The sequence below is a fragment of the Niastella vici genome (assembly GCF_002077945.1).
Classification (GTDB): domain Bacteria; phylum Bacteroidota; class Bacteroidia; order Chitinophagales; family Chitinophagaceae; genus Niastella; species Niastella vici.
Genome location: NZ_LVYD01000046.1, coordinates 230,686 through 274,291, shown reverse-complemented (window position 1 = coordinate 274,291; position 43,606 = coordinate 230,686). Strand labels below are relative to the sequence as shown.

General features: G+C 43.2%; 42 protein-coding genes and 1 tRNA gene (1 of these 43 cut by a window edge). 25 read left to right on the top strand and 18 right to left on the bottom strand.

What is annotated here, in order from left to right; genetic code table 11:
* Positions 1–325: hypothetical protein (locus A3860_RS41125; protein WP_158085290.1), on the top strand; the 325-nt coding region annotated here is incomplete at its 5' end.
* A 1,143-nt stretch (positions 326–1,468) separates the two neighbouring features.
* On the opposite strand, the gene A3860_RS17665 is transcribed toward A3860_RS41125, so the two are convergent.
* Positions 1,469–3,940 (bottom strand): T9SS type A sorting domain-containing protein, encoded by a 2,472-nt coding sequence (locus A3860_RS17665; protein ID WP_081148053.1) that lies wholly within the window; start codon positions 3,938–3,940, stop codon positions 1,469–1,471.
* 336 nt (positions 3,941–4,276) lie between these two features.
* Between A3860_RS17665 and A3860_RS17660 the strand changes: the two genes are divergently transcribed.
* The 3 genes from A3860_RS17660 to A3860_RS17650 all read left to right on the top strand — a co-directional run bounded on the left by A3860_RS17660 (position 4,277) and on the right by A3860_RS17650 (position 5,487).
* A complete protein-coding gene (locus A3860_RS17660) occupies positions 4,277–4,477 on the top strand; it encodes a hypothetical protein (protein ID WP_081148069.1) in 201 nt (66 codons plus the stop codon).
* Between the two features lie 33 nt (positions 4,478–4,510).
* The gene (locus tag A3860_RS17655) at positions 4,511–4,996 is read left to right on the top strand and encodes a hypothetical protein (protein ID WP_081148052.1); all 486 of its coding nucleotides are present in this window, start codon (positions 4,511–4,513) and stop codon (positions 4,994–4,996) included.
* Positions 4,997–5,079: 83 nt separating this feature from the next.
* Complete coding sequence (locus A3860_RS17650) at positions 5,080–5,487, top strand: hypothetical protein (protein WP_081148051.1); 408 nt, start codon at positions 5,080–5,082, stop codon at positions 5,485–5,487.
* 164 nt (positions 5,488–5,651) lie between these two features.
* Here the strand turns inward: A3860_RS17650 and istB are convergent, their stop codons facing one another.
* The 9 genes from istB to A3860_RS17600 form a co-directional block, all read right to left on the bottom strand.
* The gene (gene istB / locus A3860_RS17645; protein WP_081148050.1) at positions 5,652–6,407 is read right to left on the bottom strand and encodes an IS21-like element helper ATPase IstB; all 756 of its coding nucleotides are present in this window, start codon (positions 6,405–6,407) and stop codon (positions 5,652–5,654) included.
* Positions 6,408–6,586: 179 nt separating this feature from the next.
* On the bottom strand, positions 6,587–7,678 hold the full coding sequence (locus tag A3860_RS17640) for an IS110 family RNA-guided transposase (RefSeq protein ID WP_081148049.1): 1,092 nt from the start codon (positions 7,676–7,678) through the stop codon (positions 6,587–6,589).
* A 433-nt stretch (positions 7,679–8,111) separates the two neighbouring features.
* Positions 8,112–8,762: a nucleotidyl transferase AbiEii/AbiGii toxin family protein gene (locus A3860_RS17630; RefSeq protein WP_158085288.1), complete on the bottom strand. Its 651-nt coding sequence runs from the start codon at positions 8,760–8,762 to the stop codon at positions 8,112–8,114.
* Between the two features lie 11 nt (positions 8,763–8,773).
* Positions 8,774–9,103: a DUF6922 domain-containing protein gene (locus A3860_RS17625; RefSeq protein WP_216823460.1), complete on the bottom strand. Its 330-nt coding sequence runs from the start codon at positions 9,101–9,103 to the stop codon at positions 8,774–8,776.
* A gap of 39 nt (positions 9,104–9,142) precedes the next feature.
* Positions 9,143–9,862, bottom strand: coding sequence for a hypothetical protein (locus A3860_RS17620; protein ID WP_081148046.1), 720 nt, complete (start codon positions 9,860–9,862; stop codon positions 9,143–9,145).
* Between the two features lie 595 nt (positions 9,863–10,457).
* Positions 10,458–10,691: a hypothetical protein gene (locus A3860_RS17610; protein ID WP_143774158.1), complete on the bottom strand. Its 234-nt coding sequence runs from the start codon at positions 10,689–10,691 to the stop codon at positions 10,458–10,460.
* Positions 10,692–10,719: 28 nt separating this feature from the next.
* Positions 10,720–11,343: a tyrosine-type recombinase/integrase gene (locus tag A3860_RS41900; protein WP_245843559.1), complete on the bottom strand. Its 624-nt coding sequence runs from the start codon at positions 11,341–11,343 to the stop codon at positions 10,720–10,722.
* 16 nt (positions 11,344–11,359) lie between these two features.
* Positions 11,360–12,079, bottom strand: coding sequence for a phage integrase SAM-like domain-containing protein (locus A3860_RS41895; RefSeq protein WP_245843558.1), 720 nt, complete (start codon positions 12,077–12,079; stop codon positions 11,360–11,362).
* Positions 12,080–12,259: 180 nt separating this feature from the next.
* Positions 12,260–12,330, bottom strand: a tRNA-Cys gene (locus tag A3860_RS17600).
* 113 nt (positions 12,331–12,443) lie between these two features.
* On the opposite strand from A3860_RS17600, the gene A3860_RS17595 reads away from it, so the two are divergent.
* The 4 genes from A3860_RS17595 to A3860_RS17580 all read left to right on the top strand — a co-directional run bounded on the left by A3860_RS17595 (position 12,444) and on the right by A3860_RS17580 (position 15,736).
* The gene (locus A3860_RS17595; protein WP_081148043.1) at positions 12,444–13,319 is read left to right on the top strand and encodes a nucleoside phosphorylase; all 876 of its coding nucleotides are present in this window, start codon (positions 12,444–12,446) and stop codon (positions 13,317–13,319) included.
* Between the two features lie 78 nt (positions 13,320–13,397).
* Positions 13,398–14,186 (top strand): diaminopimelate epimerase, encoded by a 789-nt coding sequence (gene dapF / locus A3860_RS17590; RefSeq protein WP_081148042.1) that lies wholly within the window; start codon positions 13,398–13,400, stop codon positions 14,184–14,186.
* Positions 14,187–14,305: 119 nt separating this feature from the next.
* On the top strand, positions 14,306–15,244 hold the full coding sequence (locus A3860_RS17585) for a magnesium transporter CorA family protein (RefSeq protein WP_081148041.1): 939 nt from the start codon (positions 14,306–14,308) through the stop codon (positions 15,242–15,244).
* Between the two features lie 36 nt (positions 15,245–15,280).
* Complete coding sequence (locus A3860_RS17580) at positions 15,281–15,736, top strand: NUDIX domain-containing protein (protein ID WP_081148040.1); 456 nt, start codon at positions 15,281–15,283, stop codon at positions 15,734–15,736.
* 27 nt (positions 15,737–15,763) lie between these two features.
* On the opposite strand, the gene A3860_RS17575 is transcribed toward A3860_RS17580, so the two are convergent.
* Entirely contained in the window at positions 15,764–16,684 is a 921-nt protein-coding gene (locus A3860_RS17575) for a hypothetical protein (protein ID WP_081148039.1), read from the bottom strand.
* Positions 16,685–17,240: 556 nt separating this feature from the next.
* On the opposite strand from A3860_RS17575, the gene A3860_RS17570 reads away from it, so the two are divergent.
* Both A3860_RS17570 and A3860_RS17565 read left to right on the top strand, forming a co-directional pair.
* Positions 17,241–18,950, top strand: coding sequence for an ATP-binding cassette domain-containing protein (locus A3860_RS17570; RefSeq protein ID WP_081148038.1), 1,710 nt, complete (start codon positions 17,241–17,243; stop codon positions 18,948–18,950).
* Between the two features lie 360 nt (positions 18,951–19,310).
* Positions 19,311–20,540, top strand: a complete 1,230-nt coding sequence (locus A3860_RS17565) for a glycosyltransferase family 9 protein (RefSeq protein ID WP_081148037.1) — start codon at positions 19,311–19,313, stop codon at positions 20,538–20,540.
* On the opposite strand, the gene A3860_RS17560 is transcribed toward A3860_RS17565, so the two are convergent.
* Positions 20,473–22,086: a glycosyltransferase family 87 protein gene (locus tag A3860_RS17560; protein ID WP_081148036.1), complete on the bottom strand. Its 1,614-nt coding sequence runs from the start codon at positions 22,084–22,086 to the stop codon at positions 20,473–20,475. The genes A3860_RS17565 and A3860_RS17560 overlap by 68 nt on opposite strands.
* Positions 22,087–22,220: 134 nt before the next feature.
* Here A3860_RS17560 and A3860_RS17555 point away from each other — a divergent pair, with 134 nt between their 5' ends.
* From A3860_RS17555 to A3860_RS17520, 8 genes are all read left to right on the top strand, one after another.
* Positions 22,221–23,615, top strand: coding sequence for a Fic family protein (locus A3860_RS17555; RefSeq protein ID WP_081148035.1), 1,395 nt, complete (start codon positions 22,221–22,223; stop codon positions 23,613–23,615).
* Between the two features lie 41 nt (positions 23,616–23,656).
* A complete protein-coding gene (locus tag A3860_RS17550; protein WP_081148034.1) occupies positions 23,657–24,538 on the top strand; it encodes a glycosyltransferase family 2 protein in 882 nt (293 codons plus the stop codon).
* A gap of 77 nt (positions 24,539–24,615) precedes the next feature.
* The gene (locus A3860_RS17545; protein WP_081148067.1) at positions 24,616–26,115 is read left to right on the top strand and encodes a B12-binding domain-containing radical SAM protein; all 1,500 of its coding nucleotides are present in this window, start codon (positions 24,616–24,618) and stop codon (positions 26,113–26,115) included.
* A 46-nt stretch (positions 26,116–26,161) separates the two neighbouring features.
* Entirely contained in the window at positions 26,162–26,833 is a 672-nt protein-coding gene (locus tag A3860_RS17540) for a methyltransferase (RefSeq protein WP_081148033.1), read from the top strand.
* Positions 26,834–26,836: 3 nt separating this feature from the next.
* Positions 26,837–27,883, top strand: coding sequence for a radical SAM protein (locus tag A3860_RS17535; protein WP_081148032.1), 1,047 nt, complete (start codon positions 26,837–26,839; stop codon positions 27,881–27,883).
* A 24-nt stretch (positions 27,884–27,907) separates the two neighbouring features.
* Positions 27,908–29,371, top strand: a complete 1,464-nt coding sequence (locus tag A3860_RS17530) for a B12-binding domain-containing radical SAM protein (RefSeq protein WP_081148031.1) — start codon at positions 27,908–27,910, stop codon at positions 29,369–29,371.
* Positions 29,364–30,173, top strand: coding sequence for a class I SAM-dependent methyltransferase (locus A3860_RS17525; protein ID WP_158085287.1), 810 nt, complete (start codon positions 29,364–29,366; stop codon positions 30,171–30,173). Before A3860_RS17530 ends, A3860_RS17525 begins: the two co-directional genes overlap by 8 nt.
* Entirely contained in the window at positions 30,170–31,576 is a 1,407-nt protein-coding gene (locus A3860_RS17520) for a B12-binding domain-containing radical SAM protein (protein WP_081148029.1), read from the top strand. Before A3860_RS17525 ends, A3860_RS17520 begins: the two co-directional genes overlap by 4 nt.
* A 3-nt stretch (positions 31,577–31,579) precedes the next feature.
* Here A3860_RS17520 and A3860_RS17515 read toward each other — a convergent pair whose 3' ends face one another.
* On the bottom strand, positions 31,580–32,500 hold the full coding sequence (locus tag A3860_RS17515) for a hypothetical protein (RefSeq protein ID WP_081148028.1): 921 nt from the start codon (positions 32,498–32,500) through the stop codon (positions 31,580–31,582).
* Positions 32,501–32,595: 95 nt separating this feature from the next.
* Here A3860_RS17515 and A3860_RS17510 point away from each other — a divergent pair, with 95 nt between their 5' ends.
* The 5 genes from A3860_RS17510 to A3860_RS17490 all read left to right on the top strand — a co-directional run bounded on the left by A3860_RS17510 (position 32,596) and on the right by A3860_RS17490 (position 36,455).
* Positions 32,596–33,351: a sugar transferase gene (locus A3860_RS17510; protein WP_158085286.1), complete on the top strand. Its 756-nt coding sequence runs from the start codon at positions 32,596–32,598 to the stop codon at positions 33,349–33,351.
* A gap of 232 nt (positions 33,352–33,583) precedes the next feature.
* Complete coding sequence (locus A3860_RS17505; protein WP_081148026.1) at positions 33,584–34,132, top strand: YceD family protein; 549 nt, start codon at positions 33,584–33,586, stop codon at positions 34,130–34,132.
* Positions 34,133–34,167: 35 nt separating this feature from the next.
* Positions 34,168–34,350 carry a 50S ribosomal protein L32 gene (gene rpmF, locus A3860_RS17500; protein ID WP_081148025.1) on the top strand — a complete coding sequence of 61 codons (183 nt, stop codon included), beginning with the start codon at positions 34,168–34,170 and terminating at the stop codon, positions 34,348–34,350.
* A 62-nt stretch (positions 34,351–34,412) separates the two neighbouring features.
* Positions 34,413–35,357 (top strand): phosphate acyltransferase PlsX, encoded by a 945-nt coding sequence (gene plsX / locus A3860_RS17495; protein ID WP_081148024.1) that lies wholly within the window; start codon positions 34,413–34,415, stop codon positions 35,355–35,357.
* Positions 35,358–35,525: 168 nt separating this feature from the next.
* Positions 35,526–36,455 carry a CPBP family intramembrane glutamic endopeptidase gene (locus A3860_RS17490; protein WP_081148023.1) on the top strand — a complete coding sequence of 310 codons (930 nt, stop codon included), beginning with the start codon at positions 35,526–35,528 and terminating at the stop codon, positions 36,453–36,455.
* A gap of 9 nt (positions 36,456–36,464) precedes the next feature.
* Here the strand turns inward: A3860_RS17490 and A3860_RS17485 are convergent, their stop codons facing one another.
* The 5 genes from A3860_RS17485 to A3860_RS17465 form a co-directional block, all read right to left on the bottom strand.
* Entirely contained in the window at positions 36,465–36,671 is a 207-nt protein-coding gene (locus A3860_RS17485; protein ID WP_081148022.1) for a hypothetical protein, read from the bottom strand.
* Between the two features lie 316 nt (positions 36,672–36,987).
* Positions 36,988–37,212 carry a hypothetical protein gene (locus A3860_RS17480; RefSeq protein WP_143774157.1) on the bottom strand — a complete coding sequence of 75 codons (225 nt, stop codon included), beginning with the start codon at positions 37,210–37,212 and terminating at the stop codon, positions 36,988–36,990.
* A 339-nt stretch (positions 37,213–37,551) separates the two neighbouring features.
* The gene (locus A3860_RS17475; protein ID WP_158085285.1) at positions 37,552–38,271 is read right to left on the bottom strand and encodes a DUF4397 domain-containing protein; all 720 of its coding nucleotides are present in this window, start codon (positions 38,269–38,271) and stop codon (positions 37,552–37,554) included.
* 231 nt (positions 38,272–38,502) lie between these two features.
* Positions 38,503–40,389 (bottom strand): DUF6600 domain-containing protein, encoded by a 1,887-nt coding sequence (locus A3860_RS17470; protein WP_081148019.1) that lies wholly within the window; start codon positions 40,387–40,389, stop codon positions 38,503–38,505.
* A 250-nt stretch (positions 40,390–40,639) separates the two neighbouring features.
* On the bottom strand, positions 40,640–41,488 hold the full coding sequence (locus A3860_RS17465; protein ID WP_081148066.1) for a polysaccharide deacetylase family protein: 849 nt from the start codon (positions 41,486–41,488) through the stop codon (positions 40,640–40,642).
* A 341-nt stretch (positions 41,489–41,829) separates the two neighbouring features.
* On the opposite strand from A3860_RS17465, the gene A3860_RS17460 reads away from it, so the two are divergent.
* On the top strand, positions 41,830–42,483 hold the full coding sequence (locus A3860_RS17460) for a J domain-containing protein (protein WP_081148018.1): 654 nt from the start codon (positions 41,830–41,832) through the stop codon (positions 42,481–42,483).
* 122 nt (positions 42,484–42,605) lie between these two features.
* Positions 42,606–43,606, top strand: the 5' portion of a protein-coding gene (locus tag A3860_RS17455; protein ID WP_081148017.1) for an amidohydrolase family protein. It continues 748 nt past the right edge of the window; the window shows 1,001 of its 1,749 coding nt (coding positions 1–1,001); it begins with the start codon at positions 42,606–42,608; the stop codon falls past the right edge of the window.

Genomic DNA, 43,606 nt, shown 5'->3' with positions numbered 1-43,606 from the left:
TCTGGTACCCTTTTCAAACGTTAAATACATAAGTGAGCAGAGCGACGATTGCAAAAAAAGGCTATGCGACCTCCTTGAGGCTATTTTTAGTCCAAATTTGGTTCAACAAGCGGAAAATTTTCAAACACGTTTTTTACAGATAGATTTATTCATTCAACTATTAAGGGAGGAAACGATTCGATTGGAAGCTTTGTCTAAAGGAGATATTAAAGAAACTCACCTTTTAAAAATATTGCAACCATTTCTTTTGAAAGTAGAAGATGTAGAGCAGAGTTTTAATAAGCTTAAAGAAGAATTTTTCAGTTATCTTATTGAAATAGCATAAAATACCAATAATATACCATTACTTCCGCCTTGGCCTATAAGGCTTCTCTAAAATAGAGGGTAACTAATTTGCCCTCGCTACGCAATTAGTTTGATCAAAATTCCTGGCAAGAGCCAAACTGATAAAAATAACTTTGCCGGTCAAAGGACCACAATTATGCAATCCTTGATTAAGAGGTTCAGATCAGATTCATCGGAGCCGTATAATTAATTGAAAATCAAGTGCCGTTTTTTTTAGTCGAGAAATGGTCGATCAAAATAGCTTAAATTTCTGTATTCTTACCTCTATTAACATAGGAATACTCGCTATTTCCAAATTTAGCGAATTAACTTATAAAGGGGGTACTTCACTGTTATTTCTTTTACTTTTGAGCAAACCGAACCACCATGAACTTTAACTTAATCGATAGAAAAAAAATGATGGTCTTAAACGTTTTGTGGTTGCTGTAAAGAGCGGCGAGCGTGATTTTTAAGTTGATGGAAAAATATCCGGCAACTGATTTTGGCTCATCAGGACCGCTCGTTCATACGCTTGAGTCTTTTTCTGGACGGTATGAAAACTATTTGTTTGAATCATTGAACAGAAGACCTACTGTTTTGACAATTTGGATGTTCAACAGAATCATTAACGCTGAACAAAATATTCTCATCAGGCAAAATATGGTTGACAGACTGCAAGCACTATTGACGCATCCTTTTGTTGACAAAGAGACTAGTGACGACATTAATCGTTTTGTAGAATATCAAAGGCAAATTTTGCATGGTAATTAAAGTCCTGCAGTTGTCAAGGTTATGAAATTTTACTTAGCAAAACATTTGTCTTGATCTATAATAATAAATAACGATAACTCCGGTAGAAGGGGAATGCTATTTCTCCGAAATTCGCCAAGCCGGCCCGCCATAACTGGTGATTTTAAAGCAGAGACATTTTGATTAAGATAAATTACAAAGAGCTTGAACAGATGTTTTCCACACTTTTCCATTTTCACGTACACACTTTATTCGCTTACTAATGTTATCTGTCAAAATCTATTTGAATATAAATTATACGTATTACATCCGTCTTATTCTCTAATGTTATAATTAAATGCCCAGAAGCCTTTTTCAATATTGCTATTACCCAAGCTTGTAACAAAATCATTACTTATTGTTTCAGTAACATTTTTTGAATGCTCTTCTTTGTTTTAGAATCGGTTATCAGCAATACATAAAGACCTTTCCTTAATTGACTAACGAATAGTTCCTTTGTATCATTAATCGACACATTACTTGTCTCCAATAATCTTCCCCAAATATCATAGAGTTGTAAATCTAATTTGTGATTCAAGTTGTTGATGATTATTATTTTGTCTAAAACAGGGTTGGGCAACACTTGCACCTGACCACCGAAAGCATTAGGATCAATAATAGCAGTTATTGGATAATTAAACCCATCAGACATCGGGCCGGTACAACTGCTTTCCGTCACCTGGACATTATACCTACCTGATTTGGCAGGATGCCAGAACTGGCCAGTAGCGTTTGGAATTAATGATCCATTTAAGTACCACTGGTTGCCTACCGAGGCTGAGGATTTCAATGAATCACCCATCAAGGAAATTGTAGGTTTGGAAGGCAACGGCATTATCTTTATTAACTGGCTTGCAGATGTGGACCCAACACTGTTTGTTACTGTTACCTGGTAAGTTGCTGAACTAGTAACTTTAAGCGTAGAGCCAATTGTGTGACCTAGATCATCCCATTGAAAGGTGCAATTGTCACAGTCGCTTGCAGTAGCCATTAAAGTCAGGGTATCTCCATAGCAAGCAGTGGTTGATGGGCTTGTTGTAATAATGGGTATTTCTGGATTAAGATTAATTGGCGCGATAGTATCAGCCTCAATTAAAACTGCTGAGCGACCAAAAGGTATTTTATATAGCGCCCCCCCAATTAAGGTCTGGCCAAATTGGCTTATGGCTATAGTATTTAACTGATTTTTTTTATTGTAATCACCTGACTGAATCCAGTGCCTGATGATATTTCCTGATGTATCCAGGGTGATGTAAAAAGCCTGTTGTGAATAAGTATTATTGGTACTGTCTTCGATAAATCCGCAAACAGTGTACTCATTTCTCATTGAATTGTATTGTTGATCCAGCGGTATATAATATTGATTGGCGAATGTTGGTGCGATAGATTTTTCCCATTGAGTAGTGCCATTAGAGGCATTTATCCGGCTAATCAATAAGGAATTTCCATTCTTACCCGTCCAATACACACTATTATTGGAAGAAGAAATGCCTTCAACAGATTGTCCTACTGGACGTGTTACAACCCAAAGTGTGGAAGTTTGCCCAAACAAATAGCGGCCAATTCGATAATAATTTGAAGCTTTACCCTGCCCGCTAAAAACCACTGAGGAAGAATTATGCATTCTTATATTTTGAACTACTATAGGTTGGTTTAATAATACCCCTTGTACCGCACCCCAACCTATTGGATTGAATTTATAGACCCCATAGACAGCCGACGTTGCATTAAAACCATATTGTATGTGGATAATGGAATCGCGGGATTTGGCAGCCAAAAGATCCTGTCTACCTTGAATGGAACTAAACTGGCTTCCTATATAATTGTTAAAGGTTCCAAATGAAGCTTTATCAATATTAAAAAAATGAATGGAATTATAATGGTCATAATAATCCTTCATTGCATATACATACACATTATCTGAATCACCCCCAGCATACAACTGTATCGGCTTAAAATCCACCAATCCAGACATGGAATATCCAGATTCCGCTGTTAACTTACCAAGGCTATCCAATCTTATAAAGAAAAGACTATCGGGGTAATTCTTATAATCAAACTGCATTTCATATCCATTATGTTTTAAGCATGATATCAGTATTTTTTTGTCGGCCGTAATAGACACTTTGTCGGCTTCCAAATGTGCACCTCGTCGAATATCCTTTTGCCATATCGTATTACCTGTTCTGGCACTTTTAAAAATTATTCTAACACCATGTCCAACTTGACTATATATTACATATTTTGTAGCTGAGTAAGGAAGAATTCTTTTAACCGAGCTCAACTCCTGGTAATAACTTTCAGTTCTTTTAATACGATAGGGCGCAAATACTGAACCTGTATCGCTTGCCAGTAAATTCACATACGCCCCTGTTGTATTCGATGCTTTCTGCAATTCACCAACGTAAAATAGCCGGTTGTTAAAATAGTAACACGAAACACCCCGGCTATATTGCGACGCATACTGAGTTCCGTTAAAAATACTCTGATGATAAACAAGACTACCGTTTGAATTGAATTTGCAGATTCCCCATTGCGCAATGCGAGAATCTCCTGCCGATTCATAACCGGTTGCATACAGATTATTTAATGAATCCACATCAAATGAAAGAGCGCTGGCATATGGGGCACCAGCGGCTGTAGATATAGGATTATATGTTATATTCCAAATTTTTACGCCAGTTGATCTATTAAGTTTCCATAACCGAAACGCGGTGTATGCACTTCCATAATATTTATGTATAGAACTTGCATACACATAATCCTTAGTTATTTTAATGTCATTGATAGACTCATCGGAGAAATTATCAGCATTAGGTATCGTCATCCAGATAGTATTACCATCTGATTTATTCAATCGTCCAAAAATAACCGGCTCAATAAAATTTAGATATCTGTTACCAAAAATATAAATAGATCCATCTTCATTTGGAACAACAGAAGTTACATAACCATTTGCAGAGAATCATAAGAAGGGTGTATCGGGGCAAGAATAAGCAAGGCCTCCAGCTGGTTTCGGATCATAAGAACCAAGCTTTGTATCCTCCTATTGAGCGGCGCTGGGATGAGATTATAACCATTTTGAAAATAGTCGCCACTGTTAATGTTCAGCATTGTTAATACCGGAATAATTAACCCTGGCCAAAACATAAATCACAACATTATGAAACTTCGCAAAGAGGTGTTAAAAGCAATAAACAAGCCTCCCACCAGGCGGCGCCTGATGGATGTGCTGGGCTGTACTGAATTTACCATCGCCCGATATATTCAAAAAAACAGCGATAATCTTACAAAAGCGGCAGCCTTACAAGTCATCCGGGAAGTAACCGGATTAACGGACAGCGAAATATTAGAAGGTAATTAAATGTGAATACTTGTAACTGCAAATAAATTCTTTATGGCCGAAACAACAAATAAACCTTCTTTCGATAAAGAAAAATGGAGGAATGGAAAGAATGAGTTGGTACAACTAATCGATGAATTCCTTAGAGCGTCAAGAGAGACAGGCGGTGAACCGGATATTGATTATTGGGTCTATAACTTTTTTAACCCCTATGATTTAAATGCAGGGCTCAGTGTTTATTCGAATGCAGCTGCGACAGCTCTGTACATGTTTGCCACTCACAAAAAAATCCGCCATCATTTTGAACAGATAAACGAAGATGATTTCGACTTTCTTTGTCTTCTGCTAAAGAAGCTAGTTGAATTCTGCGACTATATCCGGTCCAATGAATGCAATGTAGCTCTATTAGATAAATGCAAATGGGAAGCAGGGCATAATTCTCATCATTCACTCAAGGATATAGAAAAAGAAAAGGCTCGATATGTTTATAAGATAAAGCATTTAAAAAAGCGCACTCATATAAGCAAAAGTACAGTGTAGAATCATATCTAATAATGGTCATTTTTTAATCCGTGGAAATGACTTTATGATCATTGGTGTATAACATTTTAAAAGGAAAGTTTATGCCTATCCATATTGGTAAAATAATTCAAGAGGAAGTGGAACGCCAACGGTTTACTCAAAAGGAATTTGGTGCCCTGATCAATAAAAATGAAAAAACGGTACCTAATATTTTTTCTCGTGTTACTATGTCAATTGATTTATTGATCATTATTTCAGAGGCACTTAATATGGATTTTTTAAGCTTCTTTTATAATGAAAATCCAATGAATAGTTTACGGGTTGATGAAATTGCAAAATTAAAATTTCAATTACAGAAGATCACAGAGGAAAATAAACTGTTGCAAAGAGAGTTGGCATTAACACAGAACATCGTTGAATCCCAAAAAGAAACTATTTCACTCGCCAAAGAGCAGGTCGAACAATATAAATTGAAATTGACGGGCATCACCCATTTTAAAAAATACTAATCAGTACCATAACCAAAAGTCGCGATGTGTCTACATCGGGGCTTGTAGTCGGCAAGCAACAGTGCATAGAAATTGGCAATTAAGGATGTAGTATGATGTGGGGGGATTTGTGCATAATTTTAAAAGGGAACAGGTGCATGACTATTTGCCAAAATTATCGGTTTTTACTTTGCTTTTCCAAAGATTGTTTTTCTATTCTTGAGGCGGTAACTTTCTCCAGAGAGCTTGATAATTTCACAACGGTACAATAAGCGGTCCAGAATAGAGGTAGTGATGACCTCGTCACCAATCGTTTCCACCCATTCTTTGGGTGATTTATTGGTGGTAATGACAAAGGATACTTTTTCATGCAGGGCATTGATAAAATGAAAAAAGGCGTTGGCTTCGTTTCTGGCAATAGAGATCATCATAATGTCATCAATAACGATAAAATGTGCTTTGCAAAGCCTCCTGTAATCGGTCATAGCGATTTTAGAGATGCCTTTGGTTTTGAGTATAGTCATAATATCTTCCATTGTTCTAAAATAAGCCCTGTACCCTGCTTCAATCGCATGATAACATAATCCTGCTGCGAGCATTGTTTTTCCGATCCCATTAGGTCCCATGATAACAAGACTAAAGTTCTGATCAAGCCAGGTTAATTCTTTAAGCTGTTCAAGGCGACTGACAGGCATGCCTTCCACGGCAGTGCAGTCATATTGCTTTAGGTCATGGTTAACCGGCAGTCGCGCAATTCGTATTTTGTTTAACATCTCCCGATCCTGCCGGTGTTCGATTTCTACATCCAACATTCTGGCAGCAAAATCTAAATAGCTAATACCTTCATGCGATGCATTGTCTGCAAGCGATTGTATCTTTTCTCCGATTGCGTTTAACCTTAAGTACTTGCAATGGCTGGCAATTCTGTTTTTGATGTTCATTTGTATTTTATTGTTTGATTAAAAAATAGAGAACTATATGAGCGATACGCTGTAAACAAAGATGGCCGCTATCAACGCAAGTTGATTTTTGCGGCCATCTTCCGGGATCACGGGTGATTAACTGCTAAAAGCTTGTTCATATGCATCCAGATCACTTTTGTCGGGCTGTATCTGAGCTTTTAAAGTATTATCAGGATCAAGCAATATAATTTTGGCTTCTGTGCCATCAGCGTGCCTGTTTTCGGATTCAAACAGCGATAAGAGCGTTTGGCAATGCGGATAATGGCTTTGTTCTTTTCCATACGTTTACAATAATTTTTATACTTCATTAGTAACGCCGGGTCTTTTCTTACCACACTCCAGCTGCTTTCCACAAGAGCTACCCGCAGATGATGATTACGCCGGTTGGTGATACCACGTGTTCGTTTGGTGTCACCACTATCAGAGGTTTCAGGTATTAATCCTGCATAGCTGCACAAATGATCGAACCGTTTGAACCGCCTAATGTCCTGCAATTCAAATAAAATTACGGCGGCATTTACTTCGCCAATACCTGGTATAGTCCTTAGGATTCGAATGGATTCGGCATGGGCGTCCATTTTGCAGGTTTCCCGGATGGCCATAATTGCCTGGTGTAGTAACTCACGGGTATGTAGGTGTTCTTTAATATATAATTCAAGGGATTGTTTTAACGACGGACTACCGCCGCAATCCATTTTGAGCAGGTGGTTTACAAATCTTTTGCTCCAGTACCGCCCTTCTTCACAAGCCTCTGGTAAAGAAAGACCACTAAAATGTAAAAGGTGCCAAATGCGGTTTTTACAACGGGTCTGCGTATTGACCAGTCTTTCACGGGTACGTACCAGGGTGCGAACATGTTCCATCCCCATATCAGGGACATAAACGCTTTTAGCTTTACGGGTTTGCAGGTGATGACACAATTTGCGCGCATCAATCTTGTCCTGTTTCTGCCTTTTCTCTTTGTCACTGGTAGGGATATCTGCGGCATTGATAACCAGGCAATCTTTCCCAAGGTTTCTCAATGCTCGTTGAATGGAAAAACCACAGAACCCCGCTTCATATCCGATTTTAAAAGTAGCGTTGGGATAACGCCGGTTTAAATGTTTATTCAAAACCTCGGGATCTGGACTTTGTGTAAAGTCTTCGAGTTCAAACTCCCCATCCTGAATGTTTACCCGCCAGCTTATCTTGTGTACGTCGATTCCACAATAGATAATGATGCCGCTGAAATCTAATTGATTCTTGGTCATGGTGATGGTATTTCTTCCAACCTACAAATTTTTAGAGGTTCCACCATCTCAAACATCAGACCTTAAATGTGTGAGAGAAATAAAACTCGGGGCAATTGTGAGCTCAAAGATGTTACTAAAGACGGGGACCTTTCGGTTTTTGCCGATTGCGGGGTTTCGTCTCCATTAATTTCTGTGTAAGAGGTGGAATTTTAATGAAGACTTTCTGGGGATTATTAACAGCCTCACGCAGGCGATCAGCGATTACAGACCATTTAATATCCTGACCTATAAAGTCAACGGGTACATTAAAATCAATATCCTCATGGTGCAACAGTGCATTCCTTACCATGGAAATATTGTTCTGGGGATATTTCTGTTCACTTGCTGCCAGTAAATCCTTAAATGTGTGAGAGAAATAAAACTCGGGGCAATTGTGAGCTCAAAGATGTTACTAAAGACGGGGACCTTTCGGTTTTTGCCGATTGCGGGGTTTCGTCTCCATTAATTTCTGTGTAAGAGGTGGAATTTTAATGAAGACTTTCTGGGGATTATTAACAGCCTCACGCAGGCGATCAGCGATTACAGACCATTTAATATCCTGACCTATAAAGTCAACGGGTACATTAAAATCAATATCCTCATGGTGCAACAGTGCATTCCTTACCATGGAAATATTGTTCTGGGGATATTTCTGTTCACTTGCTGCCAGTAAATCCTTTAAGGGAAAGCTTTCAAGTAAAGTATAAACATCAACAAAATCCTTTAACCGGGTGCCGTTGTTATAGATGGCATTTAGTTTCATGGCACTGATATCCATTAATGAGATAATTCTTATGCCATCAATAATTTCCACATCCTCAATTAAAGGGTATTGATGAGCAAGTAGGTCAACTTTTACACCATCAACCAAACAGAATACGCCATTATTAATGGCCTGAATACGTGTTACGTTGTAGTTTTCCGATAAATGATTTGAAATTTCGGGAGAGTTAAAACCTGAAGTAGTAAAGAGATCTATATCAATAGATTTTCTGTGGCCAATTTTTAATGCGAGAGCAGTACCACCAACCAAATTAAATGAAGAAAATTTATCATCCTTCATTAACCTGTCAATTAGATCCATTGTCCCTTTCTCGACTGTTTCCTTATAAAGCATGCCATCTCCTCCTTTCTAATGTTGAAATAACTGCTAACCTCTTCTATTATATAATCCGGAAGAAATTTGATCTCATCTTTTAATGCTGTAACAATCTTGGGCATTCCATAAAAGCGGATAATTTCCTCCCATTCCTGTTTAGTACCTCGTTCCAAAACCCGTTCAATTACACTTCTGTACGTCTTCTGCCAATCAACTTCATCATAGCGCCAATCCCAAAACAATCCTTTGTCGAGGTTAGGTACTATGCCGGTTCCATTTGATGAAGTATTCTTTGTGTTTGCCATGATAATATAAATATACGAATTACCATTGGCCTTTAAAAGTTAATGCTGGAACTTAGACTCTAATTCCTTCAAAATCAGGGCTCCCTGAGGAAACAGTAGTTCTTCAAAAAAAGCATATGCTTCCTCAAACCGGTGGCGGATTTCCGTCTGTTTTCTCTCTGTAAGTCCCTTCTTCTTACCCAAAATAAGCTCCAGGCTCTTCTTTAAACTTCCCTGATCAACCCCAAACAATTTCATTTGAAGCCTGGCGAAGTGATCATTACATTGTAAACCATTTATGCCGCTGGTTTTATAGAATACATAAAAAACAAGGGATAAAGCAAAATTGGACAACTGAGCCTGACGGCACTTCTCCAATTGCTCAACAACCTTACGCTCGTATTCTTCTTTTACCGTTTCTACCTGGGGTAAGTAAAATGAGGTAAAGTAATGTCTATAAAGAGCCACATATAAAACAAGGAAGCTTAACAGGCCGGCTACAAAGAAACTTGCCAAATACTGAGGTAAATGAGTAAAGCCTCCCGAAATCATTATAATCACCAACGCTGGTAATGCAAACAACACAGCGAAGTGAACTATAACATGGGTATACCAATATTCTGCTATCAGTTTCTGGCGGGTGGCCGTAGTACTCCATTCAGGAGAATGTTCCATTGATTTTTTATGAAAGCTGGCAAACTGCTTGGCAATATATGCTTTCTCTAACGGGAGATCGAAGGAGATAAAGGAATTGGCTTTCTTCACTATACTTTTCATCATTTTATCCTTTTTCTAAATTTACGGGATTTAGGGGAAATTGGAATTACACGGGGATAATTTTTATTCTTCAATAACCTAATTTATAAACAATGGCGTGATAAAATATTTGTCGGCTGTTCCTTACATTTTATTAATTAAATTAGAATCTTTAACTATGTATTAGCGTTATGGTTTAGCAAAATATGGCCTGATATACTAACACCACTTTAAAGAACATCGACATAATATGGAGAAAATTCATGAAACATTATTCATTTTGCATAAATGTGCATCATCAGTCTGTAACAATCTGTGGGAATTGGGTCTTCCAATAATCATGGTATTGTACTTGTTTCCGAAATAATCTTCGTAATGCACCTCAATTACGTAGAATATATCTGTAAAACTAACACCTTCATCAAGTTTACCAATTAAAGCTAACCCTACCCCTTTAGAGATCGTTGTCGGCACTTCAGAAAAGAATTTGACATTACCCATCGATTTATAAGTAAGATTCTGAGCGTAGTGTCCCTCGTTAGCAATAGTCAAGTCAACGGAAAGTTCTTGTCTATACCCTTAAAATTACAGAACCTTATTTCTGGTTTTGCAAAGGGCTTCATTTTTTGTTTTCTAACACCGCCTGCTCTCTGAGTATCTGATTAGATTCTGTTAATTGCGAGACAATATTGGCGAGATAATTTATTTTCTTGCTGTTCTCTCTATCTAATATAAAAGCGTAAACTAAAGCCCCGACTGTTCCGGTTGCAGCAAAGAAGTTGATTACATTACTCGATTGTCCTTCGGTCCACTCCCACGGACGAAATAGATGGAAAAGAAAAATATAATTCATAATTGGCATTAGTATTTTATTCTTAACCCTACACAAATATGCTTTTACTGGCCGCTTCACTTCGTTGATCCCATAACTCTTTCACTTTCATCGCCGCCTGCTCCGGACTAATTCGAATATACCGATAAAAATCCTTTGTACTCTTATGCCCGCTGATTTTCATAATCAACTCAACCGGCGTACCAGCCAGGAATTCATTAGTACAAAATGAACGGCGACAGGTATGAGTAGTAATCCACTCGCATTTCGGTTTTACTTCGTCGATTTTCTTATTGCCCTTTGTGTATGTATGCTTAACACGTTCCGTTATACCGGCCAGCTTGCAAACAGTTTTAATATGTCGGTTAAACTCTGCATTGGTTAACGGTTCATAGTCTTTCTTAAACCGGTTCCCCAAAATATCCTTTGCAGCCTGACGTAACGGTATAACTACCCGGTGTCTGGATTTCTGTTGTTTCTTGAAAAGATACTCACCTCGTATATCCGGGCTTTCCAAAACAGAGAAATCAGAAAAACGAAGCCCGGTTAAACAACCAAGTACAAAATCATCACGGTATGGTATAAAATGGGAATGCCGGGAGAGGTCAAGCTTCCATATCATTTCAATTTCTTCCCAATTAAGATATTCAGCATCCACCTCTTCGCCAACCACATCCCAGTCACTTAAATCAATAGGCTATTATTTTTTTCTTAGCGCGGTTAATTAGAAAAGTTCGTAGTTGATTGACCGTTTTACCGACGGTATTAATTTTCAAACCGACTATAGGCACCTTACGCCGACGCTGCACATATTCATGGGATAGAAAGTCAACAAAGTCTTCGTAGAAATCAAGGGTAAAAGTTTCAAAGGTGAGGGAAATTTGCCGGGCGGCCTGATAAGCCAACAGATGGTCTTTCATATTCCGGTAAATCCGGGGCATATCTTTCGATACCTTCTTTGTCTTGGATATTATATATAGATCGATCTGGTGGAAAACATCCAGCTCCGTCTTCTTTTTCTCTATTTCCTGAACTACTTTTTCCTGTTCATCGTTTTTAACCAATTCGTCTAAAGAATATATATCCAGATCGGGCTTGTAATAATTCTTAACAAATTTTCCTTTATCTGGAACGTTCCTTCGCTCTGCATACTTAATAATATCCTCCACTAGTGTGAGTTGGGAAGTTAGCCGGGTATTTAAGTCTTTGACATTACCATACTCGGGCGGGAGATTCCTGGCTATTTTAAGTTCCTTCTTATCCCAGCAACTGACCGGAATTTGAATTTCGGTATCAAGTAAAGTCCGTTGCTTACTGGTATAGCAATATTGTATATGAATATTGCTGATACCGTCTGCTCGTGGGCGAAAGCAACCCGGCTTAATCGGGTATAACATAGTTATCTTCATACGTCATTTTTTTAGTCGATCAAATAGTCGATTAAATCGCCGAGTTAACTATGTTATGGAGATATAAAGGTAAGAAGCCGTTAGCGATGACCGTTGTTATAAAAGACTGAAAAAGAACGCGATAACTGTAAAGTTGTATAAAACTAAAAAAGGACCGCATTTATGCGATCCTTGATTTAGAGGTTCCGACCAGATTCGAACTGGTGTAGGAGCTTTTGCAGAGCTCTGCCTAGCCACTCGGCCACAGAACCAATTTCCTTTCCCGGAACCAGATTTTGGGTCTGACACCCAAAACCGACTCGTATAGGGTGTGCAAAAGTAGGATATTTGTCGGATATTTGGCCAACCTTTTTAATCCTTTTTTATGCAACGCATCCAGGAATCGGAATTGATTATCAACAAACGGGGGGCTGTTTACCACCTCGACCTGCGGCCCGAAGAACTGGCCCATACCATTATCACCGTTGGCGACCCCGACCGGGTGGCGGTCGTGAGCAAACACTTCGACCGCATCGAGCACAAACGCAGCCACCGCGAATTCATCTCCCACACCGGCGTCCTGGGCAAAAAAAGGCTCACCGTCATTTCTACCGGCATTGGCCCCGATAATATTGATATCGTGATGAACGAGCTCGACGCCCTGGTAAACATCGACCTTATTAACCGAACTATAAAGCCCCAGCTTACCCCGCTGAACATCATCAGGGTGGGCACTTCGGGCGCTCTGCAGGCCGATATCCCTACCGACAGCTTCGTGGTTAGTACCCACGGCCTCGGCATCGACAACCTGCTGAACTTCTACCGCTATGAAGAAAATGAGGAGGAAAAGCAATTGCTGCAATCTTTCGTGACCCAAACCCAGCTGAACCACCGCATATCACAACCTTACATCTGCGGCAGCAGCGCTCATCTTATAAAACATTTCGTTAATAACTTCCATCACGGCATCACGGTTACCTGCCCCGGTTTTTACGGTCCACAGGGCCGTATCCTCCGCCTGGGGCTCAGCAATCCGCACCTGATCGACCGCCTTACCCAATTTACGTTCGGCCCGCACCGCATTACCAATTTTGAAATGGAAACATCCAGCATATACGGACTGGGCAAACTGCTGGGGCATCATTGCCTGTCGATCAGCGCCATTGTCGCCAACCGCGTCACCAAACAGTTTTCCAGCGACAGCCAGGCGGCCATTGAGCAATTAATAAAAAAGACCCTCGACGAAATAAGCGAATGGTAATTAATGAGTATTAGGTAACAATATGTTATAATAAGGCGCCACTTTTAGAAGTTATTTAGTTTGTAGTAATATTGTGCAATGGAATTATTCTTTCAGAAATATCAGGGAACCGGAAATGATTTTGTAATCCTGGACAACCGCGACGAACGTTACAATGGCCTGACTATAGAACAGGTTCGCTTTCTATGCAATCGCCGTTTCGGCATCGGCGCCGATGGTTTGATGTTATTGAACAATGCCAACGGGTACGATTTTGAAATGAAATACTACAATGCCGATGGCCGCGAAAGCACCATGTGCGGCAATGGCGGCCGCTGCCTTGTGAAATTTGCCTATAATATCGGTTTGAAGAAAGATAAATACAACTTTATAGCCATTGACGGTCCGCATGAGGCCGAAATTGACGATGACGGCATTGTGAGCCTGAAAATGAAAGACGTGGATGCCGTGAAAGATTACCACAGCGATTTTATCCTCGACACCGGTTCTCCCCATTATATCAAACTCACGCACAATGTATGGGATTATGAAGTTTACAAAAAGGGGAAAGAGATCAGGTACAGCAACACCTTCGCCAAAGACGGCATCAATGTAAACTTCGTTGAACAAAAAAATAACGATGAAATAATAGTACGCACCTACGAACGCGGGGTGGAAGATGAAACCCTTTCCTGCGGTACCGGCGTAACGGCCAGCGCCCTGGTTTGCTATCATAACGAACGGGGTTTCAATGATGTAACCGTACTTACCCGTGGGGGTAAATTAACCGTGGAATTCGACCGCACCGATGACGATACCTACCGCAACATCTGGTTATGCGGCCCTGCTGAAAAAGTTTTTGAAGGAAGTGTACAATTAAAAGGTTAAACAACCAATGTGTAAGATATTGCCCCGACTGGTGACCAACCGGCCGGGGCTTTTTGTTAACAGAAGCATTTTAAAAATTCCTGTATGTATCAAAAAGCGGCCTTACCTTTGCGCCGCCTATGATCCAGTACTTCAAAAATATTAATAAACAGACCATTGCGATCGATAAACCCGAGAACGGTTCCTGGGTTAATATACTCCCCCCTCTGAAACAGGAGGAGTTCAGCGAATTATCATATAACCTTGATATTCCGCTCGACTTCCTGACGGACTCGCTCGATATTGACGAACGCACCCGTTTTGAAGAGGCTGACAACGTAAAGCTGGTGGTCATAAAAACGCCCACCGAAAACAACTCGTTTAACGAAAGCGACGCCTACTATATCACCATTCCCATTTGTATCATCATTACCCACAACCAGATCGTAACGGTGAACTCATTTGAGAATGGCGCTATCAAAAAATTCCTGAACACCTTTCAGAACCGGCACCCCGACAACCGGAAAATGATGGTGCTGAAGATCATTGAAAAGATCACTCAAACCTATCTCGAATTCCTGAAAGAGATCAACCAGCGCAGAAACATCTTCGAACAAAAACTGTATGCCAGTAGCCGCAACGAGCATTTGCTGCAGCTGATGCGGATACAGAAAAGCCTCGTGTATTTTGTGACCGCCCTGCGCTCGAACGAAATGCTGTTGATGAAAATAGAGCGCACCAACTTCCTTGGGCTGAACGATGAAGAGAAGGAGTTTATGAACGACCTCATCGTTGATAACTCACAGGCCCTTGAAATGGCGAATATCTATACCAACATCCTGAGCAGCACCCTCGATGCGTTTGCAAGTATTATTGCCAATAACCAGAACGAAGTATTGCGGCGGTTATCGGTAATAACCATTGTGTTGTCGCTGCCCGTGCTGGTGGCCAGTATTTATGGAATGAACGTACCCATTCCCTATTCGCATTCACCATTTGCCTTCTACATCCCCGTGTTTTTGTCGTTGGTGATATCGCTGGTGATCGGGTGGTTCTTTTTGAAGAAGAAACTATTCTAGTTAATTCACAACTAAAAACTTAGCACCTTGTCATCCATGTTCAATGTGAGAGTATATGGCATCTTGATTGGCGAGAATAAACAGGTACTGGTAAGCGATGAATTGATCCGCGGCGGTTATTATACCAAATTTCCCGGTGGCGGACTGGAATTTGGGGAAGGCACCCGCGATTGTTTAAAACGGGAGTTCAAAGAAGAAATGGACCTCGATGTACGCGTTGGCGATCATTTATACACTACCGATTATTTTCAGATGAGCGCGTTCAATTCCGAACACCAGATCATTTCAATATACTACTTCGCCCATGCACTGGAACCTATAAAAGTACCCTTGCGCGGGAAGCCCTTCGAGTTCGACGAACAACAAATGGCTGTATATAAAGAAAAAGGAGAAACAGAAACCTTCCGCTTTATTGACTGGAATGATTTTTCAGAAGAAGCTGTTTCCCTGCCCATCGATAAAATAGTAGCCAAAATGATCAAATCAATGTAATGGTTGGTTGGGTCACTATCCCGCTTTTTAAAATAACCAGGATAAGGGCAATGTTCGGATAAGGCCTGCAAAATAGGAATCTATCGTTGGTTCTGTTTTTTCAGCTGAAATACGCATTTTCTTCACGAATGAAATGGGCAACGTAGCCTTTACGCCTTCTTTATCATAAATATAAATAAGACCGCCACTGGCTTTCATTCCGAATACATAACCGGTTCCCTCCCCTACCGATACCTGGTCCTGCCGCGAAGGGCCCTGTACATAACCGATCAATTGAACCTGGCTGGTTTGTGAAAATTCCACTCTATCAGGATTATACATCCGAAACCTGTCGCGGGGCTGTTGCTGCTCCACATACCCATCAGGATGACTATGATAATAAACCAGCGCTTTTTCTTTGATCAATAACCCTGCGCCCTTTAAGGAATTGGGATCAGATCCTTCGCCTGAAATGCAGGTTACGGTGCCATCAGGGAATACCACGCCACCATGCTCTTTATATTTATGCGCATCACCTGCAGCGCAGCGTGAAACAATGTTATCATACATACGCCGAATAATTCGTTTATCCAGCACAGGTACAATATTTTTAACAACTAACGGATTATCAATTGCGCCATGCTGTATGAGGCGTTGCACCCTGCGGGCCGTGCGGCGTGAAATACCATTTACCATTGCCGTATTGTATCCATCGCTTAACTGCATGGTTGAATCATTCAACGGTATATCATCAAACACCTGATTGAACGACTGCTTTGTTCTTACCACATAAGTGGCCGCTGAAGCAGCTTTCACATTGCACCACAACAGTTTCCCACGTTCATTATAATAATACGTAGTATCATCACTACCAATTGCAAAAACGATATCGGATTGTAGTATTACCAGGGAAAGGAAAATAAAAATGCGGGGATTGAGTGGAATGCATTGAATAAGATACTTTTTCATAATGATAAGGTTTACAATGAACAAAAATGGATATGAAAAAAAGTAACTCCTGTTAATGCGGCAATTCCTGGCTAAGCAATATAACAATGCAGTAGTACAACAATCGGGTTGCAATATTATACTGTATAAATTGTTGATCCAAATTTACAGCTTACAGAAAACACTTATGTGAATTACTCTTTTCTTCACTTTTTTATAAGGAACTGATAACTATTTATTAACTTCTTTCTTTGGTAAAAAAGGTAATGACACTAAAACTTAAGGTAACGGTCAATCTACGGATAGTAATATATAACGCGGGAGCAACAACTAACGGTCAACAATATTAGTTTTTTAAAGGAAGGTCACCAAATTCCCAACCATCTTAATTAAGTCACGTATTCACCGGCTGTATTATTAAAAAATAATATTCTTTATTTTCGTTACATCGAACCGGTTAAATAAGAAAGCACCATGGCCAGTATTAGTGGCAACCCAACAGCCGGTTTTTGCGTACAAATAATAAAGTCAGCATAAAATCGGGTGTTTTCACCGTTTTTAAAACAATGCAATAAAGGTGACAGGTATTCTAACAAAAACAAGGGCCGTTTTAACCCCGTACGAAAAAAAACAGTGGGCCCGGCTCACCGGGTTAACGCTGTTGATCAGCATCGCCGACATTGGGTCGCTGGCCTTCCTGTTATACATCATTCATTTTTATACTCAACAGGTTGACGCAGTGAGCACCTTCGCCCCTTTTTTGGGCGAACCGGCGGCCCAATGGTTATTCAACCGTTCTTCCCTTATTCTCATCACCCTGTTCTTTTTTATCTTCAGCGTAAAAAATTTGGTAGCCTATCTTATTCAGGCCAGGCAAACCAGGTTTGTGCACGAAGTGGCAGCGCGCATTTCCCGCAACAATATGCTGCAATACCTCGAAGGGAATTATGGCGACTATATTCATACCGATTCCTCCGTATTCACCCGCATCATCAGCCTGCAACCACTGGAATTTTGTCAGCATGTGCTGGCCTCCTTTCAACAGGTGTTTACAGAAACCGTATTGATCGTTTTATCGATTGTTGCTATCCTGCTTTTCAATGCACAGTTGTTCCTTATATTATTGATCGTGCTGCTGCCACCGGTGATGCTGGCCGCCTGGTTCACCAAACGAAAATTGCACAGCGCCCGCCACTATATCAAAAGCAGCAGGACCACCATGTGGCAACACCTGCACGAATCCATTACCGGTTTTGTTGAAAGCAATATTTATGACAAGAACGAATTCTTTACCGGCCGGTATGCCGGGGCCCAGCAAATGCTCAATAAACACCAGGCCGATCTGCAATCGTTACAGGCGTTGCCCGCAAGGCTGGCAGAAGTGTTTGCCGTTTTTGGCCTGCTGGCGTTGATAGCCATCGGCAATAGCCGGGGAAATACACAGTACGCCACCCAGATGGTGACCCTGGGGGCTTTTATTGCAGCTGCCTACAAGATCATACCGGGTATCGCCCGCATGCTGAATGCGATTGGACAAATTCGCACCTATGCATTCACCCTGCACAACCTGGTGCAGGATAATCATACAGCCGGCAAACAACTGAGCAGCACCCCGCCGCAATCCATTCATTCCATTTCGTTCGAAGGCATTGGTTTTTCGTATGATCATAAACCCGTGCTCCACAATTTTTACTGCCAGCTACAACCCGGCGATATGGTTGGCATTGATGGCCATTCGGGCAAAGGCAAAACCACTTTACTGAATATATTGCTGGGGTTCATTACCCCGCAAACCGGACAGATACTCATTAATGAACAACCCACCAGTACTTTACAGCGCAAACAATACTGGCAACATATAGCTTATGTAAAGCAGCAGCCCTTTTTTATGTACGATACCCTGCTGGCCAATATTACCCTGAATGCCCGCGCCGATGATCCTTTCGAACAGGGCAGGCAGTGCAACGAAGAACGCCTGCAAAATGCGCTTGACATTTCGGGCATTACAGCCTGGTTGCCGGCATTGCCAGCCGGTATTAATACCCTGCTTACAGAAAATGGTAAGAACATCAGCGGGGGTCAACGCCAACGGGTTGCCCTGGCGCGGGCATTGTATAAGGAAGCCAATGTAATTATGCTCGATGAACCCTTTAGCGAACTGGATGAAAAATCCGAAGAATCGTTATTGCAACACTTACAACAACTGGCCGCCTCGGGTAAGCTCATCATCCTGATCACCCACAATAAAAAAAGTTTGCAAGCCTGCAATAAGATCATAACCCTGTAAGAATAAGTTGATTATCCCTTTTCTCCTTTCTGTATACCTTTTTTACCAACCTTTTTGACCAGAACAGCGTATAATAAAGCTCAAAACCAAATTACAAATCCTGACAGAGAGACACCTATTACAAATAACAGCCCTCAAACAGATACTAAAATCCAATTATCAAATTCAAAACATCAAATTATGTAAACACCCCAAAACCCTAAATCTCCTTAAATCATCTATCCATTCACCGGCAGCAACCCGACCCCTGTTTTTAGCGTATCAACAAAGGGTGCTTAGGTCAGCGCAACATATGCTACCGGTGTAAGACAACACCAGCTAACCATTCGCAACTGTTATTAACAAACCAAACATTTTTGTGTGCAATTACCTGCCAACCGAAAATTGGACAAGTACATTGGTTACTGCCTGATTGTCTTTTTTCTTCCCATAACCAGATTGCTGGGTATTCTACTACGCCGCAACCACCGCCTGAAACAACCGCCTGAACATATATTGTTCATTAAATTACTGGGGCTTGGTAGTTTAGTGGTGGCCTCGGATCCCATTCAGGCTATGCGCCAGAAATATCCCGGAACACGTTTTATATTGCTCACCGATAACAATATTGCCAGCGGTATTGAACCCTTTCAGGTCTTTGATGAAATATGGCCTGTTAATACCAGCTCCCTGAGCAACACCATCAGTACCTCGTTAAAGTTCATTGTTCGCTCATGGCAATTGAAAAAATTGTGGGTGGCCGACCTGGAAGTTTATTCAAAACTTACCACCGTATATGCGTTGTTTACCATGGCGCGAAACCGGTTCGGGTTTCATTTGCGCCCCGTGTTCTTTCGTAAATTCCTGAATACCCATAACATCCCTTTCAAGCAATCAGACTGTTTGGAAGACAATTATTATCACATGGCCCGGGTGATCACCAACGGAGAGGAATTGCCCGTGGTGCAACCGGTTGTGCGCACCGACGAATGGCAAAAGCCTTACATCATTCTGAACAACACCTGCAGCAGCCTGGCCCCGGTGCGTAAATTACCCGATGAAACCTTTGCCGCTATTTGTAACTGGATATTGACCCATACCCATTTTCGCGTGGCTTTTTTAGGAGCAGCCGGCGACAGGGCCCACATCGATCAATTTATTGATCAACGCCTGCCGGTATGGAAACAAAAAGGAAAGTTGTTCAACATTGCCGGCGTACTTGACTTTGAAGCCTATTACCGCTTTATTGCAGACAAAGGGGTTTGCATGGTGACCATTGACAGCGGGCCCCTGCATATTGCCCGCAAGCTGGGACTGCCAACGGTTTCTGTATGGGGACCAACCAATGCGGCCAGTTACATTAAAATACCACCAGGCCAGGAAAACCGGCACGTGTATCATTATTATAAAGTAGCCTGTTCACCCTGTGTGCATCATCATGAGCAATTGCCCTGCGGCGGCAATAATTTTTGCATGAAAGATATACAGGCAGAAAGCATTATTGAAAAGCTCAGGCAACTGCTGGTACATTTAGACCCTACTGCTACGGCAATGGTACCTGGCGTAATGCATAAAACCCAAAGCCCCTGTTTTGATCAGAAAGATAAATGATGTGGTGGCCGTTGATCAGCATCGCCTGTTGTTTGCGATCGGGTGTTGAGGTAAGCCGTTTTCCCTTATAATAAAGCTGGTTATTTTGTATTTGTACTTCACCGGTTGAATACTGCTGAACAAAATAACCGGTAACGGTTTCATGGCTGCCTTTTTCATCCCAATAATAATATACTAGTCTGTTGTCTTTTATGACATATGCATATACCAATGGCAACTCATACGGCAACAACCAGGTGCTGTTGTTCTTTTGCGCAAATAATTTCGGCGCATCAGCCAGCAGCAGCACTATAAATAAAGCAATAAAAGGTTTTGGGCGGAACCGAACGCCGGCGTCGATTACCAGTAAAAGGAATAACAACAGCAATAAATACAACCGGGGGAATTGCAGTAACAACGGCCAGTTCGCCAATGATTGAACCGGGATGGTATTGATAAAAAACAACAGCGCCATTCCAATATAGAGGTATGATCGCCTGCTGTTACACAAAGCCAGCAAAGGTAGCAGCAACAATATTAAGGAATAAGTGCTGCCATTGGGCGATAACAGTATGCTGGCAGTTATCCAGCCCGTAAATGCAATATGATCGGTTGTCTTTTTACTCAGCGTAATTCCCACGCAACCCACCAGCAACGCTGCTTTATACAATACCATTGAAAAAATGAACAAAGGCTGGCTATTGAACAGTACATGCGGGTTTTGCACTGCATCATACACGAACAGGTTCTTCACCAGCATAAAAGCCGATTGGAACAGGTAAGTGTAGCTGGCATTCAAATCGCCACTGGCCGACCGGGGAAAAATAGTGAACACATAATATTGCCAGGCGGCAAAACCGTTCACTAAGACAGAAACAACACCCAGCAACGCACAGGCAGCCACGCAATACAGGGCCTGTTTACATTGCTTCTTTACCACCAGAAAAAACAATACCACCAGCGGGAACAATTTAAACACAATGGCTACCGACCACAACACAGCAGCCAGCACCATGCGGCCTTTTTTATAAGCCATATATCCTTCGATCAGTAAGGCAAATAGCAACAGGTAGGCCTGTCCAAAAAAGATGTTATTACGTAAGGGAATAAAAAAGAGCACCGGTATCAACCACGTAACCCGGGCAGGAATGGAAAAGAATTTGATGGCACGGGTCATTACCCACACAAACACCGCTGCAGAAAATATATTAAAGACAATTTTGGAAACCGTTACAGGCAACAACAGAAAAGGCGCAAACACAATTGATGTAAATGGCGGAAAGGGGGCATAGCAAACAAAAACGCCGGTATATCCTTTTTGTGCGATCAATGCATTCAGGGAATAAGTATCATATACATACTGGTAGTTTCCCCGTAACAATTCCTGGCCGCCGAAATAATACCCGGCAAAATCTGAGAACGGCGCACCGGCTGCTTTATATATAAACCAGGCCAGCAAAGCTGTAAGAAAAATGATGGGGTAATATAATGAGTAGCGGGTAAGCATGAAATTGAAGATCAATACGGTGAATGGAGAAAGGAGGTTGTTTTTATGGTAAAAATCCAAAGTTCTGACAGGAAAATTATTGCCTGCTGTCAGTTAGTAATCCGTCAATTATTTTGTCGCATTACTTTTTATTGCGACAAAATTGTTGATATTCCGATTGGAAAGGGGTATATTGGGGTAAATTGTCGCAAAAAATGGCTAACAGTAATAAAGTAACACTGCAAATTGACGCAATAATTCAGGCATTTAGTTGCATAGATGATGGCGCTTCCATTGAACAAATCAAAGCGGCATGCGGTCTTAATATTGAGCTTCGAACCCTGCAAAGACGATTGGCCGAACTCAAAAAGGAAGGTTATGTAAAAACATCCGGAGATAAACGCTCAACCCGGTATCATAGCACTATGTACCACGTTAACCTTTCAAGGTCAATTGTAAAAGAGCCATCTCAACCGTATGCCACTACAATACAACTTTCGGAAAAAAGCCTGGAAATTCAATCACTGGTTTCGCGGCCGGTACAACAGCGCGAACGGGTGAGCTATAATCGCGAATTCCTCGAAAGCTACCGGCCCAATATTGACAGCTATTTAACACAGGAAGAAAAGAAATGGCTGGCTGAAATCAGCAGAACATTGAGAGAAGATAAACCTGCAGGCACCTTCGCCAAAGAGATCCTGAACCGGTTGCTTATTGATCTGTCGTGGAACTCAAGCCGCCTTGAAGGCAACTCTTATTCATTATTGGAAACAGAGCGGCTCCTTGTACAGGGCCTTGCCGGAAACAAAAAAACGCTTACCGAAACTCAAATGATCCTTAATCATAAGGATGCGATTGAATTTATTGTAAAAGGCGCCGATAGCAACTGCTTTAACCGATATACAATCCTGAACCTACATGCGATGCTTTCAGACAACTTATTACCTGAACCGAAGTCTTCCGGAAGCATTCGCACTATTGCAGTAGGGATAACCAATTCGGCATACACACCACTTGCCATACCACAAGTACTTGACGAACTATTTGAGATGATCCTGCAAAAGGCAGAGCAAATTGAAAATCCATTTGAGCAGGCTTTTTTCTTTATGGTTCAATTGCCTTACCTGCAACCCTTTGAAGATGTAAATAAACGGGTTTCCCGGTTAGGCGCCAATATTCCCCTGAACCGTCATAACCTCTCCCCGATCTCTTTTATAGACGTACCCCGAGAATATTACATACAGGGGCTAATGGGCATTTATGAGCTTAATCGCATAGATCTTATGAAGGATGTTTTTATTTGGGCGTATGAACGTTCTTCCAGAAAATATGCCGCTATGCTTCATACTATAGGAGAGCCGGACCCCTTCCATGTAAAATACCGGCAACAAAAGCGCAGGTTGGTAGCCGAAATTATTTCAAGGGCTCTTGACCGCGAAACAGCTATAGCAGTAATCAATGACCGGGCATTATTTTTACCTGCTGAGGACCGCGAAAGATTCATTGAGTTTGTTGAAACAGGGCTCATGTCACTCCACGATGGAAATTTTGCCACTTATTTTGTTTCGCCTAATGAATTCAAGCAATGGAAACAGGCATGGGAAATTTGACCACAGGCAACTTAGCATAACCTTCATCCGTAATTATCAACATGGTAAGCGTAATAATTCCAACTTACAACCGGGCGCGCCTTATTGAAGAAAGCATTTACAGTGTGCTGAACCAAACCTATAAAGAGCTGGAACTGATCATTGTCGACGACGGTTCAACCGACAATACCGAAGAAATTGTACGCGCCATTCCCGATCCCCGCATACAATATTATAAACTGCCGCATTCTGGCCGTAACGCCATTTCTAAAAATTTTGCCATCCGCCAGTCAAAAGGCACCCTGATCGCCTTCAATGATTCGGATGATACCTGGGATACCACTAAACTGGAAAAACAGGTTCAATTATTATCACAACATCCCCATATAGGATTTTCCATTACTGATGCCGTCAACTATAAGGAAGGCCAAATCATTTCGCCACGCACCTATACCATTCGGCAGGGCGTTGAATATGCCAATATATTCAACCGTATGAAAGAAAACCGCTTTGTGGTATACAACCCGACAATACTGTTGCGCCGTTCTTGTTTCGAAAAAACCGGTTTTTTCGATGAAACCATGCCCTATGGGTCCGAATTTCATTTTAATATACTACTGGCCTTTCATTTTGATGCCGGTATTATATATGAACCGCTTTTATGGCGCTTCCTGCATGAGACAAATGACAGTATTCAGGTGCCGGTTGAAAACCTGGAAGGGTTCATGAACACCTTTGAATACCTGTATCACAATAATATGGTGTCTAAAAAATACCTGTACAAGGCCAAAAGCCATGCTTACCGTCAAATAGGCCATTTATTTAAACAGGCACAAAACCTGACTGCCGCCCGCCATAACTACCGGCAATCGTTAAAATACGATCTTATGCAGCCTATTTGCTACTGGCTATTATTAAAGACCTACCGAATTGGCGATAACTGATCAACTTTCCCCCACAGGCAACTCAACACATTAAATATTCGTATGATTCTCAATGACCTGCCGGGTCATTGTTTACAATGAATAAAGTATTACTATTCAATCCGCGAAGCGCCAGAACCAAACCCAGGATACCCAACTCAATCCTCTCTATAGCAGCCGCTATTGAAGGATTATTTGAGTATGCTATAGTTGATGGCAACCTGGAAACCGATCCCTGGCAAAAAATAAACAGCTACCTGGCCACCGGGGCCTTTAAATATTTTGGTTGCAGCTGCATGCCCGGCCCGCAACTGAGGCAGGCCATTCCCATTTCAAAACAAATCCGGGAATTGTATCCCGATGTCAGCATCGTGTGGGGCGGTTACTTTCCATCAAACCAACCCGGGGTGGTGCTGCACTCAGGCTTTGTTGATTTTATCGTTAATGGTCCGGGCGATAAATGCTTCCCTGCATTGTTGAACGCGTTGGAGAATAATCAGTCATATACCACCATTCCCAACCTCATATACCGGGGCGGGCAGGGTATTATTAAAACCGGGAAAGACGAATTGTACGACCAGGACGCACTGCCGTCCCTGCCCTATGATGCGCTCAACAATTTTTACCCGTTGCGGCGCTATTTGGGTAAAACTTACCTGGGCACGCGCACCATCGCTTATCATAGCAGCATGGGTTGTCCGTTCAAATGCTCGTTCTGCGCGGTAGTACCTATTTATAATGCCCGCTGGCGCGGAAAAAGCGCGCAACATATTTACCAGGATATAAAATACCTGAAGGATACCTATGGCGGTAATGCCATTGAGTTTCACGATAACAACTTTTTTGTATCAGAAAAAAGAACCGTTGAATTTTCGCGGCTCATTCAACCCGAGAACATGATATGGTGGGGTGAAGGAAGAATTGATACCATCGATAAATACAGCGACCGCTCGCTGGAGCTGATGCGCGAATCGGGCTGCAAAATGATCTTCTTTGGCGCAGAGACCGGGAATGATGAAATACTGCAACGGATGGATAAAGGCGGCACGCAGAGCAGTGCACAGATCAGGTCCTTTGCCGCGCGTATGGCTAAATTTGATATCATTCCCGAATATTCTTTTGTGTTAGGTACCCCCGCCGATACGCCTGAACAGGTGATGAAACAAATTGATCAGGATATCGCGTTCATCAAGGAGATCAAAAGCATTAACCCCCAAACCGAGATCATTATTTACCTCTACAGCCCGGTGCCAACAGAAGGATCTGAGCTGTACAAAAAAGTACTGGAAAGTGGTTTTCATTTTCCGGAAAAACTGGAAGACTGGATCAGTCCGCACTGGGAGAATTTCGATTTACGCAAGAATCCTTTAACGCCCTGGTTAACGCCTGAAATGGTTGACAAGATCAAAGATTTTGAGACTGTGCTGAACAGCTACTACCCTACTGTTTCGGATATCCGCTTAAGTGGAGTTAAACGCCGCATTATGCGCAGCCTGTCGGCCGTACGGTATAAAACCGGTTTGTACTGGAAACCGTATGAATTAAAAGTGCTGCAATTGTTGTGGAAATACCGCCAGCCTGAAATTGAGGGCTTCTGAGCGTCCTTCGACCCGGCTCAGGACCGAATAAAAAATTAAAAGATCATTGAGACAAACCATTAAAAATATAACCACCCGTTTATACAAACCGCTGCTGGTAAAATACCTGTCGGCCACCCGTATGTACACCTACAAGGGGATCAGGCTGGTAATACCGCCGGCCGTGTTTCACCCGGGCTTTTTCTTTAGCACGCGGTTGTTATTGCGGTACATCGCATCGCTTCCATTAAAGCATCAAACGTTGCTTGAACTGGGTGCAGGCAGTGGGTTGATCGCATTATATACTGCACGGCAGGGCGCTCGGGTAACAGCAACCGATATAAATACCGTGGCCATTCAGTCATTGAAATTGAACAGCCATAGCAACCGCATTCCGCTTGGCATTATTGAATCGGACCTGTTCTCCAATATTCCGCAACAGACTTTTGATATCATTGCTATCAATCCGCCTTATTATAAAAAACAACCAACCACCCCTGCGGAATATGCCTGGTATTGTGGCGAACAAGGTGAATATTTTCAGCAATTGTTCAGCGGCCTGCATGCATACATGCATCCGCAATCAATAGTATTGATGGTGTTGTGCGATGGCTGCGACCTGGCGATGATACGCGGGATGGCAACAGCAAATGGGTTTCAAATGAATTGTGTGATGGAAAAAGGGAATTGGGTAGAGATAAATTATATTTTCAAAATTGAGCAAACGGTCAGTGTTTAACAAATGACAATCAACCAACTTTACCATACTTACCAGCGCTACCGCACCTTGCAAACGGATGTAATTAAAACATTACCCGTCGTGATCCTGATGCCGCACAGCGCCTGCAACTGCCGTTGTGTAATGTGCGACATCTGGAAGGATAACAAGAACCTGAAACAGCTTACCGAACAGGATATTGCCGGTTTGCTGGGCGCATTCAGGAAGTTCGGCACCCGGGTAGTGGTGATGTCGGGCGGTGAAGCATTGCTTAATGCCAACTTTTTCCGCTTCTGTGAAATGCTGAAACAGGAAGGTATAGCCGTCACTTTATTATCGACCGGTATTGCATTGGAGAAGAAAGCAGACCAACTGATACAATGGGTGAACGACATCATTGTTTCGCTCGATGGCGATGAAGCATTGCACGACCAGATACGTCAGATACCCGGCGCCTTTCAAAAACTGCAATGGGGCGTACAACTGATCAAATCAATAAACCCGAAATACCGAATTACAGCACGTACGGTGATACACCGGTTGAACTTTCGTCACTGGATACCAATCGTAAACAGCGCCATGGAAATGGGACTCGACCAGATCAGCTTTTTACCGGCCGATGTAAGCAGTCACGCTTTTAACCGCGCCACCATCTGGAGCAACGACCGGCAACAGGAAGTGCTGATACATGAGGAGGAGTTATCCATGCTGCAATTGGCCGTGCAGGAGTTGATCAGGTATCATGAAACAGCCATTGATCAGCGGTTCATTGCCGAGTCGCGCGAGAAGCTGCAAAAGATATATGCTTATTACGCGGCTTTTTATGGAAAGAATCCTTTTCCGTATAAGAAGTGCAATGCCCCCTGGGTGTCAACGGTCATTGAAGCAGATGGCACGGTGAGGCCCTGCTTTTTCCACGAGCCCATGGGTAATATTCATCAACAAAAACTGGAAGCTATCGTAAACAGCAAAACCGCGATCGCATTCAGAAAGAATCTGGATATGGATACGAATAGTACATGCGTGAAGTGTGTATGTTTTTTGAACCTGCCACCACGAATGGAATTATGAACTGAGAACGATTAACGAATTATCATGAACAACAGGATATTATTCTCACATTCTTATTTTCTACGATTCGACCCCAAGCAATGGGCTACCGGGCAACCTTACCCTCCATTGGGTACCCTGTATGCTGCGGCCCTCATGCGTGAGAACGGTTATGTGGTTTCTTTATTCGACACCCTGTTTGCACACCAGGCGCAGGATATTCAACACGCATTGGATGAGCAAACACCCAACTTTTTCATCCTGTACGATGATGGCTTCAACTACCTCACCAAAATGTGCCTCACCAATATGCGTGAAGCCGCTTTTGCCATGATGAAGCTGGCCAAAGCAAAAGGTTGTACAGTGATCGTTTCCAGCTCAGACAGTACCGATCATTTTGAACAATATTGCCGCGAGGGCGCCGACTTCGTTATCCTCGGTGAAGCCGAGCAAACACTGCTTGAACTGGTGCAGGCCATTCAACATAAAGAAAATGATTTTGAACATATTGCCGGACTGGCATTCCTGCGCAACGCCGCCGTCTTCAAAACCACGCGCCGCCTGGTGATGAAGGACCTGGATGCTTTGCCATTGCCCGCCTGGGACCTGGTTGATATTACTCCATATAAGAACATGTGGTTAAAAAGTTCCGGTTACTTTTCCCTTAATGTGGCCACCACGCGGGGGTGCCCGTTCAAATGCAACTGGTGCGCCAAACCAATCTACGGCAACCGCTACAATGCAAGGTCGCCTGAGAAAGTGGTGGAAGAATTAAAATGGCTGAAACATAAATTCCAGTTCGATCATATCTGGTTCTGCGACGACATCTTTGGTTTAAAGCCTGGATGGGTTCGCGCATTTGCCGATCAGTTGCAAAAAGTACAACTACAATTCCGGTTCAAGATACAGGCGCGGGCCGACCTGCTTTTGCAGGAAGATACGATCAGAGACCTCGCCCGGGCGGGTTGTCATAATATTTGGATGGGCGCCGAAAGCGGTTCGCAAAAAGTGCTCGACGCCATGGATAAAGGCACTACGGTTGAACAAATTTACCAGGCCACTACGCTGCTGAAACAGCATGGCATTCATCCTTCTTTCTTTATACAATTTGGTTATCCCGGCGAAACAAAAGAAGATATTGCCAAAACCATTCGGATGATCAAGGACCTGCTGCCCTATGAAATGGGCATCTCGGTGTCGTATCCGCTGCCAGGTACGGTGTTCCATGAGCGGGTGAAAGCAGAGCTCACGCAAAAAAGCAACTGGACCGATTCAGACGAACTGTTACTGATGTTCCGCAATACGTATCCGCCCCAATTTTATAAAAAGCTGCACCGGTATGTGCATCATGTGTTCCGCAGGCAACAAGGGTGGGTAGCGTTACGTAATGCCATAAAGAATCCTTTTGCATTGAGGGGTCAGGATTATAAAAAAATAGCATCCGCCTGTTGGCATATGCCATCGCTGTTATTAGAGCGTATTCAGTTAAACCGGTATGCACATGAGTAAGGCAACCACTTTTGATGTACTGGCAGGCAACTATGATGTTGCGTTCACCGATAGCCTTATTGGCCACGCGCAACGCCGCATCAGCTATAAATGGCTTCGGCCATTGCTGGCACAAAAGAGCGGGATGCAGTTACTTGAGATCAATTGCGGAACCGGCGCCGATGCAATCTGGATGGCGCAAAAAGAACATCATGTTACGGCCACCGATGCATCACCTGCCATGATCGAAAAAGCAAAACGAAAAATAGCGATAGCCCCTTTACCCAATCAACCTGAATTTCAAACTTGTTCCTTTAACGAATTGCATGCTACATTTCAGGGCCGGCAATTCGATGGTATTATTTCCAATTTTGCAGGCCTCAATTGCGCAGCGCCTGCGGTAATGGAAAATGTAGCCAAACAATTACAGCAATTACTACGGCCGGGTGGTTTCCTGGCTGTGGTATTGTTTGGAAAATATTGTTTGTGGGAAACCATGTATTACCTGTTGAAAGCGCAACCCAGGCAGGCGTTCAGAAGATGGAACAATGGAGAAGTAATGGTGCCGCTGTCGGCAACTGTTCAGCAGCCGGTATATTATTATTCTATAAAAAAATTTACCCGGTTGATGCGGCCATTGCAATTGATGGAAAAAAGACCGGTGGGCCTTTGCATTCCGCCATCCTGGATGGAAGGCTATATGCAACAACACCGGCGGTTCTTTAATGGATTGGTAAAAGCAGAAGACAGGATTGGTGGCGCGCCCTTCGCTACCATACTTGCCGATCATGCATTCCTGTTATTTAAAAAAGAAGTGAAATGAAGATCCTGTTAACACATGGATATTTTATCGGTGAAGATGCCAAAGAACAAGCCATTATGCGGCCCTATGTACCGCTGGGCATTCTCTATATATCAGCATACCTCGAACAACATGGATATAACAACGAGGTATTCGACAGTACCTTTTCTTCATTCGATAAATTATGCACCAGGCTGTTGGAAGAGCGCCCGCAGGTGATTGGTATTTACACCAACCTGATGACAAAACTGAATGTGCTGCGCATCATCAATTTTGTAAAGGATACTCCCGAATTACAACAAACAAAAATAATACTGGGCGGCCCAGAGGTGAGGAACCATGCGTTGAAGTTCCTGGAACATGGTGCAAATTTTATTGTATCGGGTGAAGGAGAGCAAACCATGCTTGAATTGGTGCAGTATATGGAAGGCACGTTTACCGGCACACTGGCAGATATTGAAGGCGTATCATACCTCGATGCCGAAAAAGGAATGCTGCAGAATAAGGAACGCACCAAATTAAAGAACCTCGATGTGCTTCCCTTTCCCAATCGCCATAAAGTAAACCTGTCGTTGTATTTCGATGCCTGGAAAGGCCGACATGGCACCAGTACCATTTCAGTAAGCACCATGCGGGGTTGCCCATACAGTTGCAAATGGTGCAGCCGTGCGGTGTACGGACAAAGTTATCGCAGAAGAAGTCCGGGTAAAGTAGTGGATGAAATTGAACATATAAAAGCCAATTATGCGGTGGATAGCCTCTGGTTTGTAGATGATGTGTTTACCGTAAGCCATCAATGGCTGGAAAAATTTACAGAAGAAATAACCAGCCGTAACCTGGTGATGCCGTATGAGTGCATTTCGCGGGCCGACCGCATGAATGAAGAAGTGATCATCAATTTAAAAAAGAGTGGTTGCTTCAGGGTATGGATAGGCGCAGAAAGCGGTTCTCAAAAAGTTATTGACCTTATGGACCGCCGCGTTGAAGTAGAGCAGGTGCAACAAATGATACAACTGGCACGCAAACACGGGCTGCAGGCCGGCACATTTATTATGGTAGGTTATCCCGGCGAAACAAAGGAAGATATTTATGCTACCGTACAACATCTAAAAAATGCCGATCCCGACCTGTTCACCATTACCGTGGCCTACCCCATTAAAGGAACGCCGTTGTATGCAGAAGTGGAAGATCGTTTTGTAGCCAGTTTGCCCTGGGAAAACAGTACCGATCGCGATATAGATTTTACCAGAACGTATAACAGGAAGTATTACGATTATGCCATTCAGATGATCAACTATGAAGTGAATTATCACAAGGCCCTGAAGAAACCGGTGGCCAATTTATTCAGGTTGTCCATGCTGAAGCTGCGTTCAACCCTGGCCAAGGGGCATATGTGGGTCGAGGAAAGGAAAAAAGTTATTTAACACTTACATCCTGCTGCCAATTAAATTTCCATTGATCTCTGTAAGCTTCTTCTGAAGTGATTCCAACACCTTTCGTTGAAAAAACTCCGGCTTTGGTTTAGAGAAATGTTTGCCGGCGCACATGCCCATACGGTTGCCATGCGAATTGGTCTTCAGCAGTTCTTCTTTCTCCTTCCAACGGCGAATAGTGATGCGCATCAACAGATCATCCAACGCATTACCCACTTTATTATTCAGCAACCATTCTACCGATCTTTTTAACCAGCCCGACCGGCTCAGTAACATAGAATGTTTTCTTATAGTTTGATTGGGATAATAATTATCCGTCCAGCTGTTTTGATCATAAAAACGGTCCATGGTGCCATTGCCGCAAACCGGCAACAGGGTAACCATTTCAGTAGCGGTAAAAATATTCTGTTCTTCAATCAGCATGGCTTCTTCATCAATATAATAATTCATACAATACCAATGCTGATGGCCGGTGATAAATGTTAATTTTTTGAAAAGGTGCATCAGCGTTCTGGCAATCCACATCCGGTTGGTTCGGGTGATAATAAAAAAGTCAATATCGGTATGCTGATCGGCGAAGTTCTTTGATAATGATCCCGAAATGCCAATACCCATTACAAAGGGGAACCTGAACAGGAAACCACCCGCTTTATAGGCTGTTTGTAGTAATAATTCGGCTTTATTATTGCCATTAATTCTTCTGGTATGCAATGCGGGGTCGGGTTGCAATGAATAAAAATGCCCCAATTGAAAAATGCGTTTGTCAACAACAAGCTGTTGCAATACAGGCTTTAGTTCATCCGGGTCCATGGGACGATCGAGAAATTGAAATATCTCATCCTTTGTAAGCGGATAATTAAAGATATCAAAATAGGCCAGGGCCTTCATGATACTTTGTTCACATTGTGCTGGCATGCAGTAAGTATTGTTGATTAAAGGCAACTCTATAAATGGTTATACCGTATACTGTCATTAAGAATACTATGATTCAAGAAAAAAGGTTGCCTTTGTTGAAAAGGACCGTCCTGCGCAAATATGTTGATAGTAAAAGAGGCTATTTCCTCTGCAAACGGATACTTGATGTATTGTTTGCAACGGCTATTATAATAACCATTTTAAGCTGGTTATTGCCAGTGCTGGCTTTGTTAATAAAGCTTACGTCGAAAGGCCCCGTATTTTTTCTACAGAAAAGAACCGGTCGTGGGGGACGATCATTTACCTGTTACAAATTGCGCACCCTGGTTCATAACCCTTTGGCCCATACTAAACGCCTTGAGATCAGTGAGGAACCCATCACCCCCCTGGGGCGGTTCCTGCGGCAATCGAACCTCGATGAACTGCCCCAGTTCTTTAATGTGCTTGCCGGTAACATGAGTATTGTTGGCCCCCGCCCTCATATGCATGCCGATTGCAATGCTTTTGCCGAACTTATTCCGGGATATAAATTCCGTAACCTGGTAAAACCAGGCATTACGGGGCTGGCCCAGGTAAAGGGCTACCATGGGAAGATCATGAGCCGGGAATGCATTTACAAAAGATTTGAATGGGATGCCCGGTATGTAAAATCGGCAAGCATGCGGCTCGACATATATATAATATATGGTACCGCGCGGAAACTGGTACTGTTCCTGCTGGGGAAGAAGCCCGAAAATCAACAATCGGTCCCGGTCGCTATGGGGAGCAACCGGCAGCCGGTGCACCAACTGGTTGATGAATCAGCCACCCTGAAAAAGAAAACCCTGAAACCAGTAACTGTTAACCGGTAATCCCCGAACCTGGGAACTTAGAGTTAAGAAGTTAAAACTCACCACTCCCCTGGCAAACTGCCTACCGGTAACTTAATAACTTTCACCCATTTATAGTAATTTTGCCCGTAACCACGGGGTTCCCAGACAACATTACGGTTCAAAACAGGCTATTTTTGCCATTTTTTTGCGACAACCTTTACCTGTTTGCCTGAGAATCCCTACCTTTGCAAACTCTTTAAAAGGGTAGTTCATGAACAGCCGACGGAATTACGATATAGCATTTGTAGGATTGAAACCGGGCACTCATGAGTTTGAATATACCATCGACGATAAGTTCTTTGTAGAATACCAGGAGCAGGATTTCCGCCATTGCACCGCGCACGTAAAACTGTCGCTGGAAAAGCAAAACGGCTTTATGCTACTGAAATTTGAGGTCGGTGGCAAACTGGAGGTAACCTGTGACCGCTGTGGCAATAATTTGCCACTTGAATTGTGGGATGAGTTCAACCTTGTAGTTAAAATGGTTGACGAACCAGATGTTATGAATGAACAAGAGGAAGATCCCGATGTTTATTACATTTCAAAAGGAGAAAGCCATTTGCACATAGCCGACTGGATCTATGAGTTTATAAACCTGAGCATTCCTATGCAACGGATGTGTGCTGATGATGAAATGGGCGGTCCGCACTGTAATAAAGAAGTGCTGGAAATGCTCAGGAAACTGGAAGAACAGAAACAATCGTCCATAAACCCCTTGTGGAAGGGGCTGGAAAAGTTTAAAGACCTGGAAGACAATTAATTATTTTTTAAAATAGACGTTATAAATCTGAGTGTATGCCTAATCCAAAACGGAGACATTCCCAACAGCGGGGTGCTAAAAGAAGAACACACTATAAGGCTGAAAAAGTAACCTTGAGCAAGGACAGCACTACGGGAGAAACGCATGTTCGCCATCGCGCTCACGTAAGTGAAGGCAAATTATACTATAAAGGTAAAGTAGTAGTAGAAAAGGCTTAATTATATAAGCCGCACTTTTAACCTCCTTTATTATTATAATATAATAAGCCTCGTTGCCGGAAATGACTATCTGTTTAGACATGATGGGCGGAGACTTTGCACCACTGGAAGCAGTAAAGGGCATCCGCGATTACCTGACAGAAGCTGATGATCCGGCTCTGTTGTTTTTAGTGGGTGATGAAGCGCAGATCAATCCATTGCTGCAGCAACATGAAATACCGGCCGATAAGGTTCGTGTTTTTCACGCCCCTCAGGTAATTGATTATAACGAATCTCCTACCAAAGCACTGAAAGAAAAGCAGCAATCATCCATTGCTGTTGGCTTTCACCTCCTGGCATCGGGAAAAGCGGGTGCATTTATAAGCGCCGGAAATACCGGGGCTATGCTGGTGGGCGCTATGTATAGTATCAAACCCATAGAAGGTGTTCAAAGGCCTACTATTTCTACCATTATTCCTAAAGACAACGGAAACACCGGTCTGCTGCTCGATGTTGGCCTTAACGCCGATTGCAAACCCGAGCACCTGAACCAGTTTGCCCTGTTGGGTTCGCTGTATGCGAAACACATCCTGGGCATTGACAATCCGCGTGTTGCATTATTGAATATTGGGGAAGAAGAAGGCAAGGGCAACCTGCTGGCGCAAGGTACCTATCCCCTGCTGAAAGAAAATACGCAGATCAATTTTGTAGGCAATGTAGAAGGCCGGGATATCCTGCTCGACAAAGCCGATGTAATGGTTTGCGATGGGTTTACCGGAAATGTGATCCTGAAACTGGCCGAAAGCCTGTACGAGATCACCCACCGCAAAGAAATAAAACACGAGTACCTCGACCGTTTTAATTTCGAATTATATGGCGGAACCCCGGTATTAGGCGTTGCCAAACCCGTGATCATTGGTCATGGTATTTCACACGCCAAAGCCTTCAGCAATATGATACACCTGGCCCAGAAAATGATCGCCACCGATCTGCTCGGAAAAATGAAAGCCAGTTTCGAAGCAAAATAATCTGTTCTCTTTTATCATATTAAACGCCGGTCTCATTAAAAAGACCGGCGTTATTTTTTGGTTTAAATGGAAATAAGTTTATCTGGTTCTGTTTGCCATTTCACAGGTGGCCCGATAGGCCGGTGGTTTGCCGTTTTTTCATACCTTCCATGCTGAAGCCTTTCTTCCATGAACGAGATCATTGGTTACCTGCGGAATTATTTCCAATCTGTTAACCGCACCATTTTTTTACTTACTACCCTTTTTGTAGCCATTGCCATCACCTGTAATTATACCTTTGGCATTGAGCCCGCCATTGTGGCTATCCCCTCCTGGCCCCTGCGCATTGCCGCCTTCTTTGGACTGTTTGGTTTTGTTTTTACCATCGCCTGGCTGCTGCAATTCCTGCTGGCCGGCGAAACCATTCCCGATAACCGGTTCTTTTTCGTGTTGCTGATTGCAGCGCCCTTCATTTTCGCCATCAAGATCACGTTCAACGAAGTAGCCGGTCTTCTTACAACCCATTTTCCTTACCCCTGGAACCAGTATTGGTTCCGTGTGCTCGACTGGCCTTTAAAATTATTAGTGACAGCCGCACTCGTCACCGCCATTTGGCGATGGGGCAGGTTCGATAAACCGCTGGCCGGCTTACAGGCAAAAGGGTTCAATGTGCAACCTTACCTGCTGTTATTGCTGGGCATGGTGCCACTGATAGCTTTTGCAGCCACCCAAAATGATTTTCTGCATACGTATCCCAAAGTGCAACGAATTGAGATCATTAACCAATACGTGCAGCATAGTTTTCCCTGGAAACTGCTCTATGAGCTCTCCTATGGGATCGACTTTGTGACCATCGAATTTTTCTTTCGCGGATTTTTAGTGCTTGCGTTTGCCCGTTTTGCCGGTAAACATGCCATATTACCGGTGGCGACGTTCTACTGTTCCATTCATTTTGGAAAACCCCTGTTCGAATGCATTACCTCCTATTTCGGGGGCATTGTGCTGGGTGCAGTAGTGTATAATACGCGTAGTATCTGGGGAGGATTAATAGTACACCTGGGCATCGCCTGGCTTATGGAGCTGGCGGGCTACCTGGGGCATTTGTATAAAGGGATGTAAAGCACCCAATTACAGTAAATACAGGTTATTCTGTTTCATGTAAGCGCAAAAAGGATATTCACGGCCTATTGCGTTCAGGCGGGCTACAGTTTCTTCACTGGGAGGAGTAGGAAACGCTGTTTCCATCAGGATCTTTTCCGCTGCGTTGGTGTTTTCAAAGGAAAGGGTTGAAGTGCTGTTGACAGCTGTAGTCAATGTGAATGTTTTCTTTTTCATGCGCCAAAATTTACAAGTAGTGAATAGATGTAATTAAACAGGCTTTCTGTTGGATACGAACGCTATACAAAATCAGACCGGGTCGTTCATACGGCAGAAAAAGAATCAGATCGTTAATCGTTATTTCAATGACAAGCGGGAATAGAAAGAAAGTAGTTTTCGAGAGTTGTAATCTACATCAAAGATAGATCAAAAATTCCTGGAATGCTAGCCCTTTAACAAAAAATATATGCTTTTTTGCAAGAAAATAACGTCTGATAAGGAAAAATACCTACCCAGACCTTAAAAGCAGCGTATATATTTTTTATTGTAATAATTATAAAGGATCGTTTACTTTCTGTTTATAGTAAACGCAAAAAGGATATTCCTGGGCAATACGGTTAAGCTGCCGGATGGTTTCTTCACTTGGGGGTGATACCGTATTTAAAATGGGTTCAGCTTTCCGGTTTGTTTTCCTTCGAACAATACGGCGGGTGAGCTTCTTTGTGATAGCGGGCAACTCCATAGTAGGAGAAAATACAGTTGCCGATGATTTTTTCATACGTTCAAAACTTTATAAAGGTTATCAGATGATGGTACATCAATATGTATATAAACAACACTAAAGCGTTTATGCATGCGCTACCAACCAAACATCAGTAAAACCAAAAAGTTCACGGAGTACAGACACGGAAAGTAAAATGGGTGAGACTTAACATTTCGCTAGTAAAATTCAATAAATCGGCTGTAATAAGGAAGATAATAAAGTTATCTAAAAATTAATTCTTTTCCTAGTGCCATAACAAATAAATTTCGCACATGTACGAAAAAAATACGTCCCGACTTTAGTCGGGACGTATCAAAACATTTATGTTCATGAAACGCTGTTCGCACTTCAATGTTAATCAGATGCCATCAGGTAATCAACTCCCAATGCAGTAGTGCCTGTTTTGCCGGTAAGCCCTTTTAAGTACAGGGTGTATGCATAGCCACCACCCATTGTTACAGAATACGTTTGAGCAATCACCGAATCAGTACCTGCTTTCTTTACAGTAATATCATAAGTGTTCGGAGAAACCTGGAAGAACTGGTTGTAATAAGTGGTACTAGCAATGTCGGCATACTCACGGCTTGATTCAATTTTCGTTGTATTTAAATAAACGTCAACCGGGCCAATTTCAGGGGCCAGGTGGAAGAACCGGTAATGCGTCTTTGATACATCGACCAATGGTGAAAAATCATCTACCATGCGCAACGCACTTACATGCATGCTATCGGGGTTATACAATACAAGCGTATAATGCTTCAGGGAATCATATGAAGCTGTAGACAAACTTGCTACCACGCTATCTGAACTTGCCTTTTTGAATGTAATGGCAAATATGGCGGGATCAAGCGCTGAATAGGTGGGCGAAACCGAACCCGCAGTGATTGCAGAGGATGCCTTCGTATTATCGAAATATACCTCCACCGAGGGAGCCTTTGGCGCCAGATGCAACAAAGAGACAAACGTTTTGACTGGACTGGTACTGCTTGCCGCTTCCTTCAAACACCCACTCAACAGCACGGTTAAAAAAGACAGTGCCCCCAAAAACAAAAAAGCATTTTTTCTTACTTGCACAGTTTTCATTTTTAGTTAACAATAAGATTTTTCTCGTTTAAATGTGATTCGTTAATAACAGGCTCGTTTTCAGACCGCAAATTTACCAATTAGTTTATCGGGATGCGATGATTTCCCGGCAATTATGACAATTAACCAGTCCCTTCCGTTGCACCAGCCTTTGCAATATGCCTGATAATTAAAGCAAAAGGGCCTTTCGGCCCTTTTTGTAACTGAAAAAAGATTGTTTTATTATCCATGCCGGCGCCAGCCGCCCTGTCCCTGCCCGCGGTCACCCCGGTCGCCCCCGCCCTGTTGCGGAGCCGGTTGGGCGGGTGGTTGCTGTTGTTCCTGACGTGGCTGGCGGCCAAATCCGCCAAAACCGCCACCCCGGTTTCCCGGTTCCTGGTTCCGGCGCTCAAACTGGGGCTGTTGCTGCTGCCGGTCGCGCATTACCCGCTCCTGCTGTTGCTGTCTTTCTTCAAACTGGCGGCGGTTGTTTTCAGCCTGTGCATTCCGTTCCCGGTTCATTTGCTCCTGCTGCTGGCGCTCGCGCATTACCCGCTCCTGCTGTTGCTGTCTTTCTTCAAACTGGCGGCGGTTGTTTTCAGCCTGTGCATTCCGTTCCCGGTTCATTTGCTCCTGCTGTTGGCGCTCTCGCATTACGCCCTCCTGTTGTTGTTGCCGTTCTTCAAACTGGCGACGGTTGTTTTCAGCCTGCTCATTCCGTTCCCGGTTCATTTGCTCCTGCTGTTGGCGTCTTTCCTCAAACTGGCGGCGGTTGTTTTCAGCCTGTGCATTCCGTTCCCGGTTCATTTGCTCCTGCTGCTGGCGCTCGCGCATTACCCGCTCCTGCTGTTGCTGTCTTTCTTCAAACTGGCGGCGGTTGTTTTCAGCCTGTGCATTCCGTTCCCGGTTCATTTGCTCCTGCTGTTGGCGCTCTCGCATTACGCGCTCCTGTTGTTGTTGCCTTTCTTCAAACTGGCGACGGTTGTTTTCAGCCTGCGCATTCCGTTCCCGGTTCATTTGCTCCTGCTGCTGGCGTCTTTCTTCAAACTGGGGCTGTTGCTGCTGCCGGTCGCGCATTACCCGCTCCTGCTGCTGTCTTTCTCCAAACTGGCGGCGGTTGTTATCTCCATTATTCCTGTCATGCATTATTCCTTCCTGTTGCTGCCGTCTTTCTTCAAACAAACGACGGTTATTAGCCTCATTATTCCTTTCACGCATTCCTTCCTGTTGCTGCCACCTTTCTTCAAAGCCCCGCATATTATTTCCAATGCGCTCATTACCATCGAAACGCCCGCCCGTACGGCCATTACCGGCGATGTTATCGCGCTGGTTGCGGTCACGGGAAAATCTTTCCACCCGGTCAGGTGAATAACGATTATTATCGCGGTTGACCCGTGGCCGGTAAATAGCCACTTCATTGTTACGGAATCCTGCACGGCCGGGTCGTTGCGCATCCCTGATCTCTACTGAACGAACAGGCTCGCGGGTATAGCGTTCCACCTCACGGCGGCCGGGGGCGCCAGTCACAAACACATTCCGTTCCTGTCGATAATTATTGATGATGGTCGTATGGTTAATGAATGTGGTGTTACGCTGTATGCCATAACAATGATCATATACGCGTGGCGAAGCAATGTATTGCCGGTCAACAAAACACCAATAGTTTGCCGGTGGATTATAATGACCAAATGAAAGGTTTACACTGAGACTGAACTGCGGTCCCAATGGCGCCCAGCCATAGTAGTCTCCGCCGGTTCGCCAGCAAACCCAGGCAGGCGACCATTCATACCCCGGCACCCACAGCCATCCATAATAATCATCGTAGAACCAACGGCCGTAATGGAAAGGCGCCCATCCCCAGGCATAATCGGAAACCCACATCCACCCATAATCATCGGTAAAAACCCAATGTCCATTGGTGCTGTAAGGTCTGAATCCTGAACCCATATCAGGTTGCCAAACATATCCATATTCAGGGTAATCGATCCAGGTTCCATATGGCTCCAGATCGTCGTAAAACGTCTGGTACGACACCTGCACCGATACCTGGGCCTGCGCTTTATTTTGCGCACTGCCAAACAGTAATAACAGTAGTATCACTGAAGTGCATATTGTTGTGAATCGTTTCATTTAGGTGTGTTTTTGTTTACACAATCGGGAAGAAACATTGCCCTCGCCTAATTCCTTCCTTATCAATATAAAACGATTACTATGCCACTGTACAAATACTTACACCTTTTAATAATACTTTATGTGAAGGAAGCCATAAAAACACGTTTTAACTAAACCGGTATGCAACCTTTGGGCAGGGCATAAAAAAAATCGTCCCCGGTTAAAGAGACGATTAGTCTATAGGATAGCAATATTTTTAAGCGGCCTGTTAGTTATATTTAAAAGCTTCGTGCATGGATTTAGATAATGCAGCGGGCTTCATTGCCGGCACAATGATGCGGCGAATAGTATATAAAGGATCCTGCTCATCGCGTTTTGAATACAGCTGGAAGGCGGCGATCATACCTCTCTTCTTCAATTCAGGGATCGCTTCATGGTTCCACAAACCAAACGGATAGGCAAAGTATTTGATCTGCTTGCCGGTAATGGATTCCAGCAGTTTGGTAGGCTTCTCTATCTGCGTTACCCAATCATTACCCTGGTATTTCTTTACATTGTGATGGTCCCAGGTATGGGAGGCAATAACATGACCTTTATCAGAAAGATCTTTTATCTGCTCTTTGGTCATGTAGCGGGGCCGGCCAATGGAAACAGTCATTACAAAGAACACGCCTTTATAACCATATTTATCCATGGTAGGTTTGGCCACTGTGTATTGGTCTTCATCGGTATCGTCGAACGTAAGCATCACCGGTTTTGATGGTAATTTCGCGCCTTCGTTCAGATAGGCATATAACTGATCGGGCAGAATAGTATGATAACCACTATCGGCCAGCATTTTTATTTGTTCATTGAAAGAGGCTGGTGGAATAATGTAGTCCCGGGCCGATTTTGAATCAGTAGGCTTCCAGTCGCGGATCTGGTGATAACACAAAATGGGCACTTCGGGCCGGGCTAAAATGGTTTTTGGATCGGCTACTTTTATACCATCAAGGGAAGGCATTGGGGCTTCGGGCGATTTGGCGATCCTGGCGCCATCGGTCGTTGAAGCTTCAGCATTGGATTGGCCTTTTACATCGGCTGTTTTAACGGAAGGTCCATGGCAATTAGCTGCCATAAAACAGAAAAAAGCAATAACGAGGATTGCTATTAATTCAGGCTTCGAGCGGAATGTGTGTGTTTTCATAGAACGCCGCAAACATACGTAAATTAAGCATTGCTTAAACGGATAAAACCGTTGTTTTGTTGCAAATAGTACTATCCCGGTATCATTTTTTTTGCACATAAAGATTTATACTTAAAACTTTGCAGTTTATACGAAAGTGGATACAAATTACACGATTCAAATTTCAGAAAATACTATGATAATTACTGAACCAGTGTGTTAATTTGCCGGCTAGTCTATTGTTAATGAGATTGGGTATTATTCGCCTGAAAATTGCCAATTGACCATTTACCATGAACCAGGTTAAAGACTATTACAAAATACTGGAGCTACCCACTACCGCAACCGGGCAGGAGATCAAAAGATCGTTCCGCCGGCTGGCCCAACAATACCACCCCGATAAAAATAATGGCAGCCATATGGCCGCCGCTCACTTCCGCGAAATTCAGGAAGCCTACAAAATACTGAGCAATCCCACAAAACGAGAGGCCTATCATTACCAGCGCTGGTATGTGCGCAGCACCGGCAAACCGTTTGACAGTGCACCATTAACACCCGCCGGCATTTTGCAGCAATGCCGCCTGCTGCAGCAATACGTTGCCTCCATGAATATGTTTCACATCCGCTTCGATGCGGTGAGCGGGCACATCAGGGAATTACTGACACCGGATGCCATTGGCATTTTGCATGAGTATAACGACAAAGCCGTTAACCACGAGATCATTCAAAGCATTCTGAAAGCCGCCCAGCCATTGCCTAAAAAGTTCTTTCTTCCCATCGCTGCATTGTTGGTGCAACTGGCCGCCAATGATGCCACTGCAAAGGAAACCATTGAACAGGCCCTGCTCCACAAAAAACAACGGCATATATGGGACAATTATAAATGGGTGCTCATGCTGGTTATTACCGCACTTATTTGCTGGTTGATGTACCGGTATGGGGAATGAAGTAAGAAGCAGGAAGTAAGATGTATGAAGAACCTGAATTCCGGTCCTTGCATTTCTTCTTACCTCATACCTCTTATCTCTTATTTCTAAGAACTGCCATATCTTTATTCAAACATTCCAGCATGAGAAAATCACTGGCGATATTAACATTACTTCATATCTGTTCCTTTCTGCATGCACAACCCGATACTACCGGTAAACAATACCAGCAACCGGCCGAACCGGTATACATCACCCACGTGAACGTAGTAAATGTGATCACGCAAAAAACAGATGCTGATCAAACGGTGGTCATTGACCATGGCCGCATAATAAACGTGGGGCCTGCCAAAAAAATAAAAGCACCAGCCGGCGCTTTTATAATTGATGGAACCGCCAAATACCTGATGCCCGGCATGACGGACGCACACATTCATTTTTTTCAAAGCGGTGGTTTATACACACGGCCCGATGCGGTGAATTTAAACAGCGTATATCCTTACGAAAAAGATCAGCAATGGGTCAAAGACAACCAGGCCGACCTTATGGCCCGCTACCTGGCCTGCGGCATTACTACTGTTATTGATGTAGGTGGGCCCATGAGCAATTATGCCATTCGCAGCAAACTCGATACTACCCTCCTCGCCCCCAATGTATTTGTAACCGGGCCGCTGGTATCAACGTACCTGCCGCCGAATCTCGATAAAAACGATCCGCCCATTGTTAAAGTCACTTCAGAACAGGAAGCCCGCGACCTGGTAAAAAAACAATTGCCTTACAAACCCGATTTCATAAAAATATGGTACATCGTTCGGCAGAACGAAAAAGCCGAAGTTACCTTACCCATTGTAAAAGCGGCTATAGAAGAAAGTCATGCCAATGGGTTAAAAGTGGCCGTGCATGCTACCCAATATGAAACAGCCAAACTGGCGGTGAGCGCCGGCGCCGATATACTGGTGCACAGTGTAGATGACAAGCCGCTCGACAACGACATGTTGCAGTTATTGAAAAGCAAACAAACAGTGTATATTCCAACACTTACTGTTATGGATGGTTACCACCGCACCTTTACCCAGCAGTTCAATTTCACCACGCATGATCTTACGTATTCCAATCCTTTTATGCTGGGCACCCTGATGGACAT

What these genes read in the sequence shown, in the direction of transcription:
- A3860_RS17630 (WP_158085288.1), bottom strand. Translation starts at nt 8,762, where the DNA reads ATGAAGGATGATAAATTTTCTTCATTTAATTTGGTTGGTGGTACTGCT.
- A3860_RS17515 (WP_081148028.1), bottom strand. Translation starts at nt 32,500, where the DNA reads ATGCCAGCACAATGTGAACAAAGTATCATGAAGGCCCTGGCCTATTTT.
- A3860_RS17655 (WP_081148052.1), top strand. Translation starts at nt 4,511, where the DNA reads ATGGCCGAAACAACAAATAAACCTTCTTTCGATAAAGAAAAATGGAGG.
- A3860_RS17480 (WP_143774157.1), bottom strand. Translation starts at nt 37,212, where the DNA reads ATGAAAAAATCATCGGCAACTGTATTTTCTCCTACTATGGAGTTGCCC.
- A3860_RS17625 (WP_216823460.1), bottom strand. Translation starts at nt 9,103, where the DNA reads ATGGCAAACACAAAGAATACTTCATCAAATGGAACCGGCATAGTACCT.
- A3860_RS17530 (WP_081148031.1), top strand. Translation starts at nt 27,908, where the DNA reads ATGAACAACAGGATATTATTCTCACATTCTTATTTTCTACGATTCGAC.
- A3860_RS17460 (WP_081148018.1), top strand. Translation starts at nt 41,830, where the DNA reads ATGAACCAGGTTAAAGACTATTACAAAATACTGGAGCTACCCACTACC.
- A3860_RS17650 (WP_081148051.1), top strand. Translation starts at nt 5,080, where the DNA reads ATGCCTATCCATATTGGTAAAATAATTCAAGAGGAAGTGGAACGCCAA.
- A3860_RS17575 (WP_081148039.1), bottom strand. Translation starts at nt 16,684, where the DNA reads ATGAAAAAGTATCTTATTCAATGCATTCCACTCAATCCCCGCATTTTT.
- A3860_RS17585 (WP_081148041.1), top strand. Translation starts at nt 14,306, where the DNA reads ATGATCCAGTACTTCAAAAATATTAATAAACAGACCATTGCGATCGAT.
- A3860_RS17505 (WP_081148026.1), top strand. Translation starts at nt 33,584, where the DNA reads ATGAACAGCCGACGGAATTACGATATAGCATTTGTAGGATTGAAACCG.
- A3860_RS17550 (WP_081148034.1), top strand. Translation starts at nt 23,657, where the DNA reads ATGGTAAGCGTAATAATTCCAACTTACAACCGGGCGCGCCTTATTGAA.
- A3860_RS17520 (WP_081148029.1), top strand. Translation starts at nt 30,170, where the DNA reads ATGAAGATCCTGTTAACACATGGATATTTTATCGGTGAAGATGCCAAA.
- A3860_RS17465 (WP_081148066.1), bottom strand. Translation starts at nt 41,488, where the DNA reads ATGGCAGCTAATTGCCATGGACCTTCCGTTAAAACAGCCGATGTAAAA.
- A3860_RS41895 (WP_245843558.1), bottom strand. Translation starts at nt 12,079, where the DNA reads ATGAAGATAACTATGTTATACCCGATTAAGCCGGGTTGCTTTCGCCCA.
- A3860_RS17660 (WP_081148069.1), top strand. Translation starts at nt 4,277, where the DNA reads ATGAAACTTCGCAAAGAGGTGTTAAAAGCAATAAACAAGCCTCCCACC.
- istB (WP_081148050.1), bottom strand. Translation starts at nt 6,407, where the DNA reads ATGAACATCAAAAACAGAATTGCCAGCCATTGCAAGTACTTAAGGTTA.
- A3860_RS17490 (WP_081148023.1), top strand. Translation starts at nt 35,526, where the DNA reads ATGAACGAGATCATTGGTTACCTGCGGAATTATTTCCAATCTGTTAAC.
- A3860_RS17580 (WP_081148040.1), top strand. Translation starts at nt 15,281, where the DNA reads ATGTTCAATGTGAGAGTATATGGCATCTTGATTGGCGAGAATAAACAG.
- A3860_RS17525 (WP_158085287.1), top strand. Translation starts at nt 29,364, where the DNA reads ATGAGTAAGGCAACCACTTTTGATGTACTGGCAGGCAACTATGATGTT.
- A3860_RS17640 (WP_081148049.1), bottom strand. Translation starts at nt 7,678, where the DNA reads ATGACCAAGAATCAATTAGATTTCAGCGGCATCATTATCTATTGTGGA.
- A3860_RS17545 (WP_081148067.1), top strand. Translation starts at nt 24,616, where the DNA reads ATGAATAAAGTATTACTATTCAATCCGCGAAGCGCCAGAACCAAACCC.
- dapF (WP_081148042.1), top strand. Translation starts at nt 13,398, where the DNA reads ATGGAATTATTCTTTCAGAAATATCAGGGAACCGGAAATGATTTTGTA.
- A3860_RS17620 (WP_081148046.1), bottom strand. Translation starts at nt 9,862, where the DNA reads ATGATGAAAAGTATAGTGAAGAAAGCCAATTCCTTTATCTCCTTCGAT.
- A3860_RS17485 (WP_081148022.1), bottom strand. Translation starts at nt 36,671, where the DNA reads ATGAAAAAGAAAACATTCACATTGACTACAGCTGTCAACAGCACTTCA.
- A3860_RS17610 (WP_143774158.1), bottom strand. Translation starts at nt 10,691, where the DNA reads ATGAATTATATTTTTCTTTTCCATCTATTTCGTCCGTGGGAGTGGACC.
- plsX (WP_081148024.1), top strand. Translation starts at nt 34,413, where the DNA reads ATGACTATCTGTTTAGACATGATGGGCGGAGACTTTGCACCACTGGAA.
- A3860_RS17665 (WP_081148053.1), bottom strand. Translation starts at nt 3,940, where the DNA reads ATGACGATACCTAATGCTGATAATTTCTCCGATGAGTCTATCAATGAC.
- rpmF (WP_081148025.1), top strand. Translation starts at nt 34,168, where the DNA reads ATGCCTAATCCAAAACGGAGACATTCCCAACAGCGGGGTGCTAAAAGA.
- A3860_RS17535 (WP_081148032.1), top strand. Translation starts at nt 26,837, where the DNA reads ATGACAATCAACCAACTTTACCATACTTACCAGCGCTACCGCACCTTG.
- A3860_RS17555 (WP_081148035.1), top strand. Translation starts at nt 22,221, where the DNA reads ATGGCTAACAGTAATAAAGTAACACTGCAAATTGACGCAATAATTCAG.
- A3860_RS17470 (WP_081148019.1), bottom strand. Translation starts at nt 40,389, where the DNA reads ATGAAACGATTCACAACAATATGCACTTCAGTGATACTACTGTTATTA.
- A3860_RS17595 (WP_081148043.1), top strand. Translation starts at nt 12,444, where the DNA reads ATGCAACGCATCCAGGAATCGGAATTGATTATCAACAAACGGGGGGCT.